General features: G+C 64.6%; 49 protein-coding genes, 1 tRNA gene and 1 pseudogene (1 of these 51 running past the window's edge). 32 read left to right on the forward strand and 19 right to left on the reverse strand.

The genetic code is table 11. The annotated features are described in order from the left end of the window. The first annotated feature begins 741 nt into the window (after positions 1-741). A complete protein-coding gene (locus ACI2KK_RS07310) occupies positions 742-1,317 on the forward strand; it encodes a cysteine hydrolase family protein (RefSeq protein WP_404668431.1) in 576 nt (191 codons plus the stop codon). Here the strand turns inward: ACI2KK_RS07310 and ACI2KK_RS07315 are convergent. Next, positions 1,294-1,647 carry an SH3 domain-containing protein gene (locus ACI2KK_RS07315; protein ID WP_404668432.1) on the reverse strand — a complete coding sequence of 118 codons (354 nt, stop codon included), beginning with the start codon at positions 1,645-1,647 and terminating at the stop codon, positions 1,294-1,296. The two genes, ACI2KK_RS07310 and ACI2KK_RS07315, sit on opposite strands and share 24 nt — an antisense overlap. Positions 1,648-1,855: 208 nt before the next feature. Here ACI2KK_RS07315 and ACI2KK_RS07320 point away from each other — a divergent pair, with 208 nt between their 5' ends. Together ACI2KK_RS07320 and ACI2KK_RS07325 are read left to right on the forward strand one after the other, a co-directional pair. Beyond that, positions 1,856-2,869, forward strand: coding sequence for an alpha/beta fold hydrolase (locus ACI2KK_RS07320; protein WP_404668433.1), 1,014 nt, complete (start codon positions 1,856-1,858; stop codon positions 2,867-2,869). 283 nt (positions 2,870-3,152) lie between these two features. After that, positions 3,153-3,338, forward strand: coding sequence for a hypothetical protein (locus tag ACI2KK_RS07325; RefSeq protein WP_217843006.1), 186 nt, complete (start codon positions 3,153-3,155; stop codon positions 3,336-3,338). Between the two features lie 162 nt (positions 3,339-3,500). Here the strand turns inward: ACI2KK_RS07325 and ACI2KK_RS07330 are convergent, their stop codons facing one another. After that, complete coding sequence (locus ACI2KK_RS07330) at positions 3,501-4,166, reverse strand: GntR family transcriptional regulator (protein WP_404668434.1); 666 nt, start codon at positions 4,164-4,166, stop codon at positions 3,501-3,503. 253 nt (positions 4,167-4,419) lie between these two features. Between ACI2KK_RS07330 and ACI2KK_RS07335 the strand changes: the two genes are divergently transcribed. The 6 genes from ACI2KK_RS07335 (at position 4,420) to ACI2KK_RS07360 (ending at position 11,955) form a co-directional block, all read left to right on the forward strand. Further along, positions 4,420-5,652, forward strand: coding sequence for an NRAMP family divalent metal transporter (locus ACI2KK_RS07335; protein ID WP_404668435.1), 1,233 nt, complete (start codon positions 4,420-4,422; stop codon positions 5,650-5,652). A gap of 22 nt (positions 5,653-5,674) precedes the next feature. After that, positions 5,675-6,445, forward strand: coding sequence for a LamB/YcsF family protein (locus ACI2KK_RS07340; protein ID WP_404668436.1), 771 nt, complete (start codon positions 5,675-5,677; stop codon positions 6,443-6,445). Beyond that, a complete protein-coding gene (locus ACI2KK_RS07345; RefSeq protein WP_404668437.1) occupies positions 6,442-7,236 on the forward strand; it encodes a putative hydro-lyase in 795 nt (264 codons plus the stop codon). The genes ACI2KK_RS07340 and ACI2KK_RS07345 overlap by 4 nt, the downstream gene beginning before the upstream one ends. A 9-nt stretch (positions 7,237-7,245) precedes the next feature. Further along, positions 7,246-8,844 carry a carboxyltransferase domain-containing protein gene (locus ACI2KK_RS07350; RefSeq protein WP_404668438.1) on the forward strand — a complete coding sequence of 533 codons (1,599 nt, stop codon included), beginning with the start codon at positions 7,246-7,248 and terminating at the stop codon, positions 8,842-8,844. After that, positions 8,841-10,565 (forward strand): acetyl/propionyl/methylcrotonyl-CoA carboxylase subunit alpha, encoded by a 1,725-nt coding sequence (locus ACI2KK_RS07355; RefSeq protein ID WP_404668439.1) that lies wholly within the window; start codon positions 8,841-8,843, stop codon positions 10,563-10,565. Before ACI2KK_RS07350 ends, ACI2KK_RS07355 begins: the two co-directional genes overlap by 4 nt. Positions 10,566-10,713: 148 nt before the next feature. After that, entirely contained in the window at positions 10,714-11,955 is a 1,242-nt protein-coding gene (locus ACI2KK_RS07360; protein ID WP_404668440.1) for an OprD family porin, read from the forward strand. Between the two features lie 161 nt (positions 11,956-12,116). On the opposite strand, the gene ACI2KK_RS07365 is transcribed toward ACI2KK_RS07360, so the two are convergent. Then, positions 12,117-13,052 carry a LysR family transcriptional regulator gene (locus tag ACI2KK_RS07365; RefSeq protein WP_404668441.1) on the reverse strand — a complete coding sequence of 312 codons (936 nt, stop codon included), beginning with the start codon at positions 13,050-13,052 and terminating at the stop codon, positions 12,117-12,119. Between the two features lie 105 nt (positions 13,053-13,157). Between ACI2KK_RS07365 and ACI2KK_RS07370 the strand changes: the two genes are divergently transcribed. The 3 genes from ACI2KK_RS07370 to ACI2KK_RS07380 all read left to right on the forward strand — a co-directional run bounded on the left by ACI2KK_RS07370 (position 13,158) and on the right by ACI2KK_RS07380 (position 15,299). After that, positions 13,158-13,901 (forward strand): SDR family oxidoreductase, encoded by a 744-nt coding sequence (locus tag ACI2KK_RS07370; RefSeq protein WP_404668442.1) that lies wholly within the window; start codon positions 13,158-13,160, stop codon positions 13,899-13,901. A gap of 48 nt (positions 13,902-13,949) precedes the next feature. Further along, positions 13,950-14,627 (forward strand): type 1 glutamine amidotransferase domain-containing protein, encoded by a 678-nt coding sequence (locus ACI2KK_RS07375; protein ID WP_404668443.1) that lies wholly within the window; start codon positions 13,950-13,952, stop codon positions 14,625-14,627. Positions 14,628-14,789: 162 nt separating this feature from the next. Beyond that, the gene (locus ACI2KK_RS07380) at positions 14,790-15,299 is read left to right on the forward strand and encodes a ProQ/FinO family protein (RefSeq protein ID WP_404668444.1); all 510 of its coding nucleotides are present in this window, start codon (positions 14,790-14,792) and stop codon (positions 15,297-15,299) included. Positions 15,300-15,695: 396 nt separating this feature from the next. Here the strand turns inward: ACI2KK_RS07380 and ACI2KK_RS07385 are convergent, their stop codons facing one another. Then, entirely contained in the window at positions 15,696-21,872 is a 6,177-nt protein-coding gene (locus tag ACI2KK_RS07385) for a beta strand repeat-containing protein (RefSeq protein ID WP_404668445.1), read from the reverse strand. Between the two features lie 382 nt (positions 21,873-22,254). Between ACI2KK_RS07385 and ACI2KK_RS07390 the strand changes: the two are divergent. Continuing rightward, a pseudogene (locus ACI2KK_RS07390) lies at positions 22,255-22,374 on the forward strand (IS630 family transposase); the annotation flags it as partial. 146 nt (positions 22,375-22,520) lie between these two features. Here the strand turns inward: ACI2KK_RS07390 and ACI2KK_RS07395 are convergent. Further along, a tRNA-Ser gene (locus ACI2KK_RS07395) sits at positions 22,521-22,608 on the reverse strand. A gap of 154 nt (positions 22,609-22,762) precedes the next feature. Between ACI2KK_RS07395 and ACI2KK_RS07400 the strand changes: the two genes are divergently transcribed. The 8 genes from ACI2KK_RS07400 (at position 22,763) to ACI2KK_RS07435 (ending at position 28,671) form a co-directional block, all read left to right on the forward strand. After that, positions 22,763-23,434: a Bax inhibitor-1/YccA family protein gene (locus ACI2KK_RS07400; RefSeq protein WP_217842994.1), complete on the forward strand. Its 672-nt coding sequence runs from the start codon at positions 22,763-22,765 to the stop codon at positions 23,432-23,434. A 314-nt stretch (positions 23,435-23,748) separates the two neighbouring features. Continuing rightward, entirely contained in the window at positions 23,749-25,128 is a 1,380-nt protein-coding gene (locus tag ACI2KK_RS07405) for a nucleobase:cation symporter-2 family protein (protein WP_404668446.1), read from the forward strand. Positions 25,129-25,215: 87 nt separating this feature from the next. Beyond that, complete coding sequence (tusD, locus tag ACI2KK_RS07410; protein ID WP_404668447.1) at positions 25,216-25,608, forward strand: sulfurtransferase complex subunit TusD; 393 nt, start codon at positions 25,216-25,218, stop codon at positions 25,606-25,608. A gap of 1 nt (position 25,609) precedes the next feature. Further along, positions 25,610-25,969 (forward strand): sulfurtransferase complex subunit TusC, encoded by a 360-nt coding sequence (gene tusC / locus ACI2KK_RS07415; protein ID WP_404668448.1) that lies wholly within the window; start codon positions 25,610-25,612, stop codon positions 25,967-25,969. Further along, a complete protein-coding gene (gene tusB / locus ACI2KK_RS07420; protein ID WP_404668449.1) occupies positions 25,969-26,265 on the forward strand; it encodes a sulfurtransferase complex subunit TusB in 297 nt (98 codons plus the stop codon). Before tusC ends, tusB begins: the two co-directional genes overlap by 1 nt. Continuing rightward, positions 26,262-26,597: a TusE/DsrC/DsvC family sulfur relay protein gene (locus ACI2KK_RS07425; RefSeq protein ID WP_404668450.1), complete on the forward strand. Its 336-nt coding sequence runs from the start codon at positions 26,262-26,264 to the stop codon at positions 26,595-26,597. The genes tusB and ACI2KK_RS07425 overlap by 4 nt, the downstream gene beginning before the upstream one ends. A 29-nt stretch (positions 26,598-26,626) precedes the next feature. Continuing rightward, the gene (locus tag ACI2KK_RS07430; protein WP_404668478.1) at positions 26,627-27,610 is read left to right on the forward strand and encodes a glycosyl transferase family protein; all 984 of its coding nucleotides are present in this window, start codon (positions 26,627-26,629) and stop codon (positions 27,608-27,610) included. A 98-nt stretch (positions 27,611-27,708) separates the two neighbouring features. After that, on the forward strand, positions 27,709-28,671 hold the full coding sequence (locus ACI2KK_RS07435; protein ID WP_404668451.1) for a glutathione S-transferase family protein: 963 nt from the start codon (positions 27,709-27,711) through the stop codon (positions 28,669-28,671). 98 nt (positions 28,672-28,769) lie between these two features. Here ACI2KK_RS07435 and ACI2KK_RS07440 read toward each other — a convergent pair whose 3' ends face one another. Both ACI2KK_RS07440 and ACI2KK_RS07445 read right to left on the reverse strand, forming a co-directional pair. Further along, positions 28,770-29,552 carry an SDR family NAD(P)-dependent oxidoreductase gene (locus ACI2KK_RS07440; RefSeq protein ID WP_217884553.1) on the reverse strand — a complete coding sequence of 261 codons (783 nt, stop codon included), beginning with the start codon at positions 29,550-29,552 and terminating at the stop codon, positions 28,770-28,772. Between the two features lie 83 nt (positions 29,553-29,635). After that, a complete protein-coding gene (locus tag ACI2KK_RS07445; RefSeq protein ID WP_404668452.1) occupies positions 29,636-30,667 on the reverse strand; it encodes a sigma-54-dependent Fis family transcriptional regulator in 1,032 nt (343 codons plus the stop codon). A gap of 159 nt (positions 30,668-30,826) precedes the next feature. On the opposite strand from ACI2KK_RS07445, the gene ACI2KK_RS07450 reads away from it, so the two are divergent. Further along, complete coding sequence (locus ACI2KK_RS07450; protein WP_404668453.1) at positions 30,827-31,750, forward strand: LysR family transcriptional regulator; 924 nt, start codon at positions 30,827-30,829, stop codon at positions 31,748-31,750. Between the two features lie 154 nt (positions 31,751-31,904). Here ACI2KK_RS07450 and ACI2KK_RS07455 read toward each other — a convergent pair whose 3' ends face one another. From ACI2KK_RS07455 to ACI2KK_RS07465, 3 genes are read right to left on the reverse strand one after another with little or no spacing between them, the layout of a single operon-like run. Beyond that, entirely contained in the window at positions 31,905-32,696 is a 792-nt protein-coding gene (locus ACI2KK_RS07455) for an SDR family NAD(P)-dependent oxidoreductase (RefSeq protein WP_404668454.1), read from the reverse strand. A 13-nt stretch (positions 32,697-32,709) separates the two neighbouring features. Next, positions 32,710-34,593, reverse strand: coding sequence for a TRAP transporter large permease subunit (locus ACI2KK_RS07460; RefSeq protein WP_369990908.1), 1,884 nt, complete (start codon positions 34,591-34,593; stop codon positions 32,710-32,712). After that, complete coding sequence (locus ACI2KK_RS07465; protein WP_404668455.1) at positions 34,590-35,621, reverse strand: TRAP transporter substrate-binding protein; 1,032 nt, start codon at positions 35,619-35,621, stop codon at positions 34,590-34,592. The genes ACI2KK_RS07460 and ACI2KK_RS07465 overlap by 4 nt, the downstream gene beginning before the upstream one ends. 393 nt (positions 35,622-36,014) lie before the next feature. On the opposite strand from ACI2KK_RS07465, the gene ACI2KK_RS07470 reads away from it, so the two are divergent. The 5 genes from ACI2KK_RS07470 (at position 36,015) to ACI2KK_RS07490 (ending at position 41,339) form a co-directional block, all read left to right on the forward strand. After that, positions 36,015-37,181, forward strand: coding sequence for an acetyl-CoA acetyltransferase (locus tag ACI2KK_RS07470; protein ID WP_404668456.1), 1,167 nt, complete (start codon positions 36,015-36,017; stop codon positions 37,179-37,181). 178 nt (positions 37,182-37,359) lie between these two features. Next, positions 37,360-38,940 carry an acyl-CoA synthetase gene (locus tag ACI2KK_RS07475; protein WP_404668457.1) on the forward strand — a complete coding sequence of 527 codons (1,581 nt, stop codon included), beginning with the start codon at positions 37,360-37,362 and terminating at the stop codon, positions 38,938-38,940. Next, positions 38,937-39,488: a hypothetical protein gene (locus ACI2KK_RS07480; RefSeq protein WP_217884545.1), complete on the forward strand. Its 552-nt coding sequence runs from the start codon at positions 38,937-38,939 to the stop codon at positions 39,486-39,488. The genes ACI2KK_RS07475 and ACI2KK_RS07480 overlap by 4 nt, the downstream gene beginning before the upstream one ends. Next, a complete protein-coding gene (locus ACI2KK_RS07485; protein ID WP_404668458.1) occupies positions 39,485-39,895 on the forward strand; it encodes a PPC domain-containing DNA-binding protein in 411 nt (136 codons plus the stop codon). Before ACI2KK_RS07480 ends, ACI2KK_RS07485 begins: the two co-directional genes overlap by 4 nt. A gap of 118 nt (positions 39,896-40,013) precedes the next feature. Continuing rightward, the gene (locus ACI2KK_RS07490; protein ID WP_404668459.1) at positions 40,014-41,339 is read left to right on the forward strand and encodes an OprD family porin; all 1,326 of its coding nucleotides are present in this window, start codon (positions 40,014-40,016) and stop codon (positions 41,337-41,339) included. Between the two features lie 122 nt (positions 41,340-41,461). Here ACI2KK_RS07490 and cysG read toward each other — a convergent pair whose 3' ends face one another. From cysG to ACI2KK_RS07520, 6 genes are all read right to left on the reverse strand, one after another. After that, entirely contained in the window at positions 41,462-42,853 is a 1,392-nt protein-coding gene (gene cysG, locus ACI2KK_RS07495) for a siroheme synthase CysG (protein WP_404668460.1), read from the reverse strand. After that, positions 42,854-44,134 (reverse strand): serine--tRNA ligase, encoded by a 1,281-nt coding sequence (gene serS, locus ACI2KK_RS07500; protein ID WP_404668461.1) that lies wholly within the window; start codon positions 44,132-44,134, stop codon positions 42,854-42,856. Positions 44,135-44,164: 30 nt separating this feature from the next. Continuing rightward, the gene (gene crcB / locus ACI2KK_RS07505; RefSeq protein ID WP_404668462.1) at positions 44,165-44,539 is read right to left on the reverse strand and encodes a fluoride efflux transporter CrcB; all 375 of its coding nucleotides are present in this window, start codon (positions 44,537-44,539) and stop codon (positions 44,165-44,167) included. Beyond that, positions 44,536-45,861 carry a replication-associated recombination protein A gene (locus ACI2KK_RS07510; RefSeq protein ID WP_217884539.1) on the reverse strand — a complete coding sequence of 442 codons (1,326 nt, stop codon included), beginning with the start codon at positions 45,859-45,861 and terminating at the stop codon, positions 44,536-44,538. Before ACI2KK_RS07510 ends, crcB begins: the two co-directional genes overlap by 4 nt. 12 nt (positions 45,862-45,873) lie before the next feature. Then, a complete protein-coding gene (lolA, locus tag ACI2KK_RS07515) occupies positions 45,874-46,497 on the reverse strand; it encodes an outer membrane lipoprotein chaperone LolA (RefSeq protein ID WP_217842983.1) in 624 nt (207 codons plus the stop codon). Positions 46,498-46,559: 62 nt separating this feature from the next. Beyond that, positions 46,560-49,016, reverse strand: a complete 2,457-nt coding sequence (locus ACI2KK_RS07520; protein ID WP_404668463.1) for a DNA translocase FtsK — start codon at positions 49,014-49,016, stop codon at positions 46,560-46,562. Positions 49,017-49,413: 397 nt separating this feature from the next. Between ACI2KK_RS07520 and aat the strand changes: the two genes are divergently transcribed. The 3 genes from aat to infA all read left to right on the forward strand — a co-directional run bounded on the left by aat (position 49,414) and on the right by infA (position 51,184). After that, positions 49,414-50,094: a leucyl/phenylalanyl-tRNA--protein transferase gene (aat, locus tag ACI2KK_RS07525; protein WP_404668479.1), complete on the forward strand. Its 681-nt coding sequence runs from the start codon at positions 49,414-49,416 to the stop codon at positions 50,092-50,094. Positions 50,095-50,154: 60 nt separating this feature from the next. After that, positions 50,155-50,862 carry an arginyltransferase gene (locus ACI2KK_RS07530; RefSeq protein ID WP_217884537.1) on the forward strand — a complete coding sequence of 236 codons (708 nt, stop codon included), beginning with the start codon at positions 50,155-50,157 and terminating at the stop codon, positions 50,860-50,862. Positions 50,863-50,965: 103 nt separating this feature from the next. After that, positions 50,966-51,184, forward strand: coding sequence for a translation initiation factor IF-1 (gene infA, locus ACI2KK_RS07535; protein WP_002553999.1), 219 nt, complete (start codon positions 50,966-50,968; stop codon positions 51,182-51,184). 166 nt (positions 51,185-51,350) lie between these two features. Here infA and clpA read toward each other — a convergent pair whose 3' ends face one another. Both clpA and clpS read right to left on the reverse strand, forming a co-directional pair. Next, positions 51,351-53,621: an ATP-dependent Clp protease ATP-binding subunit ClpA gene (gene clpA, locus ACI2KK_RS07540; RefSeq protein WP_217884536.1), complete on the reverse strand. Its 2,271-nt coding sequence runs from the start codon at positions 53,619-53,621 to the stop codon at positions 51,351-51,353. A gap of 30 nt (positions 53,622-53,651) precedes the next feature. Continuing rightward, on the reverse strand, positions 53,652-54,026 hold the full coding sequence (gene clpS, locus ACI2KK_RS07545) for an ATP-dependent Clp protease adapter ClpS (protein ID WP_217842979.1): 375 nt from the start codon (positions 54,024-54,026) through the stop codon (positions 53,652-53,654). A gap of 231 nt (positions 54,027-54,257) precedes the next feature. Between clpS and cspD the strand changes: the two genes are divergently transcribed. After that, on the forward strand, positions 54,258-54,512 hold the full coding sequence (cspD, locus tag ACI2KK_RS07550; RefSeq protein ID WP_217884535.1) for a cold shock domain-containing protein CspD: 255 nt from the start codon (positions 54,258-54,260) through the stop codon (positions 54,510-54,512). A gap of 218 nt (positions 54,513-54,730) precedes the next feature. Here the strand turns inward: cspD and icd are convergent, their stop codons facing one another. Then, positions 54,731-55,987, reverse strand: a complete 1,257-nt coding sequence (gene icd / locus ACI2KK_RS07555; RefSeq protein ID WP_217842977.1) for an NADP-dependent isocitrate dehydrogenase — start codon at positions 55,985-55,987, stop codon at positions 54,731-54,733. Between the two features lie 526 nt (positions 55,988-56,513). Here icd and ACI2KK_RS07560 point away from each other — a divergent pair. After that, positions 56,514-57,356 carry the 5' portion of an NADP-dependent isocitrate dehydrogenase gene (locus ACI2KK_RS07560; protein ID WP_404668464.1) on the forward strand. The gene runs 1,383 nt beyond the window's last position, so 843 of the gene's 2,226 nt are visible here — the first part of the coding sequence; it begins with the start codon at positions 56,514-56,516; its stop codon lies off the right edge, out of view.

Below are 57,356 nucleotides of genomic sequence, written 5' to 3' on the forward strand. Positions count from 1 at the left end.
GGGAGCGGGTTTATCGGGGTGCCGAACCACCGCGAAGCAGACGACGCGGTGCATGGCACCGGCTGCGCCGGTGTTCGCGGCTAAAGCCGCTCCTACAGGTACAGCGCCTGATCCAGGCCTTGCACAATCCTGTGGGAGCGGGTTTATCGGGGTGCCGAACCACCGCGAAGCAGACGACGCGGTGCATGGCACCGGCTGCGCCGGTGTTCGCGGCTAAAGCCGCTCCTACAAGTACAGCGCCTGACTCAGGCTTCGCACAATCCTGTGGGAGCGGGTTTATCGGGGTGCCGAACCACCGCGAAGCAGACGACGCGGTGCATGGCATCGGCTGTGCCGGTGTTCGCGGCACAAGGCCGCTCCTACACCGGCGACTCAAGAATTTGCACTTCAGCTCGGCGGGATAGTCCCCAGCAAGCCGATCAGAATTGTCAGAAACAGAAAACCACCCAGAAACAGCGCAAGCTTGCCCATCGGAACCTCTACAGTGTGATGGCTGAACGGCGAAGGCTGACCGCTAGCGGCGCAGCTTGCCCAGCACGCCGCTTCGCATGGCTGGGCCTGGCACCATTATCGGCGCCAGGCTGATACGGTTACAGATTCAGCTTCGAGCAAAAAAAGCATATCAGATGGCTTTCGGCAGCATCCGTTAGCCAGGCACAACGCCCCAGGCCGCATGATCGGCTGGCCTGAGGGCAACCTTTCGAATCAAATGAGTCACCCAAGGACCCGGAGCCAATTCCCATGACCCAGTTCGCCGCCAACGCCGCCCTGCTGATCATCGACATGCAAGCCGGCATCAACCACCCGCGCCTCGGCCCGCGCAACAACCCCGAGGCCGAGCTGCGCATGGGTGAACTGCTGGCCGCCTGGCGCCTGAGCAACCGCCCGGTAGTGCATGTAAGGCACATCTCGCGTGACCCGGGCTCGGTGTTCTGGCCCGGCCAGGCCGGCTGCGAGTTCCAGCCGGCATTCACGCCGCTGGCCAGCGAGACGGTGTTCGAAAAGCATGTGCCCGATGCCTTCTGCCAGTCAGGCCTGGAGCGCTGGCTGCATGTGCGAGGCATCAGCGAACTGGTGATCGTCGGGGTGATCACCAACAACTCGGTGGAGTCGACGGCGCGCAGCGCGGGCAACCTGGGCTTCAATACGGTGGTAGTGGCCGACGCCTGCTACACCTTCGACCTGCAGGACCGCCAGGGGCACACGTGGCCGGCCGAGGCGGTACACAGCCTGTCGCTGAGCAACCTGGCCATGGACTACGCGCGTATTCTGCACAGCAACGAGGTACTGGCCTCAGCCCACCAGGCGCAGCTTTGACTGCGGCAACCAGCCCAGTTCGCCGTTGCGCAGGCGCCGGCACCATAGCCAGCCGTTCAACGGCCGCAGCCCTTCGACCTGCTGCCCCGGGTCGATATCCAGCTCATGGGCGCAATAAGCCTCCCGCGCCCTGCCCTGGCCCACCCCAAGCCCCTCGATGACCTGCGCCGGCACCCAGCCGGGTGCCTGCCCGGGGCAACTGCACAGGTACCAGTCCTGCCATTGCTCCTCGTCCTCGTAACGCTGGCCGATATCCAGCACGGTGCCCACGGCAAAGGTGATGGGTTGCGGGTATTCACTGCGGTGCGGTTCGATGACGACGTATTTCACAGGCCTCTCCCTGGCCGCAAAAAGCGCCGATGCTACCAGAGCCATGGCCAGTGACGCACATCGGGCGCTAAGTAACAAAGTGTGTACGGAATGTGCGGTGATACACAGCAATGCCAGAAAACCGCTGCCAGGACACACAGCCGATACAGCCATCTTCTTGAATAAGCGCCATCAACCCGCACCGATGGCCCCGCCAAGGAGATGCACCATGTTCGCCACCGCCCGCCTGACCACCCTGTTCGCCTGCACCCTGCTGCCGCTGGCCGCGATGGCCGCCGAAGCCTCGCAAAACCATCAGCCCGACGCCCCTGCCGCCGCTGTTAGCGCGTTCGGGCCACTCAAGCACGTGAATGCCGGCGTGCTGGATGTCGCTTATGCAGAACTGGGGCCGGCCACTGGCCCGGTGGTGATCCTGCTGCATGGCTGGCCCTACGACATCCACAGCTACGAGCAGGTAGCACCACAGCTGGCCGCCCAGGGTTACCGGGTTCTGGTGCCTTACGCCCGCGGCTATGGCGATACCCGCTTTCTTTCCGCCAGCACGCCGCGCAACGCCCAGCCCGCCGCGCTGGCCAGTGACGTGATCGCCTTCATGGACGCCCTGCACATCAAGCAGGCAGTACTGGGCGGCTTCGACTGGGGCGCACGCACCGCCGATATCGTCTCGGCGCTGTGGCCCGAGCGGGTCAAGGCGCTGGTGTCGGTCAGCGGCTACCTGATCAGCAGCCAGGAGGCCGCCAAGGCCCCGCTGCCACCCAGCGCCGAGCTGCAATGGTGGTACCAGTACTACTTCGCCACCCCGCGCGGCCAGGCCGGGTACGAAAGCAACCGGCATGCCTTTGCACGGCTGATCTGGCAGACCGCCTCACCGAAATGGGCATTCGACGACGCTACCTTCGAACGCAGCGCCAAGGCCCTGGACAACCCCGACCAGGTGGCCATTACCGTGCACAACTACCGCTGGCGCCTTGGCCTGGCCCAGGGCGAAACCCGCTACGACCCGCTGGAGGCGAAGCTGGCCACCTTCCCCGCCATCGGCGTGCCCACCATAACCCTGGAAGGTGATGCCAACGGCGCACCACATCCGCCCGCCGAGGCCTACGCCAAGCGCTTTACCGGCAAGTACGACTACCGCCTGGTCACCGGTGGCGTCGGCCACAACCTGCCTCAGGAAGCGCCCGAGGCGTTCGTCAAGGCGGTGGTGGACGCCGATCACCTCTAGGGCATTTGCAACAGGACATGTCTGAATGGCTCAAACCTTCCTACATGCGCCAACCATTGCGTACCGGGCTGCAGCCTTTAGCTGGTAAGGGCTGCAGCCTTGGTGCCAGCTGACTCGGGGACTGCTAAATCACCTCGGCACGTAGGAACGGTCTGAAAGTGACGTAGGACTTGATGAGTATTTCGCCGAATATGTATGAATAATCAGTATTTGCGTGGGGATTGAGCTGATAACTTGCCCGCTTTCCTACAACGGCACGGATGCCCACCAGTAAGAGACCGACATGGAACAGTTCCAGACCTCCGCCCTCGCCTTGCAAAAACACCTGCTCAACCTGCGCCAGCAACTGGCAACCCTGGATGCTCAGGGGCAGCAGGATAAAGCCGATCAGCTGGCGACATTGATTACCCATATAGAACAAGCGCTCGCGGGGCTGCCGTTGGCGCTGGTGCCGCCTACGTTGCAGTGAGGGGGCGCGCACCATTTGCTGTGCCAGCAGCAGTTTTGTGCCGCCTGTACCGGCCTTATCGCCGGCAAGCCGGCTCCTACAGGTACAGCGCAGCCCTGACGGTCATGCGACCCCTGTAGGAGCCGGCTTGCCGGCGATGAGGCCGGTGCAGGCCAGCCACCCTCAGCGCTTCACCCGCCGCTCATACGCTGCCAGCACAATCCGCTCCGACTGCACCAGATACCCCTCCAGCATGCGCGTCGCATCTTCCGAGCGCCCCTCTTCAACGCAACGCAAGATCGCCGCGTTCATGTCCAGGTAAGGCAGGTGCAAAAACTCAGGGTCGTTGAGCACGCCGAAGGCCAGGCGCAGCTCAGCCGAGATCTGCCCGTAGAACACCAGCAGCCGCGGGCTGTCGGCCAGCTCGACGATGGCGCGGTGGAACAGCATGTTGGCGGTGCCCACCCCCACCCAATCCTTGGCCTCCCGGGCCTGCATGCCCGCGTCCACGGCCTGGCGCATGTTCAGCGTGCCTGGGTGCAGCGGGAAGCCCTGGGCAATGGCCTTGCACTCGATGAAACGGCGTACCCGATAGATGTCGATGATCGAGGCCATGTCCGGCTCGGCCACGGTAACGCCACGGTTGGGCTCGTGCTTGAGCAGCCCTTCGCGGGTCAGTACGCGGAAGGCTTCGCGCAGGGTGTTACGGGAAATCTGCAGCGTCTCGGCCAGGGCCGCCTCGGACAGGCGTTGCCCCGGTACCAGCTCCCCCTCCACCAGCATGCGGCGAATGTCCTGGGTGATGGACTCGCCCAAGGTACGCGGGGTGGAGACTGCGGTGTCGTTCATGTGCGATCCAGAGTGAAGGTGACCGCGTGGATGTTCCCCGAGTGCCGTGTACTAGGCAAGCACCTGGGGCCCCGAGTGCTCCATCAGGTAGCACGGGTGAGTTGAAGTGTAACAATCTGGAGCATTATGCTCATTCAAACCATATAGATTGTTCAACAATCCAAGCCTTATAAACCCTCACATTGCTCGGTTTTTGTGAAACATGGCATGCCCCTTGCTCAGCGCAGTTATCTCTCATTGTAGGAATGCTGCCGTGACACAGACCGCTTTAGAGTTCAGCAAGGCCCGGCGTTCATCCTTGATCGCCGCGATCTTCATGATGGCAACTTCAGCCATCGGCCCGGGCTTTCTGACCCAGACCGCCACCTTCACCGCCACCCTGGGCGCCGCGTTCGCCTTCGGTATCCTCGCCTCGATCCTGATCGACTTCGTCGTACAACTGAACGTGTGGCGCATCGTCACCCTCACCCGCATGCGCGCCGCCGACCTTGCCAACACCGCCATCCCAGGCTCGGGTTATGTACTGGCCGTGCTGGTGATCTTCGGCGGCCTGGTGTTCAGCCTGGGCAACATCGCCGGTGCCGGCCTGGGGCTGAACGCCCTGATCGGCCTGGACCCTAAATGGGGCGGCGCCCTGAGCGCACTGGTGGCCATCGGCATTTTCTCGTCGCACCGCGCAGGGGTGGCCATGGACCGCATCATGATCGTGCTCGGCACGCTCAAGATCGGCCTGATCATCTTCGCCGCCTGCTCCACCCACCCGCCCCTGGGCGAAGCCCTGCGCCAGGCGGTATGGCCGGACTTCGTCGACTTCGCCGCAATCACCACCATCGTCGGCGGCACCGTCGGCGGCTACATCACCTACGCCGGTGCGCACCGCCTGCTGGACAAAGGCACCGTGGGGGTGGAGAACATCGATGTGGTGTCCAAGGCGGCGCTCACCGGCATCCTGGTCACCGGCGTCGCCCGCTACGTGCTGTTCTTGGCCATCCTCGGCGTGGTCGCCAGTGGCGTGATCATCGATGTGTCCGGCCAGGGCGCCAACCCGGCCGCCCAAGCCTTCGGCGCGGCCGCCGGTGAAGCCGGCCTGATGGTGTTTGGCCTGGTGCTGTGGGCGGCAGGTATCAGCAGCGTGATCGGCGCCTCGTACACCTCGATGTCGTTCATCACGGTATTCTCCAGCCGCATCACCGAACGCACCCGCCACCTGGCCACCGTCGGTTTCATTCTGGTGGCGGTCGCCGTATACCTGACAGCAGGCAAGCCGCCCGCTGCCCTGCTGGTGTTTGCCGGCGGCTTCAACGGCCTGATCCTGCCGCTGGGCCTGAGCATCTTCATGTACGTCGGCTGGCGCCGTTCCGACCTCATGGACGGCTACCACTACCCGCGCTGGCTGCTGGTACTGGGCGTGCTCACCTGCGCCCTGTCGTGGTACATGGCGTACAAGTCCGCCGGCGCCATCTTCGCCTTCATCAACGCAGCCTGAGACTGCCACGGAGACCTTTTTCATGCCTGCCATCGACCTTAACAGCGACCTCGGCGAAAGCTTCGGCGCCTGGAGCATGGGCGACGATGCCGCGATGCTCGACATCGTCACCAGCGCCAACGTGGCCTGCGGCTTCCATGCCGGCGACCCGGCCGGGATCCTCGGCACCCTGGAGGCCGCCGCCGCCCGCGGCGTGGCTGTTGGCGCCCATGTGTCCTACCCCGACCTGGTCGGCTTCGGCCGGCGCAACATGGCGGTACCGGCGGCGCAGCTGACCGCCGACGTGATCTACCAGATCGGCGCCCTGCAGGGCCTGGCGCACAGCGCCGGCACCGAGGTGCGCTACGTAAAACCCCATGGTGCGCTGTACAACACCATCGCCCAGGACCCGGTGCAGGCAGCGGCAGTGATCCAGGCCGTGCTGCGCATCGACCCGCAGCTGAAACTGGTGTGCCTGGCCAACTCGCCGCTGATCGGCTGGGCCACCGAGGCCGGCCTTGCCTGCGTGGCCGAAGCCTTCGCCGACCGCGCCTACACCGCGCAAGGCACCCTGGTGTCGCGCAACCGCCCAGGCGCCGTGCTGCACGATGTCGAGCTGATTGCCCAGCGCATGCTGCGCCTGGTGCGTGATGGCGTGATCGAAGCCGAGGACGGCCAGTTGATCCAGCTGCAGGCCGACTCGATCTGCGTGCACGGCGACAGCCCCGATGCAGTCGGCATCGCCCGCACTGTCAAAAGCCGCCTGCTCGAAGCCGGCACCACCCTGCGCGCCTTCACCGGAGCCCGCCCATGAACCCGTTCCAGCAAGCCCGCGAAGCCGCCGCTGCCGCCCGTGCCCGTTACCGCGCAGGGCTGATCTCGCCCACCGCCGGCCACGCCCCCGGCCTGACCCAATGCAACATGATCTGCCTGCCCCGCGAGTGGGCCTATGACTTCCTGCTGTTCGCCCAGCGCAACCCCCAGGCCTGCCCGGTGCTGGATGTGACCGAACCCGGCGAGTACAGCACCTTCCTCGCCGCCGATGCCGACCTGCGCAGCGACCTGCCGCTGTACCGGGTGTGGCGCGACGGCCAGCTGGCCGAAGAAGTCAGCGATGTGCGCGCGCTGTGGGCCGAGCACGACGACCTGGTGAGCTTCCTGATCGGTTGCAGCTTCACCTTCGAGAACGACCTGCTCGAGGCCGGCATCGACGTGCGCCACATCAGCGAAGGCTGCAACGTGCCGATGTACCGCAGCAACCGCGCCTGCCGCCCGGCCGGCCGCCTGCAGGGCAACATGGTGGTGTCGATGCGCCCGGTGCCGGCCGAACGGGTGGCCGATGCCGCACGCATCACCGCGCGCTACCCCGGCGTGCATGGTGCCCCGGTGCATGTCGGCGAGCCTGGCCTGCTGGGCATCGCCGACATCGCCAAGCCGGACTTCGGCGATGCGGTCAGCATCAAGCCGGGTGAAATTCCGGTGTTCTGGGCCTGCGGCGTGACCCCGCAATCGGTGGTGATGGCCTCGAAGGTGCCGTTTGCGATTTCCCACGCGCCGGGGCACATGTTCATCACCGACGTGCCTGACAGCCAATACCACGTGTAGGAGTGGCCCATGCGTTTCTATCCGGTCAGCCTGGATGCATTGCTGGTGGAGCTCGCCGACCTGGACGAGACCCTCGCCCTGTTCGACGCGCTGCAACAGGCACCCATCGCTGGCGTGCAAGAGATCGTGCCTGCCGCACGCACCTTGCTGCTGCACTTTCGCCCAAGCTTCATCAGCCGCGAGGCGCTGGCGGCGCAGATCGCCGCGCGCGACATCAGCGCCCGCCAGCGCCAGGCCGGCAAGCTCATCGAAATCCCGGTGCATTACAACGGTGAAGACCTGGCCGACGTGGCCCAGGCCCTGGGCATCGGCACCGACGAGGTGATCCACCGCCACACCGCCAGCGAATACAGCGTGGCCTTCTGCGGCTTTGCCCCGGGCTTTGCCTACCTGAGCGGCGGCGCCGGCTTTGTGGTGCCGCGGCGCAGCACGCCGCGCACGCGCATCCCGGCCGGTGCCGTGGCCCTGGCCGGCGGCTTCAGCGGCATCTACCCGCAAGCCAGCCCCGGTGGCTGGCAGATCATCGGCATCACCGGTACCCGCATGTGGGACCTGGAACGCGACGAGCCTGCCCTGCTGCAACCGGGCTACCGGGTGCGCTTCGTCGATGCCGGCCCCGCCGCGGAGCAGCGTGTATCGGTCGCGGTACCTGAGCGCCCGCAAGTGACCAACGACAACTGCCTGGAAATCCACTCGCCAGGCTTGCAGACCCTGCTGCAAGACCTCGGCCGCCCTGGCCGCGCCGGGCAAGGGGTGTCGGCCTCCGGCGCCATGGACCGCAGCGCCCTGCGCGCCGCCAACCGCGCCGTCGGCAACGAGGCCGGCAGCGCCTGCCTGGAAGTGCTGATGGGCGGCCTGAGCTTCACCTGCCACGGCCAGACCGTGGCCGCCGTCACCGGTGCCACCGCGCAGGTCGAGGTGCGCAGCGCCAACGGCCAATTGCTGCGCCCTGCCCTTTACGCGCCCTTCACCTTGCAGGATGGCGACCAAGTCAGCCTCCACGCCCCCAGCGCGGGCCTGCGCAACTACCTGGCAATCCGCGGCGGCTTCGACCACGCCCCGGTGCTCGGCAGCCTGGCCACCGACACCCTGGCCCAGGTCGGCCCGACGCCGCTGGCCGCAGGCGAGCGCCTGGGCTTCAACCCGCGCGTCGGCGGCGCGGCGGTCTCGCTCGACGAGCAGCCCACCTTCGACATGCCAGGGCGCGACCAGGTCATCACCCTGGATGTGGTGATGGGCCCGCGCAGCGACTGGTTCACCCCTGAGGCCCAGGCCCTGCTGGCCGAGCAGACCTGGCAGGTGACGCCGCAGTCCAACCGCATCGGCATTCGCCTGGCCGGTGAACAGGCGCTGCAACGCGCCATCGACGGCGAGCTGCCCAGCGAAGGCACCACCGTCGGCGCCATCCAGGTGCCGCCCAGCGGCCAGCCGGTGCTGTTCTTGGCCGACCACCCGTTGACCGGCGGCTACCCGGTGATCGGCGTGGTGGCGCCGCACCACCTGGACCTGGCCGGGCAGATCCCGGTCAATGCCCGTATCCGCTTCAACCCGCTGGGCGCCTTCGCGCCCGTGCGGCCTGCCCCTTCCAACGAGATTGCTGCCCGATGAAAAAGGTCCTGATTGCCAACCGCGGCGAAATCGCCGTGCGTATCGCCCGTGCCTGCCGTGACTACGGCGTGGCCAGCGTGGCGGTGTACGCCGACGCCGACATCGATGCCCTGCATGTGCGCATGGCCGACGAAGCCTACGCCCTGAACGGCCAGCGCCCCGCCGACAGCTACCTGAACATCGACAAGCTGCTGGCTGTGGCTGCCCGCTGCGGCGCCGACGCGGTGCACCCGGGCTACGGCTTCTTGTCCGAGCGCGCCGACTTCGCCCGCGCCGTGCAGGCCGCCGGCCTGACCTGGATTGGCCCGGACCCTGCCACCATCGACGCCCTGGGCGACAAGGTGCAGGCACGGCGTATCGCCTTGAAAGTCGGCGCACCGCTGGTGGCCGGCACCGAAGACCCAGTGAAAGGCGCCAGTGAAGTGCTGGCCTTCGCCGAGCAACACGGCCTGCCAATCGCCATCAAGGCCGCCTTCGGTGGCGGTGGCCGTGGCCTCAAGGTGGCCTGGCAGCTCGATGAGGTCAGCGACCTGTACGAGTCCGCCGTGCGCGAAGCGGTCACCGCCTTTGGCCGTGGCGAGTGTTTCGTCGAGCGCTTCCTCGACCGCCCACGGCATATCGAGGCGCAGATCATCGCCGACCGCCATGGCCGCGTGGTGGTGGTCGGTACCCGCGACTGCTCGCTGCAGCGGCGCAACCAGAAGCTCATCGAGGAAGCCCCGGCGCCGTACCTGGACGACGCCCTGCGCCAGCGCATCCACGACTCGGCGCGGGACATCTGCGCCGAAGCCGGTTACGTGGGTGCCGGCACCGTGGAGTTTCTGCTGAGTGCCGACGGCACGCTGTCGTTCCTCGAGGTGAACACCCGGCTGCAGGTGGAGCACCCGGTCACCGAAGAAACCAGCGGCGTTGACCTGGTCATCGAGCAACTGCGCGTGGCCGACGGCCTGCCCTTGTCATTCGAGGGCACCCCAACCCCGCGCGGCCACAGCTTCGAGTTCCGCATCAACGCCGAGGACGCAGGCAACGGCTTCCTGCCGACCCCGGGCAGCATCGAGGGCTTTTGCCCACCCAGCGGCCCGGGCGTGCGCCTGGACACCGGCGTGGTCGAAGGCTCGCGGGTCTCGCCGAACTTCGACTCGATGATCGCCAAGCTGATCGTCACCGGGGCCACCCGCGAGCAGGCCATCCGCCGCGCCCGCCGCGCCCTGGCCGAGTTCCGCGTCGAGGGCGTGGCCACCGTGCTGCCGTTCCACCGCGCAGTGATGGACCACGCCGACTTCACCGCCGACGACACCTTCGCCGTGCACACCCGCTGGATCGAGACCGACTTCGCCGGGCAGGTGAGCATCGCCCCGCGCAGCGCCGCCCAGCAAGACCCGGGCGTGCTGCGCACCTTCGTCGAGATCGACGGCAAGCGCCACACCCTGGGCCTGCCAGCCGCGCTGCTGGCCGGCATCAGCCTCACCGGCGCGGCGCCCGCAGCAGAACCTGCTGGCGAAGCGGTGGATGAGAACGCCGTGCTCACCCCGGTGGCCGGCAACCTGCACACCTGGGTGGTCGAGGACGGCGCCAAGGTCGAGGCCGGGCAAGTCATCGCGGTGATGGAAGCGATGAAGATGGAAACCTCGGTGCTGGCCCCCCGCGCCGGCACCCTGAGCATTGCCGGGCAAGCCGGCAACTACTTCGAGGCGCGCGCCAGCATCGGCCGCATCGACTGATACACCCCGCTACACCCTGAACCACCACGCGCACTCGGGCCTTCGGGCCCGAGGGGCCGCGTGTTGCCGGAATTCACCGTTTCGGCCGCTGTTGCACACATAACAACAACGTTCATTGACCCTCCTGCCACTACGGAGCATGCCAGGCATGTCGTCAAACAAGACCCTTGCAACACTCGGTTCCTGCGCACTGTTGTTCCCCCTGGCGGCCTCGGCGGATTTCATCGCCGACAGCACCGCTGCGGTGGAACTGCGCAACTTCTACTTCAACCGCGATTTTCGTAACGGCCCGCCCACCGCGCAGCGCGATTCGGCTGCCGAATGGGCCCAAGGGGCGATGTTGCGGTTCACCTCCGGCTACACCGAAGGCACCGTCGGTTTGGGCCTCGATGCCCTGGGCATGTACGGCTTCAAGCTCGACGGCGGCGACGGCTCAGGCGGTACCGGCCTGCTGCCGGCCGACCTCAGTGCCAACAACGGCCAGGGCTCGCAGCGCGAGTACGCCAAACTGGAGCTGACCGCCAAGGCGAAGGTGTCGCAAACCGTGCTGAAAGTCGGCTCGCTGGCGTTCCGTAACCCGGTGGCGCAGAGCAACGACACCCGCCTGCTGCCATCCACCTTCGAAGGCGCCATGGTCACCTCGAGCGACATCGACAACCTGGCGTTGCAGGTGGGCAAACTGCGGCAGATCAAATTCAACAGCTCGACCAACTACCAGGACTTCACCGGCAACCGCATCGGCGGGGTGAGCGATGATTTTCGCTTTGCCGGCGGCACCTACAGCTTCAGCAAGGGGCTCAGCACCAGCCTGTTCTATGGCAACCTGGAAGACGTCTACCAGCAGGTGTTCGGTGGCGTTGTCTATGAGTTGCCGCTGGCCGCGCAGCAGTCGCTGAAGTTCGACCTGCGCTATGCCAAAAGCCGCGAGGACGGCAGCTTTCGCCCGCTCGACAACCGCTCGGCCAACGGCCAGGTGGCCTACACCCTGGGCGGCCATATGTTCACTGCAGCCTACCAGCGCATGAGCGGTGACGACCCCTTCCCCTACATCGCCAACAGCGACCCGTACCTGGTCAACTTCGTGCAGATCAACGACTTTGCCAATATCGACGAGCGTTCGTGGCAACTGCGTTATGACTACAACTTCGCGGCCATGGGCGTGCCGGGGCTGACCTTCATGACCCGCTATGTCAGCGGTGACAATGTGCAGGTGGGTGGCGGGCATGGCGGCAAGGAATGGGAGCGCAATACCGATATCGGCTATGTGGTGCAGAGCGGGGCGTTGAAGAACCTTGGGGTGAAGGTGCGAAATGCCACGGTGCGCTCGAACTTTGGTAATGACCTGGACGAGACGCGGTTGATCGTCAGTTATACGTGGGGGCTTTGGTAGAGCTCGGCCAAGCCGCCGCCTACCTGTAGGAGCGGCCTTGTGTCGCGAAAGGGCTGCACAGCAGCCCCGGCGATCTTGCATGATGTCGAGATCCTGGGGCCGCTTCGCGACCCTTTCGCGACACAAGGCCGCTCCTACAGAGACCGCCTATGATCGGCGGTTCAGGGTTTGCCCATCGGCATCGGCACGCCACCCGGGAACACGTTCCGGTCACCCAGCTTCTCCAGCAAGAAGTCATACACCAGCCGAATCCTGCGCGGCGCAGGCCCTGGCCGGGTTCGATAGAGAATCAGCTCCAGCGGCGGCGGCGCATAGTCCGACATCACCTCTATCAACGTGCCTTGAGTGAGATGCGGCTCAGCCAGATACAGCGGAACCTGGGCAAACACCGCCCCTTGCAGGACCATTTCAAGCTCGGTCTCCGGGTCGTCACAGGTAAAGCCCGGCTGCTCGGGAATGAAGCTGCCATCGTCAGGGAAAACCCACGGCCAGCCACGGCCAGTCCTGCGGTCCTGCAGCAGCGACAACGGCATGGCTTTGAGTGCTTCGAGGCTCAAAGGTGTGCCGGCACTGGCAATCAGCTCGGGCGCAGCCACCACCATCAGCGGCACGCTGGCCACCGTCCTGGCAATGAAACGCCGGTCGCGCACACTGCCCACCCGAATGCCGATGTCGATCTTCGAAACCACCGAGTCGGTCAGTTCATCATCCAGCGTAAGGTCGATGCTCAACTTCGGGTGTTGCCGGCGTAGTTCGGCCAGAAAGCGCGCCAGGTAGAGCTTGCCGATGGCATGGGGCGCCGTCAGCCCCACCCGCCCTGACAGCTCCTGGTCGGCATCGCGATCGGCCCTGACGAACAACTGGTCGAAGCCATCCACGGCGGCTTTCGCCTCCCGGGCCAGCGCCCTGCCGAAATCGGTGATGCGCATCTGCCGGGTACTGCGGTGAAACAGCGGCTCACCCATCAGCCGCTCCAGCTCCTGCACCGCCCGGGTGACTTTTTGCGGTGATGTGGCCAGTTGGTTGGCGGCCTCACGGAACGACGAGCAATCCGCAACGGCCAGGAAAACCCTGACCATGTCGAGTCGGTTCAGCATCGGTTTCTTCCACTTTCAGGAATACTCAAATCCTGAATATTCCATTCTCTGTGACAAACCCGCAACCCATAATCGCTGCCAACGCCACCCACTGAGGTTACTGAAATGAGCAAAGGTATCGAAGGTAAAGTCGTCGTGATCACGGGTGCCAGCAGCGGCCTGGGCGAGTCCACCGCCCGCCACCTGGCCAGGCTGGGTGCAGCGGTGGTGCTTGGTGCACGCCGCGAAGAGCGCCTGAATGCTATCGTCGAACAGATCAAAGCCGAAGGTGGCCAAGCCACCGCCCGGGCAGTGGATGTAACCCGCCGTGAAGACCTGGCGGCCCTGGTGCAACACGCGGTGAGCACCTTCGGCCGCGTGGATGTGATGATCAACAATGCTGGGTTGATGGCCATTTCGCCGATTGCCGAACTGCGCGTCGATGAATGGGACCGGATGATCGATATCAACATCAAAGGCGTGATGTATGGCATCGCCGCCGCGCTGCCGCTGTTCGAGCAGCAAGGCGCCGGGCACTTCATCAATATTTCATCGGTGGCCGGTATCAAGGTGTTCAGCCCAGGCGGCTCGGTGTACAGCGGCACCAAATACGCGGTGCGGGCGATCTCCGAAGGCTTGCGCCATGAAGTCGGCAGAAGCATCCGCACCACCACCATCGAACCCGGCGCGGTGGATTCCGAGCTCAAACACGGCAGCACGCACGAAACCAGCGCGCAGGCAGTGGCCGAGTTCTACAAGCAGGCAATCCCGGCAGAATCGGTTGCCCGGGCCATCGCCTTCGCCATCGAGCAACCGGCGGATGTGGACATCAACGAGATCGTGCTGCGCCCGACCTCCCAGGACTTCTAAGCCAACCGCCGCCCCATCTCCACGACTGCAACATTCGAGGAAACACGCATGAAAATTCTGATGGTACTGACCTCGCACGATCAACTCGGCAACACCGGCTTGAAAACCGGTTTCTGGCTCGAAGAATTCGCAGCCCCCTACTACGTGTTCAAGGACGCCGGTGCCGAAGTCGTGCTGGCGTCCCCGGCAGGCGGCCAGCCGCCGCTCGACCCGAAAAGCGAGCTGGCGGACTTCCAGACGGACATGACCCGTCGCTTCAATGCCGACCCGGCCGCGCAACAGGCACTGGCCAATACGGTCAAGCTCGACAGCGTCAACGCGAAGGATTTCGACACCGTGTTCTACCCGGGCGGCCATGGCCCGCTGTGGGACCTTGCCGAATCGCAGACCTCCATCAGCCTGATCGAAGCGTTCGAACGCGCCGGCAAACCCATTGGCTTCGTCTGCCACGCGCCGGGCGCGCTGCGCCATGTGAAAGCGGCCGATGGCTCGCCGCTGATCAAGGGCCGCCGGGTGACTGGGTTCACCAATGGCGAGGAAGCCGCCGTTGAGCTCACCGATGTGGTGCCGTTCTTGATCGAGGACGAGTTCCAGCGCCTGGGCGGGCTGTATGAGAAAGGCCCGGATTGGGCGCCGTTCGTGGTCGAAGACGGCAAGTTGATCACCGGGCAGAACCCGGCAAGCTCCGAAGCGGTGGCCGAGGCGCTGGTTGCCCGGGTGAAGTGATTTTTGCAGGTTCTCGCAGCCGCATTACCAGCCCCATCACAGGCTTGCCTGCGATGGGGCTTTCACTGAATTTCAGGCAACTTATCCTGTTTGTGCTGCCTCCAGACGCTGCATGGCTTATCCTTGCGCCACGCAATCAACTTCGAAGCAGTGAATTGAACGATGGGTTTTGAACAACTAGCTGGACTCCGTGACCGCCTGCGGGCTGAAAAAGAGCAGGCCAAGGCCGAAAGCGCCCCCCAGCGCAAGCGCAAACCCGCCGCCCAGGCCAAGCCTCGCGAGCAGGACCCGGCAGTGGCAGCGATCTGGCCGTTGCAGAAGCACTTTCCGCAGGCCTTCCCGGTCAACCCCGCGCCCAAGGTGCCGCTCAAGGAAGGCATTTTCAAGGATGCCGAGCAACACCTGGAGCTGCTTGGGCTGACCCGCGAACAGCTCAAATTGGGGATTTCCACCTGGTGCAAGGGCAACCGGTACTGGGCCAGCATGGTCGAGGATGCGCCGCGGCTGGATTTGAACGGGCAGCCAGCGGGGACCGTGACTGCGGCCCAGGCGCTGCATGCCAAGCAGCAGGCTTCGCGCCAGCGTAGTCAGGATCGGCGTAATCGGGCCAAGGCCAAGGTCCGTGATGCTGCACCTGCTCCAGAGGCTACCGTGGAGCCAGCTGCGCAGTAGATCGAGCCGCACCGCGCTTATGCCAGCACGGGTCGATAACCGGGCAAAACCCCATGGCAGCAAGGTCATTGCAGGCATACGTCTATTTCGCGCCAGCCCGAGGGCCATGTCTGTCAGTTAGCGTTTCAAATAGGGCTGCTTTGCAGCCCTTCGCAGGCGAGTCCGCTCCCACAGGTACAGCACCAGCTTGAAATGTTGCGCCCCCTGTGGGGAGCAACTTTCTTGTGCTGCCTGTACTGGCCTCATCGCCGGCAAGCCGGCTCCTACAGGTGCAGCGCAGGCCCGAGGCTTATGCAATCCATGTGGGGCTTGCCCGCGAAGGGCCGCACAGCGGCCCAATTTCGTTAACTGACAGGCATTGGCCCCGAGGGTTCGGGGCCGTACGGGGGGGGACGCTTAGGCCAATGTCAGCTGATCGGCCGTCAGGTCGGAAACTCCCACCAGCTTGATCGAAAAATCAGCCTTGTTGTCGGCATTGCTGGTGCCAAACAGGGTCAGGTTGCCGTCGCTGTCAGCCTCGAAGCGCAGCTGCTTGGCCAAACCTGTGAAGTCACTGGCCTGGCCGATGAAGCTGTAGCCCTTCAAGGCCGAAAGGTCGATTTTGTCACCCGCCCCAAAGCCGACAATCACGTCCTGCTTGTCGCCCAGCCCCATTTCGGTCAGCGCGTTGAACTTGAAGATGTCGGCACCCGCCCCGCCATGCAGTGTGTCGGCACCCAAGCCACCGATCAGCACGTTGCCAGCATCACCGGCCCGCAGGATGTCGTTGCCTGCACCGCCATTGAGCGTACCGCCGGCGTTACTGCCCCATATCTCGTTGTTCGCCGCGTTGCCGGTCAGATTGATGACCAACCCATCGAGGTTACGCGCATCGAGGTTTTCCAGGTTGGCGCCCAAGGTAATCGATGCGCTGCCCTGGAAGCTGCTGATAGCAGCGTCATCCATACGCAGTTGCAGGGTATCAATGCCGCTGCCGGCCTTGGCTGTCTCGACGATGATGTCTTCCAGTGCAACCGCCGCCTTGACCCCAGCGCCCTTGATCAGCAGGTCGACGATGTAAGTATCATCGCCGTCGCCGCCGGTCAGGGTGTCGATGCCACCCTTGCCATCAAGGATGTTGTTGCCGTTGGTGCCGGTGATGGCGTTCTTCAGGCCGTTACCGGTGCCTTGCACTGCGTCTCCCAGCAGGACGAGGTTCTCGACATTATCAGTGAGGGTGTAATCGATCGAGGCCTTGACGGTGTCCGTGCCTTCGTTTTCAGCCTCGATTACCCGGTCACCGACGTTATCAACGATGTAGGTGTCGTTGCCCTTGCCACCGGCCAGGGTATCGGCACCCAAGCCACCGTCGAGGATGTTGGCGCCAGCGTTGCCTGTCAGGGTGTTGGCCTCGGCGTTGCCGGTAAGGCTGATGGCGGCGGTCCCTTCAGCGACAGCGTTCTCGAAGTTGTCCTGCAGCGTGTAGCTGCTCTTCGCATAGGCAACCACATGCACGGTATCGATGCCTTCGCCAGCGTTCTCCACCAATTGGTCCTTATCGCTGTAGACGTAGTAATGGTCGTCACCTTCGCCGCCGATCAGTTGGTCACCGCCCCCCTTGCCATCGAGTGTGTCGTTGCCGGCACCGCCTTCGATCACGTTGCGCGAGGCGTTGCCGGTCAACAGGTTGTCGCGGTCGTTACCTTTGAGGTTGAACAGCCCTGCGCCAGAGACGGTGACGTTCTCGAAGTTGGCTATGTTCACATTGGCGATGGTGCTGGTTTCGCTGATGTCGATATTCATCGCCGTGGTGCCGGTGTTGCGGTAGGTGATCTGCAGGGTATCGACGCCCTCGCCTTCCAGTTCGGTGACGGTCAGCAGTTCCTGCTGGTTGTCCAGCACGTAAGTGTCGTTACCCAGGCCGCCGGACATGTAGTCGACCCCGCCCTTGCCATCGAGCAGGTTGTCACCAGCATTGCCGGTCAAGACGTTGGCGGCGGCATTGCCGACCAGGTTGATCTTGGCTGTGGTGTTGGGGTCAAGCGCCAGGCCCTCGATGTTGGCACCCAAGGTAATCGTGGCTGTGGCGCCAGTGGCGGCGAACGCGGCCTGCACATCGGCGTCCAGGGAGGCCAGGATGGCGTCCATCTCGCCGCCTCCGGCCTTTTCCACCACGGTGTCTTCGAGTACCAGAGTGGCCTTGCTGCCAGTCCCCTTCATGATCAGGTCGACCCCGTAGAGATCACTACCTGCACCACCGATCAGGGTATCGACACCCTTGCCTCCGATCAGCACGTTGCTGCCGCCATTGCCGGTGATGGTGTTGCTCAGGTCGTTACCGACCCCGGTGATCGCGCCGTCGAGCAGAATGAGGTTTTCCACGTTGTCGCCGAGCGTGTAGGCCGAAACAGACGATTTGACGGTATCGATGCCTTCGTTTGCCAGTTCCACCACTACATCGCCAACGTCATCGACGATGTAGGTGTCGTTGCCCTTGCCACCAACCAGGGTGTCCGCCCCCGCGCCGCCATCGAGGATGTTGGCCCCAGCATTGCCGGTCAGGGTATTGTCTGCGGCGTTGCCGGTGAGGTTGATGGCGGCAGCGCCTTCGGCCACGGCGTTCTCGAAGTTGTCCTGCAGGGTGTAGCTGTTCTTCGCGTAGGCGACGACGTGAACGGTGTCGGTGCCTTCGTCGACGTTCTCCAACAGTTCGTCCTTGTCGCTGTAGACGTAATAGTGATCGTCACCCTCCCCGCCGATCAGCCGGTCACCGCCGCCCTTGCCATCGAGGGTGTCATTGCCGGCGCCGCCGTCAAGTATGTTGCGCGAAGCATTGCCGGTCAGCTTGTTGTCCTGCGCGTTGCCGGTCACGTCGAACAGGCCAGTCCCGATCAAGCTGACGTTCTCGATGTTCGCCAGGCTGGCCTGGGTCAAATCGATGGCCTGAGCCACCTTCGCGGTGTTACGCCATGTGATCTGCAAGGTGTCATTACCCTCGTTGGTGTTCTCCACCAGAAGGTCCAGCTCTCGGGCATCGTCCAGTACATAGGTGTCGTCACCCTTGCCGCCGACCAGAATGTCGACTCCAGCCTTGCCGTCCAGGATGTTGTTACCCTCGTTACCGACCAAACGGTTGCCAACAGCATTGCCATTGAGGTTCAGCCTGATGCTGCCGGCCAGCGATGCGTCAAGGTTCTCCAGGTTGGCAGCCAGGGTCACAGTGCCCGTGGCCCCCGTACTGGTAAAAGCGGAAGCGGTCTCGCTGCTGACCCGCAGCATCAGGGTATCGCTGCCCTCGCCGGCCTTCTCCACTACCGTGTCTTCCAGGGCCAGAGTCGACTTGGCGCCGACACCCATGACTCGCAGGTCGACGATATAGGTGTCGTCGTCGGCTCCACCCACCAGCGTATCCACACCGGCACCACCGTCCAGCACATCGTTGCCCTTGCCGCCGGTGAGGGTATTCTTGCCGCTGTTGCCGATCAGGATGTTGGCACCGTCGTTGCCCGTGCCGTTGAGCGCCGCGGAACCGGTCAACGTCAGGTTCTCGACGTTCGTGGCCAGGGTATGGGAAACCGATGCGAAAACCGTGTCGGTACCTTCGTCGGCGTTCTCGACCACCAGGTCACCAAGGTTATCGACCACGTAGGTGTCATTGCCGGCACCGCCAATCAGCACGTCAGCGCCAGCGCCAGCGCCACCATTGAGGTGATCGTTGCCTTCGCCGCCATCGAGGGTGTCGTTGCTCGCGCCACCGGTGAGCGTGTCGTCCCCTTCGCCGCCGCGCAGGATCACCCCGGAGCTGCCTGTCCAGGCGATGGTATTGTCGCCGCCATCACCGACCAGGGTGGTGGAGTTGCCGTTGGCGTCGAAACGCTGGCTGTAGATGTCGCCGGCGACGTTCTCGCCAGTACTGGGCACACGCTCAGGCGAGAGCGCTTCCCAGGTGATGATGAAGCCACCATCGGCAGTGGCCGACACTACCGGGAACAAGTCGTTGTCCCAGTCGGACGTAATAGCCTGCTGGTTGCCGATCTTTGCCCCGTTCTTGTCGTAGACCTGCAGGTAGAGGTTGCTTGGCTGACCCGCATGTGGCGCCTCGTCGGAAGTGGCCCAGGTGATCACATAGCCACCACCCTTGAGCGCGGTGATCGCAGGCTCTCCCGGTATTTCGCTGCTGTCGCCGTTGACCTGGGTGACGCTGCCCAACTTCGCGCCGCTGGCGCTGTAGCGCTGCATGAAGACGTCGCCGCTGACTGGCACCTCGTCGCTGCCCTTGGCATAGTCGACGCTGGTCCAGGTAACCACGTAGCTGCCATCCTGCAGCACCGCCACTTCGGCGCCGTATGACGCCTGGCCGCTGGTGCTGACCTTGACGTTGCCACCCACGGCCTTGCCATTGGCGTCATAGCGCTGCAGGTAGACGTCGACCTTGTCAGAGGCATCCAGCTCACGCTCCCAGACCACCACAAAGCCGCCGTTCTGAAGGTTGGCGACGCTGGGTTCGTTGGCGTATACAGCATTGTCCTTGACCGTGTTGTCGATCTTTCCCGGTTCACCAAGCAAGGTATGGGTGACCGGGTCGTAGAACTGCACGAACAGCTCGCCACCTTCCTGGAAGTGCCAGCTACCCGATGCGTCCTGCCAGGAAACATTCAGCTCCTCGCTCCAGGTCACGGCCCATTTACCGTTGGCCAAGACCGTGATCGCTGCATCTTCGATGCGCACCGAGCTGTTGTCGTCCTGCCGCTCGACGATGACCTGTGCACCACTGGGCTGGCCATCCGCGCCGAAGGCCTGCAGGACCAGGGTGTACTGGTCATCCGGGACCCAGCCGACGACGAAGCCGCCAGCCGGGTCGGCGGTGACGACCGGGTTGTGGCCTGAGGCACCCACGATGACGCCGTTGAAACCCAAATCGTTGGCCTGGTCGTAGTGCTGCAAGTAGATCTGACCACCTTGCTCCCAGGTGATCACATAGCCGCCATCGGCAAGCGGGGTCGAAGCCGGCTCCATGGAAACGACAGCACCGCCGCTTTCATTGGCGAAGCGATTAGTCTCGAGGGTGATGGTGCCGTCGGCCAGTTTGATCTTTTCGATATCAACCAGGCTGGTGACCTGCTGGCCCTTCACGGTGATATTGCCTTCGCTGTCATTGGCGAAGGTATGCTCGGCAAGATTGCCGTCCAGTTGCGCGGTGTCGGTACCAGCGCCGCCATCGAGCACTACGTCGGCAGTACCTGCCCAGTGCAAGGTGTTGTCCTGATCATCGCCAGCAAGGGCGTAACTGTAGTTCAACAAGATGCCGTTGGCATCGACCTTTTGCAGGTGGACCTGCATGCCGCTTTCAGTCATTACCTGCCAGGTAATGACGGTGGTACCGTCATTACGCACGGTAATTTCAGGCACACCGACGTAGGTTTCGCCCTCAGTGGATGGGTGCACGGTGCTGATGAGCGGCGATGTCTCGACCCCTGCGGCATCGTAACGCTGCATCAGCACGTTGCCAGACTGGTATGCGTCGATCCAGACCAGCACATAACCACCATCAGGCAGCGCATGAGCGCTAACGGCCATTGTGGTACTGCCGTTATAGATTTCCTGGGCTTCGCCAATCGGCTGGAACTGCGCCGTGAACTGCTGGGTATGCAGCACATTTTCGTTTGGACTGAATGCGGAGTTGTCGACCCAGCTGACAAGGTAATTGCCATTGGTGAGCTGGGTGACGCCGTAAGAGGCATCATTGCCCAGGTTGGCGACTACCTCGCCAATGGTCTGCGCGGTACCGGCCAACGGCTTGCCATCAGCCGAGATCTGCACGACCTGCAGGCGCGTGGTGACGATGTTCAGACCATCGTCGCTGGTGGTTTGGACCGTGTAGGTCAGCCAATGGGTATCGCCCGCACCATTGAACACCGCCATGTCGTCCGCTTCACCGTCTGCGGCGTTACCGGCCAGCAATGCCTGCTCAACACCTGCCTTGCCGTTGGTGTAGACCACTGCCTTGAGGTCTGCAGTATCGGGGTTGCCAGCGTAGGTTTCGCCCCAGGTGACGATATAGCTGTTGTCTGTCAGCAAGGTGACTTTGGCGTCTTCGAGACTATGCCCGCTCACACTGGTCACCACCACAGAGTTGCCACTTTTGCTGCCGTCAGCGGCAAACAGCTGAGTGTGGACGCTGGAAGCACCGGTCTGTTCGTTCTGCGAGGTCCACGCCAGGATGAACTGGCCATCGGGCAGCGCGGTGATCGATGGGTCGTCAATGCCATCGCTTGCAACCTCGGTGCGTTGCAACAATTCGCCATCACCGCTGTAGCGCTTGATCACGATCGCCGAAGCGCCTTGCACATCATGGGTCCAGGCCACCACGTAGCCATTGTCGCTCAACGCGGTCACGGTCGGGTCTTCGACATCACCGGCTGCGACATGGGTGTCGCTGACGATACTCGCGGTAACGCGGCCATCATCGAATGTGAGCAGAGTGCTGCCCGGGTTGCTGAGTATCGGCCCCGGCCCCCCCCACTTCACTGTGGTTAGCGTGAGACTGTTGTTTTCATTGCCAAACGTCGCGTCGCTGAGGTTATCGGAGCTCATGGTGCCAATCCTTGCAGGGTATGCCTGGCAACCAGCCAAGCGAGGTGACGGGAAGTACGCACGAACGGAACCTGCGTGCCAGCCCCAAGTCGTGGCATTCTGCCATGTGATTAGGTGAAGTAAAGGGCTTGCGCGTGTGCTCTCAGGCTTGTCGCAGAGGCTTGATAGCGGTGCTTTCAGCTGTGTTTGATGGTTGCGCTGAACGTGCGCCGCTCAACCCCATGCGAAGATGGCCATCAGCGCTGGGCCATCAAACGAAGAGGCTGCCTGATGAGTCGGCGCAGGCATGGCGACATGGAGGATACAGAGCCTTTTGCATTGCAATCCACAGACCTCACCACGCTTCAAGGCTGGTTACGCATGAGTACGCTGGAGCCTTCTGGATTTTCTCCGGCAGATTGACAACAACACGCCTGCCGAACTGGATCTGCATGTGATCCTGGACAACAACTCGAGCCACATAACCGCTGCGGTCAAGGTGTATCGCGTCAGGGCTGATAGGCGCTGCAAGGCTTGCGGCAGGCGCTGCCAGACCTCACTGGTCAAGCGTGCAACGCGCTAAAAACGCGCCCAGGCAGAGCATGCGCATGGGTGCATTTTTGCATCCCCAAAAACGCAAAAAGCCCTGAATAATCAGGGCTTTGTATATGGCGGAAGCGTAGAGATTCGAACTCTAGGATAGTTGCCCATCGACGGTTTTCAAGACCGTTGCCTTAAACCACTCGGCCACGCTTCCAGCTCGTTTTGCGGCGGCCATAATACCGTAATGAAACAAGCTGTCAAACTCTCTGTGTCGCGGGTTGCGGCAGCTCTGGTATGCTCTGCTCACTTACGTTTCAATGCCGAGGGTCCGAGACCCCGGCCCATCACCCAATCTAAGGAGTGTCGCCATGCGCGAACAGGATTACGCCGTACACCAGGGCCAACAGGTCGAGCAGCAGGAAATCAGCAAGGTCCTGCGCAACACGTACAGCCTGCTGGCACTCACCCTCGCCTTCAGCGGCATCATGGCCTTCGTCTCGCAACAGATGGGCTTCCGCTACCCCAACGTGTTCGTCGTGCTGATCGGCTTCTACGGCCTGTTCTTCCTCACCGCCAAGCTGCGTGACTCGGCCTGGGGCCTGGTATCCACCTTCGCCCTCACCGGCTTCATGGGCTTCATCCTCGGCCCTATCCTCAACCGCTACCTGGGCATGAGCGGCGGCGCCGAAGTGGTCAGCTCGGCCTTTGCCATGACCGCCCTGGTGTTCGGTGGCCTGTCGGCTTACGTGCTGATCACCCGCAAAGACATGAGCTTCCTCAGCGGCTTCATCACCGCCGGCTTCTTCGTGCTGCTGGGCGCCGTGGTTGCCAGCTTCTTCTTCCAGATCAGCGGCCTGCAACTGGCGATCAGCGCCGGCTTCGTGCTGTTCTCGTCGGTATGCATCCTGTTCCAGACCAGCGCCATCATCCACGGCGGCGAGCGTAACTACATCATGGCTACCATCAGCCTGTATGTATCGATCTACAACCTGTTCGTCAGCCTGCTGCAGCTGTTCGGCATCATGGGCCGTGACGACTGATACAGTCGCTGTGCCTGAATGAGAAAGCCCGCTTCGGCGGGCTTTTTTGTGGGTCAACATCAACCGCCATCCCCACATTCAGGCATGGATAGCGTGGGAGCGGGCTTGCCCCGCGAACTCGATGTAACCCGTAACATCCAATCGCGGGGCAAGCCCGCTCCAACGCCATTGACGCCATGCCCTAAAGGGCCCGAAAAACTGGACCTTAAAGTCAGCTTGTTCGCCGATCATGCCGACATCTGCCCTGCCCCTACCCCAATCGGTTTTCTGCCCGTAGAATGCGCTCCTTTTTTCTGCCGGGGCAGCATTTTCCAATGAGTTCTCATGAACACGAGCCAGGCGCGGCGGCGCCTGTCAACGAACTGGTACTGGGCCTCGAAGACAAACCGCGCCCGCTGATCGGCCTGCTGGCTGCACTGCAGCACCTGCTGGCGATCATCGTGCCGATCGTCACCCCGGGCCTGCTGATCTGCCAGGCCCTGGGCGTGTCGGCGCGCGATACCAACCTGATCGTGTCCATGTCGCTGGTCATCTCTGGCATTGCCACCTTCGTGCAATGCAAGCGCTTCGGCCCGTTCGGTGCCGGGCTGCTGATCGTGCAGGGCACCAGCTTCAACTTCGTCGGCCCGCTGATTGCCGGTGGCGCGTTGATGGTGCAGCAAGGCACGCCGGTTGAGGCGGTGATGGCGGCCATCTTCGGTGTGGTGATCGCCGGCTCGTTCGTCGAAATGGGTGTGTCACGCATCCTGCCCTTCGTCAAACGCCTGATCACCCCGCTGGTGACCGGCATCGTCGTGCTGATGATCGGCCTGACCCTGATCAAGGTCGGCCTGATCAGCATGGGCGGCGGCTTTGGCGCCATGCAAAACGGCACCTTCGCCAACGGCGAAAACCTGCTGCTGTCGGGCGCCGTGCTGGCGGTCATCGTCCTCCTCAACCGCGTGCCGGTGGTGTGGATGCGCAGCTGCGCCATCGTCATCGCCCTGGCCGTGGGCTATGCCCTGGCCGGCTACCTGGGCCGCCTGGACTTCACCGGCATGCACCAGGCCGCACTGTTCCAGGTGCCGACGCCGCTGCACTTCGGCTTGGGCTTTTCGTGGGCGCTGTTCATCCCGATGCTGGTGATCTACCTGGTGACCTCGCTGGAAGCCATCGGTGACGTCACCGCCACCAGCAAGGTGTCGCGCCAGCCGGTCGAAGGCCCGGTGTGGATGCAGCGCATCAAGGGCGGCGTGCTGGTCAACGGCGCCAACTCGCTGCTGGCCGGCCTGTTCAACACCTTCCCCAGCTCGATCTTCGCCCAGAACAACGGCGTGATTCAGCTGACCGGCATCGCCAGCCGTCATATCGGTATCTGGATCGCTGCCATGCTGGTGCTGCTGGGCCTGTTCCCGAGCGTCGCCGGGGTGATCCAGGCAGTACCGGAGCCGGTACTGGGCGGCGCGGCCATGGTGATGTTCGGCGCAGTGGCAGCCTCGGGTATCAACATCCTCGCCAGCACCCGCCTCGACCGCCGCGCGCTGCTGATCATCGCCGTATCGCTGGCCCTGGGCCTGGGCGTGGCGCAGGTGCCGGAGTTCCTCGCGCACATGCCGGCGGCCATCCGCAACGTGCTGGAATCGGGGGTCGCCACCGGCGGCATCTGCGCTCTGGTGCTCAACTGGTTCCTGCCAGAGAGCAAAGGCCAGCACTGAGCCTAACCTGCCTGAAGCGAAGAGCCCGCGCCCACCCGCGCGGGCTTTTTGCTTTATCATGGCGGCATTCTTTTGCACGAGTTCCCGATGAAATTCGCCATTGCGGTCTTTTCCCCGGCCCATGCGCCCTCCTCGCGCCGCGCCCTGCGTTTTGCCGAGGCGGTGCTGGCCGGCGGGCATGACATTGCCCGCTTGTTCTTCTACCAAGACGGGGTGCACAGCGCCTCGGCCAACGTCGTCACGCCCCAGGACGAGCTGGATGTGGCCGCCCAGTGGCGCGAATTCGTCAACCAGCACCGCCTCGATGCCGTGGTGTGCATCGCCGCCGCCCTGCGCCGCGGCGTGCTCAACGACGAAGAAGCCAACCGCTACCAGCGCCCGGCAGTGAACCTGCCGATACCCTGGGAGCTGTCCGGCCTTGGCCAACTGCACGAGGCCGCGCAAGTGGCCGACCGCCTGGTCTGCTTTGGAGGTGATTGAAATGGCCAAGTCCTTGTTGATCATCAGCCGCCAGGCGCCCTGGGCCGGCCCGTCCGCCCGCGAGGCGCTGGATATTGCCCTGGCCGGCGGCGCCTTCGACCTGCCGCTGGGCATGCTGTTTCTCGATGACGGCGTGTTCCAGCTGGCCGCCGCCCAGCAGCCCGATGCACTGCAACAGAAGAACCTCGCCGCCAACCTGCAGGCCCTGCCGATGTTTGGCGTTGACGAGCTGTTCGCCTGCGCCCACAGCCTGGCCCGGCGCGGCCTTGATGGCGAGGCGCTGAGCCTGCCGGTCGAAGTGCTCGACGACGACGCGCTGAAAGCCCTGATGGCCCGTTTCGACCAGGTGGTGACGCTCTGATGACGACCCTGCATGTAATCAACCATTCGCCGTTTGGCGACGAGCGCCTGGCCAGTTGCCTGCGCCTGCTCGGCCCAGGCGACGCGCTGCTGCTGTGCGGCGACGCCACCTACGCGCTCAAGCCCGGCAGCGAACCGCTGCGCGCGCTGCAAGCCGCAAGCCTCGACGGGCGGCTGTTCGCCCTGGCCGAAGACCTGCAAGCCCGCGCCCTCGACGCCACCGCGGCCAAGGCCGTTGACTACCCCGCCTTCGTCGAGCTCACCCTGCACTACGACAAGGTCAACAGCTGGCTATGAGCACCCTGACTGTCGGCGAGCGCGCCATCGCCCTGGACAAGGACGGCTTTCTGGTCGACCTGCAAGACTGGTCGCACCCGGTGGCCGAAGCGCTGGCCGAGCGCGAAAGCATCTCCCTCACCGCCGAGCACTGGGAAGTGCTCGAGGTGCTGCGCCAGTTCTACGCCGAATACCAGCTGTCGCCCGCCACCCGCCCGCTGATCAAGTACACCGCGCTCAAGCTGGGCGCGGACAAGGGCAACAGCCCGCACCTGAACCGCCTGTTCAACGGCACCCCCGCCAAACTGGCCGCCAAGCTGGCGGGCCTGCCCAAGCCGACCAACTGCATATGACCGAGCCCTCCGTGAACGAAGCCCGCCCGCTGACCCTGGAAACCCCGGCCGAACACCCCTTCGCCGAATTCGTGCGCATTCTCGGCAAGGGCAAACGCGGCGCCCGCGGCCTTACCCGCGAGGAGGCCCGCGCCGCCATGACCCTGCTGCTCGAAGGCAAGGTCGAGGACACCCAGCTGGGTGCCTTCCTGATGCTGCTGCGGCACAAAGAGGAAAGCGCCGAAGAGCTGGCCGGCTTCACCGAAGCCCTGCGCAGCCACCTGCATGCCCCGGGCATCGCCGTGGATCTGGACTGGCCGAGCTACGCCGGCAAGAAGCGCCACCTGCCCTGGTACCTGCTGGCGGCCAAGTGCCTGGCCGGCAACGGCGTGCGCATTCTGATGCACGGCGGCGGCGCCCACACCGCCGGGCGGCTGTACACCGAGCAGCTGCTGAGCCTGCTGACCATCCCGCTGTGCCGCGACTGGGCCTGCGTCGAGCAGGCCCTGGGCAGCCGCCAACTGGCGTTCTTCCCGTTGCAGGACTGGGCGCCGCAGCTGCAGCGCATGATCGACCTGCGCAACACCCTCGGCCTGCGCTCGCCCATCCACTCGCTGGCCCGGGTGCTCAACCCGCTGGGCGCGCGCTGCGGCCTGCAGAGCATCTTCCACCCCGGCTACCAGGCGGTGCACCGCGAGGCCAGCCGCCTGCTCGGCGACCACGCCGTGGTGGTCAAAGGCGACGGCGGCGAAATCGAGATCAACCCAGACGTCATCAGCCACCTGTACGGCACCTCGGCCGGCGAAGCCTGGGACGAAGAGTGGCCGGCCCTCAGCGCCCAGCGCCATGTGAAGCCGGCCAGCCTGCAGCCCGAGCACCTGCTGGCGGTATGGCGCGGCGAAGCCGAGGACAGCTACGGCGAACTGGCTGTGGTGGCGACCATGGCCCTGGCCCTGCGCGGCCTGGGCCAAGGCCGTGAGCAGGCCTTCGCCACCGCCCGTGGCTACTGGACCACCCGCAAAAACATCGAATAAACCGATCAAACCACCGCAGTCTTTGCGCTATTTATTCGAACGTTTTTCTCTAGACTGAGCTCCAACGACAAACCACTTTTGTTCCGAGGAGCTTCACCATGGGCCTTTTGATCGACGGCCGCTGGCACGACCAGTGGTATGAAAACGGCAAGGACGGCGCTTTCAAGCGCGAGAACGCCCAGCGCCGCAACCCGCTGCCGGCACCCGAGGCCGGCCGTTACCACCTGTACGTGTCACTGGCCTGCCCATGGGCCCACCGCACCCTGATCGTTCGTGCCCTCAAGGGCCTGGAGCCGCTGATCGACGTGTCGGTGGTGAGCTGGCTGATGGGCGAGCACGGCTGGACCTTCGATCAGCAGGACGGCTCCACCGGTGACCACCTCGACGCCCTGCAGTACCTGCACCAGCGCTACACCCAGGACGACCCGCAGTACACCGGCCGCGTGACCGTACCGGTGCTGTGGGACAAGAAAGAGAAGCGCATCGTCAACAACGAGTCCTCGGAGATCATCCGCATCTTCAACACCGCGTTCAACGAACTCACCGGCAACACCCTGGACCTCTACCCCGAGCCCCTGCGTGCAACCGTCGACGCCCTGAACGAGCGTATCTACCCGGCGGTGAACAACGGCGTGTACCGCGCCGGCTTCGCCACCACGCAAGAAGCTTATGAAGCCGCGTTCGACGAGGTGTTCAACGAGCTCGATTACCTGGAGGAGCTGCTGGGCCGCAACCGCTACCTGGCCGGGGAATACCTGACCGAAGCCGATGTACGCCTGTTCACCACCCTGGTGCGTTTCGATGCGGTGTACCACGGCCACTTCAAGTGCAACCTGCGCCGCCTGAGCGACTACGCCAACCTCTCCAACTGGCTGCGCGAGCTGTACCAGCTGCCAGGGGTCGCGGCCACCGTGAACATGGAACACATCCAGAAGCACTATTACATGAGCCACAAGACCATCAACCCCAACGGCATCGTGCCCAAGGGCCCGCTGCAGGACTTCAACCAGCCCCACGACCGCGCACGCTTGCCGGGCAAGGGGATCTGGCAGGCCAGTTGATCGCCTGCAGGGCCCTATCGCCGGCAAGCCGGCTCCTACAAGGCTTCGCTAAACCCTGTAGGAGCCGGCTTGCCGGCGATGAGGCCCTCAAGCCTTGATCAATCGCGCATAAACCCGCCATCCACATCCATGATTTCCCCGGTCACAAACCCCGCCTCCGCCGAGGCCAAAAAGCACACCGCCGCCGCAATGTCCCGCGGCGTGCCAGCCCGCCCCAGCGGCATCTGCGCCAGCACCTGGGCACGGGCCTGGGGCGCCAGCACGCTGGTCATCTCGGTATCGGTCAGCGCCGGCGACACCGCGTTCACCGTGATGTCGTAAGGCCCCGCCTCTCGCGCCAGGCCCTTGGTCAGGGCAATCACCGCGCCCTTGGCTGCGGCATAGCAGCTGTTGCCCAGCAAACCGCCACCGCGCTTGCCGGCCACCGAGGCGATATTGATGATGCGCCCGCCACGCCTGGCCATCATGCCCGGCAGCACCGCCTTGGCGCAGAAGAACACGCTGTTCAGGTCGATGGCCATCACCCGGTTCCACTCCGCCGTGGTCAGTTCCAGCAACGGCGCGGTCGAGACGATCCCGGCGTTGTTCACCAGAATGTCCACGCCCCCCAGCAGCGCCTCGACCTGCTGCACCATCGCCAGCACCTGGGCTTCATCGGCCACATCCACCCCCACCCCGACCGCTTCAACGCCCTGCTCACGCAGCTGCGCCGCCGCCTGCTCGGCCGCTACCGGGTCCAGGTCACAAAGGGCTACCCGCGCCCCGCCATACCCCAGCGCCGCAGCAATGGCGTGGCCAATCCCCCGGGCAGCGCCGGTCACCAGCGCGGTGCGCCCGGCCAGGGTGAAGTTCAGTGGAGCGTGCACGGCAGTGTTGCTCATGGTGTTTTCCTTTTTGAAGGCCGTAGCCGTTCGCGCCCTCTGCTCGGCAGAGGGCGTGGATCGAAGATGGGGTTAGCGGAAGGTCAGGCGGTGCCGCAGGCGCCTAGCGCCAGCTGCTCCTTGAGCGGCGGGATCTCCAGCCGGCGCATCACCCGGTACAACGAGGGCCGGCAAATGCCCAGCTCACGGGCGGCCGCCGACATGTTCCAGCGGCAGGCCTGCAGGGTGTCGAGCACATCGCTGCGCTCATCGCCCTGCACGGCCTGGCGGCGGATCGGGGTGATGTTGGCCGGCAAGGCCGCAGGCGCCTGGCACTGGCCGAGTAAGTCCGGCGGCAGGTCGCCACGCTGGATGCGCGCACCGTCCATCACCGCGCAGGCGTAACGCACCACTGCGCGCATCTGGCGCAGGTTGCCCGGCCAGGGGTGGCCGAGCAGTAACGCCCATACATCACCCAACACCTGGCGCGGGTCACAGCCGGGCAGCTCGTAGGCAACCATGTTGCACAACAGCTCGCCGCGGTCGCTACGCTCGCGCAGCGCCGGCAGGTGCACCACGCCGGTGGCGATGCGATAGAACAGGTCTTCACGAAAACTACCGTCGGCCACCCGTGCGGCCAGGTCCTGGTGGGTGGCGCACACCAGCGCGAAGTTCACCGGCACACTGCGCTCGGCGCCCAGCGGCGTCACCTCGCGCTCGGCAATCACCCGCAGCAGGCGGGTTTGCTGCTCGAACGGCATGTCGCCGATCTCGTCGAGAAACAAGGTACCGCCATCGGCCTGCTGCACCTTGCCCTTCTTGCCGCCAGGCAGTGCGCCGGAGAAGGCGCCGCGGGTATAGCCGAACAGCTCGCTTTCGATCAGCGTCTCGGGGATGGACGCGCAGTTCAGCGCCACCAGTTGGGCGGCGCGGCGCTGGCTGTGGGCATGCAGGGCGCGGGCAAGGATCTCCTTGCCGGTGCCGGTCTCGCCGCGAATCATCACGGCGATGCCGCGCTCCATCAGGCGCAGCGCACGGCGAAAGGCCTGGCGCACCATCGGGTCGCTGTCGTGGGCGATATCGCATTCGGCAATGGCGGGCAGGCAGGGGCGAACGGGGTCGATCAAAGCGGTCATCAGCGTCACCTTTTTCTTGTTCTATAGCTTGTGACTATGTCGGCGGGCGGCGCTTGTGGCGCGGCCGGGGCCGAAGGGGCGTTGCAGGTTCACATTAGGGAGGCGCAGTTATATTTTCCAATACATAATCCAGCATCGACTGATACCTTTGAGAGCATCATGATCGAACTTCGCCACCTGCAGTACTTCCGCACCCTGGCCGAAACCCTGCACTTTGGCCGCGCCGCCGAACGCCTGCATATCAGCCAGCCGCCGCTGTCACGACAGATCGCCCTGCTGGAAGAAGAACTGGGGGTCAAGCTGTTCGACCGCTCACGCCGGCGGGTGGAGCTGACCGAGGCCGGCCAGCGCTTCTACCTGGATACCGGCACCGTGTTCGCCGCCTTCGAGCAAGCCAAGCGCAACGCCTTGGCTGCGGCGCGGGGGGCAGCCGGCGAACTGTCGGTGGGGTTCATGATGTCGACGGCCTACAGCATCACCCCGGCCATCACCCGGCGCTATGCCGCGCTGTACCCGCAGGTGAACCTCAAGCTCACCGAAACCCTGCCGCTGGACCTGGCCCAGGACATCAGCAGCGGCAACAAGGACGTGGCGATCATGTACCGCCCGCAGGACTGCACGGGCCTGGAGACGGTGACGCTGTACCGCGAGGAAATGACCCTGGTGCTGCCCCCCGGCCACCGCCTGGCCGAACAGCCGTTGGTGGAGCCGCGAGAGCTTGCCGGCGAGACCTTCATCATCGTGCCCCGGCGCATCGCCCCGGCGCTGCACGACATGATCTGCAACTACTGCCTGCAGCATGGCGTCACGCCCAACATCGGCCTTGAGATCAACATGCAGCAGACCATCGTCAACCTGGTGGGCGAAGGCCTGGGGGTGGCCATGGTGCCGCGCTCGATGCGCAACATGCGCCTGGCCAGCACCAGCTTCCGCCCGCTGCGCGCAGCGCCAGTGATCGAGGTGGTGGCGGTGTGGAAGGCCGACAACCACAACCCCTGCATCGCCACCTTCGTCGAGGCAGCGTTGCAGGTTGGCGAGCAGGCCACACGGGAAGATGAGGCGCGGCGGTTGGCAGAAGGCTAAGGCGCGCACGGTCCTTGTAGGAGCGGCCTTGTGTCGCGAAAGGGTCGCGCAGCGGCCCCAGGATTTGCGCAGCATGCAACATTGCCGGGGCCGCGTTGCGGCCCTTTCGCGACACAAGGCCGCTCCTACAAAAAGGGACCGCGTTCGGGGTTGATCAGATCTCCAGAATCCCCGACGCCATGAACCCGCCATCCACCGGGATCACATGCCCGCTGATGTACGACGCATCCTGCGACGCCAAAAACGCCACCGCCCCGGCCATCTCCGCTGGCGTGCCATAGCGGCGCAGCGGCACCGCCCGGGCATACGACTCGCGGGTGGCCGCCGAATGCAGGCTGCGGGTCAGCGGCGTGTCCACCGGCCCCGGCGCAATGCCGTTGACGGTGATGCCATGTTCGGCCAGCTCGATGGCCATCTGCCGGGTCAGGCCGATCACCGCCGCCTTGGAGGTGCCATAGGCCGTGCGGCCCATGCTGGCGCGCATGCCGCTGATCGACGCGACGTTGATGATCCGCCCCCAGCCCTGCTCGCGCATCAGCTGCGCGGCCTGCTGGCTGCACAGCAAGGTGCCGGTGAGGTTGATGTTCATCAAGCGCTGCCAGCCCTCAAGCTCGGTCTCTAAAAACGGCTGGGTGCGGGCGACGCCGGCGTTGTTCACCAGCACATCGCAGCGCCCGCAGCGTTCACGCAGGGTGGCGAACAACCCGGCGATGGACGCCGCGTCACCAATGTCGATGGCCAGGGCCAGGGCGTCGATGCCCTGGGCCTGCAACCCGGCGACCATCTCCTGGGCCGCGCCCAGGTTGATATCGGCCACCACCACGGTGTGGCCGTCGTGCCCCAGGCGTTCGGCGATGGCCGCGCCGATGCCCATGGCGGCACCGGTCACCAGGGCCACACGTCCGTGGGCAGGTACCGGCAAAGTCGTTTTCGCAGCTTGGCTCATGTCAGGTGCTCTCTTAGAGGAAACCGATGGAAATCCACGGGAAACAGGCAACGATCACCAACGCCACCAGCAGCGCGCCGAGGTAACCCCAGACGCGGCGGATAACGTGGTCGGACGAGGTCTTGCTGATGGCGCAGGCGGCATAGAAGCCCACCCCCAGGGGCGGTGCGAACAGCCCCACGCCCATGGCCAGAATCACCACCATGGCGTAGTGCACCGGGTGGATGCCCAGCAGCTCGGCCAGGGGGAACATCAGCGGGCCGAACAGCACGATGGCCGGGATGCCTTCGAGCACACTGCCAAGAATGAGGAAGGTGAGGATGGTCACCACCATGAAGCCGATGACGCCGCCGGGGATGTCCTCGATCAGCTCCACCAGCGACTGCGAAAAGCCCGACTGGGTCAGCGCCCAGGCCATCGACGAGGCCATGCCGATGATCAGCAGAATGGCCCCGGACAACGCGGCGGCCTCCAGCAGCATCGGGTACAGCCGGCGCCATTCGATATGGCCCATGAACAGGTGCATCACCAGGCCCACCAGCACCACGTAGGCCACGCCGATGGTCGACACCTCGGTGGCGGTGGCCGCCCCTTCCAGCACCGCCACGCGAATCAGCAGCGGCAGCGCCAGCGCCGGCAGGGCGATCAGGAAGGTCTTGCCCACTCGCGACAGCGGCGCGCGCTCGATGGCCGGCGCGTCGTCCTTGCGCGACCGCCACCAGCACACCGCGGCAATCGCCAGGGTGGCGACCACCGCCGGCATCAACCCGCCGATGAACAGCGCAGTGATCGACACACTGCACACCGCACCGATGGTGATAAGCACCAGGCTCGGCGGGATGGTCTCGGTCATCGCCCCGGTAGCCGACAGCAGTGCTGCCAGCTCCTCAGGCTTGGAGCCGCGGCGTTTCATCTCGGGGAACAGCGCCGGGGCCACGGCAGCCATGTCGGCCACCTTCGAGCCGGAAATCCCCGACACCAGAAACATCGCCCCCAGCAGCACGTATTGCAGGCCGCCGCGTACATGGCCCAGCAGCGAGGCCATGAAATCGATCAGCGTGCGCGCCATGCCCGACAGCTGCAGCACCACCCCCAGCAGCACGAACAGCGGCACCGCCAGCAACACCATGTGCGACATGCCCTCGTCCATGCGCCCGACCACGATCGACAACGGCGCATGGGTGGCCAGGGCCAGGTAGGCCATGGTCGCCGTGCCAAAAGCAAAGGCGATGGGGATGCCGCCGAACACGCAGGCGCCCAGCAGCACCAGGAAGAACACCACCAGGTTGTAGTTGCCCATGGCCGCCAGCAGCGGCTGCGCCAGCCACAGCGCCGCCGCCACCGCGCCGACCACCGCCAGCCCGGCCATGAACTGGCGCACCGTCGAATAGCGCGCCATGCGCGCCACCGCCGCCAGCAGCATCAGCACCGCGCCCACCGGCAACGCCGCGGCGCGCACGCCGTCGGGGATGCCCAGCGCCGGGGTGGTGATCCACATCTGTTCATGGGAATGCTGCATGGCCGGCCCGATGATCATCGCCACGAACAGGCAGACAATCAGCGCCGACAGGGTTTCGCTGAAACCGCGCCAGGCGGCGGGCAGCTTGTTGACCAGCGCCGACATGCGCATGTGCTCGCCACGGTCCAGCGCCAGCACGGCGCCGAACATGGCCAGCCAGATGAACAGCGACGAGGCCAGCTCGTCGGACCAGATCAGCGGGCTGTGCAGCACGTAGCGGGCAATCACCCCCGCCAGCAGCACGAAGGTCTCGATCACCATCAGGGCGACAGCAATCACCCCCACCAGGCGCATGGTCCAGGTATTGAGGCAGATCAGCACCCGGGCCGGCAGGCGCTGCGAAACGGTGGAGGCCGGTAGCGCAGGGGCGCGCATCATGCCAGCTTCCCGGAATACTGCTCGAGGATGGCCCAGGCCTGGTCACCGAACTTGTCGTGCCAGTCGGCATAGTAGTTGGCGCTGCGAAGCTTGTCGCGAAACGCATCGGCGGGGGCTTCGACCAGCTCCAGGCCCTGCCCTTTCAAGGTGTCGCGGGTGCTGCCCTCAAGCTTGGCGAGGTCCTCGCGCTGGCCCATCACGGCGGCGTCGATGTGCTTGCGCAAAATGGCCTGCATATCCGCCGGCAGGCGGGCGAACGAGGCGCTGTTGCCGAGCATCCAGAAGCCGTCCCACACATGGTTGGTCAGCGAGCAGTACTTCTGCACCTCGTACAGCTTGGCCGAGGACACCAGGGTCATGGGGTTCTCCTGGCCTTCGACGATGCGCGTCTGCAGCGCCGAGTACACCTCGGCGAAGTTGATGCTGGTGGGCGCCGCCTCCAGCGCGCGGAAGATCGACATGATGATCGGGCTGGGCGGCACCCGCAGCTTCATGCCGCGCAGGTCGTCGGGGCTGGTGATCGGCCGGGTGCTGGTGGTGGTCACCCGGAAGCCGTTGTCCCACATGCGGTCGAAGGCGAACAGGGTGCCGGTCTTGGCGATTTCGCCGCGCACATGCTCGCCCAGCGCGCCGTCCATGGCGCTCCAGACCTGCTGGTAGTCCTTGAACGCAAAGCCCACTGCGCTGATCTGCACCGACGGCACCATGGTGCCGAGGATCACCGGCGACAGCGAAAACAGGTCCACCGCCCCCGAGCGCACCTGGGCCAGGGTATCGGTGTCGCTGCCCAGCTGGCTGCTGGGGAACACCTGCACGCTCAGCGCGCCGTTGGTTTCTTCCTTGATGGCCTTGGCCATGGCCCGGGCGCGCACGTTCATTGGGTGGCTGATGGGCAGGTTGTTGGCGAACTTGAGTTTGAAGTCGGCGGCGCGGGTGCTGGGGCTGTAGAAGCCAAGCCCGGCGGCAGCGACCGCGGCCGATGCCACGGAGGCCGTCTTGATGAAGGAACGGCGGGTGAAATCGCTCATGAAGCTCTCCTGACCTATTTGTTCTTATTGATCGAGTGGGATACGGCGATGGTGATAGAGACATAGCAATAGGGGTGCCACCCTGGGCCAGGCCGGCCCGCAAGCATCGAAACAAGCCCAAGTCAGCGTCTAAGCCACTGATTTGCAAGGGCCTGGTTAACAGCCGCAGCGGTGTATCAAATTGTGTTCACAGCACTTCGGTACTGCCCGGGGTGTAACAGGTGTCTCCCTGGACTGTCGCCCGGCCGCCCAGGGCGACACCTGTAGCAGTGCAACTGCTACCGCCCGACACCCCGGCCAATGCCCACAAAACCACGGCGCAGAGGGCTTGCCAAGCGCCTGGCACCGTTCTTGCCATCGACCTCGCAAACCCATCGAGCGAGGACACACCTCATGGATGCACCCCTGATCAGCGGCTGGTACCACGCGCCCTTCGGCAAGTTTCCCGACATCGACGCCGAGCAGATGATGGCCGACGCCGCCGTCGGCGCCCTCACCCATGCACGACTGGAACCCGGGCAGATCGACTCGGTTCATGTCGGCCATTTCAACGCAGGTTTTGTGTACCAGGACTTCCCTTCGGCACTGCTGGCCAACCACTTGCCGCAGCTGCGCTTCACCCCGTCGGTACGGGTGGAGAACGCCTGCTCCACAGGCTCTGCGGCCATTCACTCGGCCTTGCAGGCGGTGCTCAGCGGGCAGTCGCGGCATGCGCTGGTGGTGGGCTTCGAGAAGATGAACGGCCTGCCCACCGCCGAGGTTGGCAAGATTTTGCTCAAGTGCTGCTACGCCCGCGAAGAAGCCGAGGTCGAAAACGGCTTCGCCGGGGTGTTCGGCAACATTGCCAGCGCCTACTTCGAACGCTACGGCGACCAGTCCGACGCGCTGGCCATGATCGCCGCCAAGAACCACGCCAACGGCGCACTCAACCCTTACGCCCACATGCGCCGTGACGTTGGTTACGACTTCTGCCGCACGCCTTCGGACAAGAACCCCTTCGTCGCCGGCCCGCTCAAGCGCAGCGACTGCTCGCTGATCAGCGACGGCGCTGCGGCGCTGGTGATCAGCCGCGCCGACCAGCGCATCGCTGGCCAGCCAGCGGTGCGTTTTCGCGCGGCAGTGCAGGCCAACGACTACCTGCCGCTGTCGCGCCGTGACCCCACGGTATTCGAAGGCGCGGCGCGGGCCTGGCGGCAGGCCCTGGGCCAGGCCCGGCTGACCCTGGCTGAGCTGTCGCTGGTGGAGACCCACGACTGCTTCACCATCGCTGAGTTGCTGGAATACGAAGCCATGGGCCTGGCCGAACGCGGCCAGGGCGCGCGGGTGATTGCCGAGGGCATCAGCCGCAAGGATGGCCGGCTGCCGGTCAACCCGTCCGGCGGGCTCAAGTCCAAGGGCCACCCGATCGGCGCTACCGGGGTGTCGATGCACGTGATGGCGGCCATGCAACTGTGCGGCCAGGCCGGCGACATGCAGCTGCCCCGCGCCGACCGCGCCGGGGTGTTCAACATGGGCGGCGCGGCCGTGACCAACTACGTAAGCATTCTGGAGGGGGTGTGATGAGCTTGCAGAGCGTTACCAGCACCACATTCCCTGTGGGAGCGGCTTCAGCCGCGAACACCGGCGTAGCCGGTGCCAACCACCGCGTTGCCTGCTTCGCGGCTGAAGCCGCTCCCACAGGGGGCAGTGTGCAGCCCCTGGCTGGAATCAATTCAAAGACTTCGAGGGAGCTACACCCATGACCGGCATCGACAACGTGATGAACCTGGGCGAACTGCTCGCCCAGGTGGCCCGCCGCCTGCCCGACCAGCCCGGTTTCATCCGTGGCACGCACAGCGTCAGCTGGCGCCAGCTGCTGCAGCGGGTCGACAGCCTGGCCGCCGCCCTGCGCGCCCGCGGCCTGCAACAAGGCGACCGGCTGCTGGTGCACTCGCGCAACAACCTGCAGCTGTTCGAAAGCGCCTGGGTGGCGTTCCGCCTGGGCGTGGTGTGGGTGCCGACCAACGTGCGCATCACCCCGCCGGAGGCGGCCTACCTGGGCAGTTCCAGCGGCGCGGTGGCGATGCTCTACGACGAAGGCTTCGGCCATTACGTCGATGCCGTGCGCGACGTTTCACCCGCCTTGCAGACGGTCATCGCCATCGGTGCCCCGCGCCCGGGCGAGCTGGGCTACGACGCCCTGCTCGACGAAGGCGCGCCACTGCAAGCGGCGTTCCGCCCGGCCGAGGTGCGCTACCACGACCCCCTGTGGTTCTTCTACACCTCCGGCACCACCGGCCACCCCAAGGCCGGCGTGCTCACCCACGGGCAGATGGCCTTTGTGGTCAACAACCACCTGGCCGACCTGATGCCGGGCTTGAGCCAGCAATCGCGCTCGCTGGTACTGGCGCCACTGTCCCACGGCGCCGGCATCCACGCCCTGGTCAACGTCGCCCGGGGCGCGGCCAGCGTGCTGCCGGCCGGCGAGCGGCTGGACTGCGACGAGGCCTGGCGCCTGGTGCAGGAGCACCGCATCGACAACCTGTTCACTGTGCCCACCATCGTCAAGATGCTCACCGAAGACCCGGCCGTGCAGCGTTACGATCACAGCAGCCTGCGCCAGGTGATCTACGCCGGTGCGCCGATGTACCGCGCCGACCAGTGCCACGCCCTGCGCACCTTGGGCAAGGTGCTGGTGCAGTACTACGGCCTGGGCGAAGTCACCGGCAACATCACCGTACTGCCGGCCGACTGCCACGACGCCGAGGACAGCCCCCAGGCCAAGGTCGGCTCGTGCGGCTACCCGCGCACCGGCATGCAGGTGGCGATCCTCGACGAGCAAGGCGTGGAGCTGCCCACCGGCACCGACGGCGAGATCTGCGTGCGCGGCCCGGCGGTGTTCGCCGGTTACTACAACAACCCCGAAGCCAACGCCGCGTGCTTCCGCTTTGGTTGGTTCCACACCGGCGACCTGGGCCATGTTGACGAGCAGGGTTACCTGTTCATCACCGGCCGCGCCTCGGACATGTACATTTCCGGCGGCTCCAACGTGTACCCCCGGGAAATCGAGGAAGCCCTGCTGACCCACCCGGCAGTCAACGAAGTGGCGGTGCTGGGTATGCCCGACGAAAAGTGGGGCGAGTGCGGCTATGCGGTGATCGTCACCACCGGCGAGGTCAGCGACGAGCAACTGCTGGCCCACCTGGAGCCGCGCCTGGCGCGTTACAAGTGGCCCAAGCGCTTCGTGCGCTGGCACGACATGCCCAAGTCCGGCTACGGCAAGATCGTCAAGAAGCACATCCGCACGCTGCTCGAAGCGGGCCAGGAGCAGCCGGCATGACCCCGCACTTCGAAACCCGTGGCGGCGTGCGCCACTTCATCCATGGCGGCCAGCCGCAACAGCCGCGCCTGCTCGACTGCGAGGTGGCCCACGGCGAAGAGCTGCGGGTGGAGCTGCCGTTGGCCTGCAACGTCGCCGAAGGCCTGCTGGCCGCGTTGCAGGGCCGCCGCTACCAAAGCGCGGTGGGGCGCATTTTGTGTGGCGGCGCTGCGCACCTGAGCTACCACCGCATGGTCACCACCAGCGATGCCCAGCGCCCCTACGACTATGGCCAGCCGGTGGTGCTGGACGGCTACATCACCTTCATCAGCGGCGCCCTCACCGTTGGTCGCGATGCTGCCGGCGCCCCGCTGCTGCACTGCCACGCAGGCTTCATCGACCGCGACGGCCAGCAGCATGGCGGCCACCTGGTGCTCAACCGGCTGATCGTCGGCAGCGAGCCGCTGGTGATCCGCCTGTGCCTGTTCGACCAGGTGGCCTACCAGGTCAAGCCGGACGCCGAAACCCAGTTCAACCTGCTGCACCCTGTGCTCAAGGAGGCTTCATGACCCTCGCCCAACCCTTGCTTGAAAGCGTGCTTGAAACCGAGGTGCAAAGCGGCCAGCTGGGCCGTTTGGTGGTGGCCCGGCTCAAGCCCAACGAAGACATCATCGACAGCGCCGAAGCCCTGTGCGCCAGCCACGGCATCGCATGCGCGGTGGTGCGCGGCGGGCTGGGCAGCCTGATCGACGGTGAACTGCACTACCTGGGCCGCCAGGGCATGCAGGGCATTCACGTGCCAGGCCCCGGGGTCGAAATTCTCAGCATCAGCGGCGAGATCGTCGCCGGGCAAAGCCGCCTGCAGGCGGTGCTGGCCGATGCCGACGGCAACCTCTTCGCCGGCCGCCTGCAACGCGGGCGCAACCTGTCGTTCATCACCGTCGAGCTGACCTTACAGGAGTGGTTGCCCGATTGACCTGTAACACTGCCATCGCCGGCAAGCCGGCTCCTACAGGTGTCACCGCTCTTCTGTAGGAGCCGGCTTGCCGGCGATGGCGCCCCCTGCAACAACCCCCTCCCCTCAGGAAAAAACAATGACAACAAAGCCATTCGCGCACCTGTACCTGTTCACCGCTGGCGCCCTCGCCCTGCCCATGGCCAACGCCGCCTTCATCGAAGACGGCAAGGCCAGCCTCAACCTGCGCAACTACTACTTCAACAACGACTTTCGCGACCGCCCGGGCGCTGCCGGCCAAAGCAAAACCGCCGAGTGGGCCCAGGGCTTCATGCTCGACTACAAGTCCGGCTTCACCGACGGCACCGTCGGTGTTGGCGTCGATGCACTCGGCATGCTTGGCGTGCGCCTGGACGGCGGCGCCGGCAACCACCGTGGCAGCTCGATGATCCCCGACGACAGCGACGGTAGCGCGGTGCACGACTGGAGCCGCCTGGGGCTAACCGGCAAGCTGCGCTTTTCGCAAACCGAGGCGCGCTACGGCACCTTGCAACCCAAGCTGCCCATTCTGGTGGCCAACGACGGCCGGGTACTGCCGCAGACCTTCGAGGGCGGCATGCTCACTTCCAAGGAAATCGACGGCCTGACCCTCACCGGCGGGCGCCTGGAGCACACCACCGGCCGCGGTTCAAGCAACCGCTCGGGCCTGGCGGTGGCCGGCGGCACACAAGAGAGCAACGAGTTCCTGTTCGCCGGTGCCGACTACCAGCTCACCGGTAACCTCAAGCTGCAGTACTACGCGGCAAAGCTTGAGGATTACTACCTGCAGCACTTTGCCGGGCTGGTGCACACCTGGGCGCTGGCTGACAACCAGTCGCTGACCACCGACCTGCGCTATTTCAAGACCGACGCCAGCGGGCGCAACGACTCCGCCGGTGGCCGTGCGGCCGGCTACACCGTAGGTGGCCTGGGGGACACCGCAGGCAAGATCGACAACGACACCTGGAGCGCCATGTTCACCTACGCCATCGGTGGGCATTCGGTGTTGCTCGGGCACCAGCGGGTGTCCGACAGCGGCAACTTCGTGCAACTGAACCAGGGTAATACGGGTGAAGGCGCGGCCGGGGCGAGCATCTACCTGTTCACCGACCGCCTGGTGACCAGCTTCACCCGCGCGGGCGAGCGCACCAGCTTTGGCCAGTACAGCTACAACTTTGCAGCCTTGGGGGTGCCGGGGCTGGTGGCCTCGGTGGCGTACCTGAAGGGCACGAACATTCGCATGGTCTCAGGTGGCGACGAGAAGGAATGGGAGCGCGATATCGCCCTGGACTATGTGGTGCAGAGCGGTGCGTTCAAGGGGCTGGGGTTCAGCTGGCGCAACGGCATGCTGCGCAGCGGGGTGCCCAGTGAGTGGGACCAGGACCAGAACCGGTTGACCGTGAGTTATTCGGTGCCGTTGTTCTAGCTTGAGATTGCCGGGGCTGCTTTGCAGCCCATCGCGACACAAGGCCGCTCCTACAGGAAACGCATCTCCCCTGTAGGAGCGGCCTTGTGCCGCGAAAGGGCCGCAAAGCGGCCCCGGCGATTTCAGCTGTTTTGCGAACCTTCGAACCACTTCAGCTTGTCACGCAACTGCACCACTTCCCCGACTATCACCAGGGTTGGCGCATGCACTTCATGCTGGGCCACCAGCGCCGGCAAATCCGCCAGGGTACCGGTGAATACCCGCTGGTTGCGCGTGGTGCCTTGCTGCACCAGCGCTGCCGGGGTACTGGCCGCACGGCCATGGCGAATCAACTCGGCGCAGATGGTCGGCAACCCCACCAACCCCATGTAGAACACCAGGGTCTGGGCCGGCGCCACCAGGTCGTGCCAGGGCAGGTTGCTGGTGCCGTCTTTCAAGTGGCCGGTAACGAAACGTACCGACTGGGCATAGTCGCGGTGGGTCAGCGGAATGCCGCCATAGGCGGAACAGCCACTGGCCGCGGTAATGCCCGGCACCACCTGGAACGGAATGCCCTGCTCGGCCAGTTCTTCGATCTCTTCGCCGCCACGGCCGAAGATGAACGGGTCGCCCCCCTTCAGGCGCAGCACGCGCTTGCCTTGTTGGGCCAGGTCCACCAGCAGGCGGTTGATCTGATCCTGAGGCACGGCGTGGTCGGCGCGGCGCTTGCCCACATAGATGCGCTCGGCGTCACGCCGGCACATCTCGATGATGGCCGGAGCCACCAAACGGTCGTACAGCACCACGTCGGCCTGCTGCATCAGGCGCAGGGCACGGAAGGTCAACAGGTCCGGGTCGCCGGGGCCTGCGCCCACCAGGTACACCTCGCCGCCCTGCTGCACCGGCGCACCTTCGACCATCTCGCGCAGCAGGCGCTCGGCCTCGGCGCCCTGCCCGGCCAGCTGGCGCTCGGCGATCGGGCCCTGGAACACCGTCTCCCAGAAGCCGCGGCGCTGGTTGACGTCGGGGTACAGTGCCTTGACCTTGTCGCGAAAACGCGCGGCCAGGCCGGCCAGCTCGCCGTAGGCAGACGGGATCCAGGCCTCCAGCTTGGCCCGGATCAGGCGCGCCAGCACCGGCGCATCGCCGCCGCTGGACACCGCCACCACCAGCGGCGAACGGTCGACGATAGCCGGGAAGATCACCGTGCACAGCGCCGGCGCATCCACCACATTGACCGGCACGCTCAGCGCCTGGGCGTCGGCCGAAACCTGGGCGTTGAGGCCCGGGTCATCGGTGGCCGCGATTACCAGGCGGCAGCCGGCAAGATCGCCTTGCGCATAACCGCGCACCAGCACCTCGCCGCCACCTTCACGGGCAAGCGCGGCCAACTGGCCGTCGATGTCCGGCGCCACCACGCGCAGCACGGCGCCGGCGTCGGCCAGCAGGCGCGCCTTGCGCAGGGCGATCTCGCCCCCGCCGACAACCAGCGCGCGGCCACCCTGCAGCTTGTGAAACAGCGGCAGGTAGTCCATTTAGCGAATGACCTCGACGCCGCCCATGTACGGCTTGAGCACTTCCGGCACGCGGATCGAACCGTCGGCCTGCTGGTAGTTCTCCAGCACCGCTACCAGGGTGCGGCCAACTGCCAGGCCGGAACCGTTGAGGGTGTGCACCAGCTCCGGCTTGCCGGTTTCCGGGTTGCGCCAGCGGGCCTGCATGCGGCGCGCCTGGAAGTCGCCGCAGTTGGAGCAGGAGCTGATTTCGCGGTACTTGTCCTGGCTCGGCACCCACACTTCCAGGTCGTAGGTTTTCACTGCGCCAAAGCCCATGTCACCGGTGCACAGGGCCAGTACGCGGTATGGCAGCTCCAGCAGCTGCAGCACGCGCTCGGCGTTGCCGGTCAGGCCTTCCAGGGCTTCCATCGACTTGGACGGCTCCACCACCTGCACCATCTCGACCTTGTCGAACTGGTGCTGGCGGATCATGCCGCGGGTGTCACGGCCCGACGCACCGGCTTCGCTGCGGAAGCACGGGGTGTGGGCGACCAGCTTGAGCGGCAGCTGCTTGGCGTCGAGGATCTCGCCCGCCACCAGGTTGGTCAGCGACACTTCGGCAGTCGGGATCAGGTAGAAGTCAGCCTCGCCTTCGCGGGTGATCTTGAACAGGTCTTCCTCGAACTTCGGCAACTGGCCGGTGCCCTGCAGGGCCGGGGCCTGCACCAGGTACGGGGTGTAGTGCTCCTCGTAGCCGTGCTCGCCGGTGTGCAGGTTGATCATGAACTGCGCCAGGGCGCGGTGCAGGCGGGCAATCGGGCCGCGCAGCACGGCAAAGCGGGCGCCGGACAGTTTGGCCGCAGCCTCGAAGTCCAGGCCACCGCTGACTTCGCCCAGGGCGACGTGGTCCTTGATCTCGAAATCGAAGGTTTGCGGGGTGCCCCAGCGGCGTACTTCGACGTTGTCGTCTTCGCTGGCACCCACCGGCACGCTGGCGTCCGGCAGGTTGGGGATGGTCAGCAGGATGCCGTCCAGCTCGGCCTGGATCTCGTCCAGCTCAGCCTTGCCGGCAGCCAGCTCATTGGCCATGCGCTCCACATCGGCCATCAGCGGCGCGATGTCTTCGCCCTTGGCCTTGGCCTGGCCGATGGACTTGGAGCGGGCGTTACGCTCGGCCTGCAGCTGTTCGGTGCGGGTCTGCACCGCCTTGCGGCGCTCTTCCAGTGATTCGATGCGCGCGACATCCAGGCTGAAGCCACGGGAGGCCAGGCGATCCGCCACTTCCTGAAGTTGGCCGCGTAACAGTTTGGAATCGAGCATATCGTTCTCTCGTTATGTGTTGGTATTGGTTCAGAAACGGGTCAGGGCAAGGCCGGCCCAGGTGGCGAGCAACCCGCCCACCACACTGGCGCCGGTATAGCCCAGGGCCAGCGGTACCTGGCCGCTTTCCAGCAGGCGCACGGTGTCCAGCGAAAAAGAAGAAAAGGTCGTCAGGCCGCCCAGAAAGCCCACGATCAGCCCGGCGCGCAGCTCGACCGGCACCATGGGTTTGTGCAGGAAAAGGCCGTACAGCAGGCCGATCAGCAGGCAGCCGATCAGGTTGACCGCCAGCGTACCGAGATAGAAGTGCCGTGGCCAGTGGGCAACCACCCAGTTGGCAGTGGCAAAACGCAGCAGCGTGCCGGCGATGCCACCCGCGCTGACGGCGGCGATGAGTGCGATCACGGTTTTCTCCGCTGCAGGGGGCTGTTGCGGTCGAGCTCGGCCAAGTGGCGCAGCTTCTCGCCGATTTTCAGCTCAAGGCCGCGCGGCACCGGCTGGTAGTACTGGCGTGGCTCAAGCTGCTCGGGGAAATAGTCTTCGCCAGCGGCGTAGGCGTCGGGCTCGTCGTGGGCGTAGCGGTATTCTTCGCCATAGCCGAGCTGCTTCATCAGCTTGGTGGGGGCGTTGCGCAGGTGCAGCGGCACTTCCAGCGAGCCATGCTCGGCGGCTTCGCGCAGGGCGGTCTTGAAGCCCACGTACACGGCGTTACTCTTGGGGGCACAGGCGATGTAGGTGATGGCCTGGGCCACCGCCAGCTCGCCCTCGGGGCTGCCCAAGCGCTCTTGTACATCCCAGGCTGCCAGGCACAGGCTCAAGGCCCGGGGGTCGGCGTTGCCGATGTCCTCGCTGGCCATGCGCACCACGCGGCGGGCGATGTACAGCGGGTCGCAGCCGCCGTCGAGCATGCGCGCGTACCAGTACAGCGCACCATCAGGGTTGGAGCCGCGCACCGACTTGTGCAACGCCGAGATCTGGTCGTAGAAGGCCTCGCCGCCCTTGTCGAAGCGCCGGCGGCTGTCGCCGAGCAGGCTTTGCAGCATCTCGACATCGATTTCGCTGCCGTCTTCGGCCAGGTCCGAGGCGTTCTCGAGGAAGTTGAGCATGCGCCGGCCATCGCCATCGGCGGCGGCCATGAGCATCTTGAACGCTTCGTCACCCACCCGCAGGTTGCGCTTGCCAAGGCCACGCTCTTCGGTGAGCGCGCGGTTGACCAGCTTGCGCAGCGCCGGCTCGTCGAGGCTCTTGAGCACGTACACCCGGGCCCGCGACAGCAGCGCGTTGTTCAGCTCGAAGGACGGGTTCTCGGTGGTGGCGCCGATGAACAGCAGGGTGCCGTCTTCCACGTAGGGTAGAAAGGCGTCCTGCTGCGACTTGTTGAAGCGGTGCACCTCGTCGACGAACAGGATGGTGCGCCGGCCGTACTGACCGGCCTGCTGCTTGGCCACCTCCACCGCCTGGCGGATCTCCTTGACCCCGGCCAGCACCGCCGAGACCGTTTCGAAGTGCGCGTCGCAAAACTTCGCCAGCAGCCGCGCCAGGGTGGTCTTGCCGACCCCGGGCGGGCCCCAGAAGATCATCGAGTGCAGCGCGCCCTGCTCCAACGCCTCGCGCAGCGGCTTGCCGCGCGCCAGCAGGTGCTCCTGGCCGACATACTCGTCCAGGTTGGACGGGCGCAGGCGGGCGGCCAGGGGCTGGGCGACGGGTTCGCTTCGAAACAGGTCCATCACGGGCTCCGGTTACTCCTTGATGACGTCCGCGCCTTTGGGGATGTCAAAGGTGAATCGGCTGTCGGCCACCGGCTGGTTGGCCTTGACGCCGTTGAACAGGATGTTGGTACGTTGGCCAACGCTGTCCACCAGCTGCATTTCGTTGATCAGGCCCTTGCGGAACGACACCCGTAGCGAGTCGAACAGGGTGTCCTTGGTTTTCGGCTTGAGGGTGAAGTCCATCACTTCGCCCTGCTCCAGGGAGCTGATGTCAAAGCTCTGGCTGATCTTCGACACATCACCGGACAGCAGCAGCGCCGGGGTCTGGTTCAGGCGTACATCGAGCTTCTTGACGGTGGCCTGCTCCAGGTCCGGGTCCCACAGGGTGACGTTCTTGCCGTCCGACACCACCACCTGCTCCTGCGGTGCATCGGTGTGCCAGTAGAACAGGCCCGGGCGCTTGACGGTCATCTTGCCGGACGTTTCCTGCAGGCTGGTGCCGCTGGCGTCGATGGTCAGCTGGGAAAAGTTGGCCTCGATGGTCTGCGACTTCTCGAGCAACTGGGTCAGGCGCTGCACATCCTTTTCGCCCGCGTGTGCCGACAGGCTGGCCGCGGCCAGGGCAGAAACCAACAGCATGCGAATCATGCGCATGGGAATCCTCGTAGAGCGTGAATGGGCCGGGCGCCGTCATTGGCGCTCGGCGGGGGGAATCATCAGTCGCGCGGGCCGCCAGGGGCAATCACTTCCCGCGAGCCGTTGCTGTTCATCGGGGTGACCACGCCGGCCATTTCCATCGCCTCGATCATGCGCGCGGCGCGGTTGTAGCCGATCTTGAGCTTGCGCTGCACCGCAGAAATGGAAGCGCGGCGGCTTTCCAGCACAAACTGCACGGCTTCGTCGTACAGCGCGTCGGCTTCCGGGTCATCGCCGTCGCCACCGCCACCACCGCCGCCGTCGAAGCCGCTGCCGGCCTCCTCGACGCCGTTGAGGATGTCGTCGTTGTAGTCCGGTGCGCCGCGCAGCTTCCACGCCTCGACCGTGCGGTGCACCTCGTCGTCGGAAACGAACGCACCGTGCACACGGATCGGCAGGCTGGTGCCCGGCGGCATGTACAGCATGTCACCGTGGCCCAGCAGCTGCTCGGCGCCGCCCTGGTCGATGATGGTGCGCGAGTCGATCTTGCTCGACACCTGGAACGCCATGCGCGTGGGAATGTTGGCCTTGATCAGGCCGGTGATCACGTCCACCGACGGGCGCTGGGTGGCCAGAATCAGGTGGATACCCGCGGCACGGGCCTTTTGCGCAATCCGTGCGATCAGCTCTTCGACCTTCTTGCCGACGATCATCATCATGTCGGCGAATTCGTCCACCACCACCACGATGGTCGGCAGGGTTTTCAGTGCCGGCGGCTCGTCGTCCATGCTCTCGCGGCGGTACAGCGGGTCGTGGATGACCTCGCCGGCCTCTTGCGCATCCTTGACCTTGCGGTTGAAGCCGGCCAGGTTGCGCACGCCCATGGCCGCCATCAGCTTGTAGCGGCGTTCCATTTCGGCAACGCTCCAGCGCAGGGCGTTGGCGGCGTCCTTCATGTCGGTGACCACCGGGCACAGCAGGTGCGGAATGCCTTCGTAGATCGACAACTCGAGCATTTTCGGGTCAATCATGATCAGCCGCGCATCTTCCGGGCCGGACTTGAACAGAATCGACAGGATCATCGCGTTCACACCCACCGACTTACCGGAGCCGGTGGTACCGGCCACCAGCAGGTGGGGCATCTTGGCAAGGTCGGTGATCACCGGCTTGCCGCCGATGTCGTGGCCCAGGGCCAGGGTGACCGGGGACTTCTGCTCGTCGTACTGCGGGGTCGACAGCACCTCGGAGAAACGCACCATCTGGCGGTTCTCGTTGGGGATCTCGATACCCACGGTGGTCTTGCCCGGGATCACCTCCACCACGCGCACGCTGGTCACCGCCAGCGAGCGCGCCAGGTCCTTGGCCAGGTTGGCGATGCGGCTGACCTTCACGCCAGCAGCCGGCTGGATTTCATAGCGGGTGATGACCGGGCCCGGGTGGATGGAGTCCACCGAGACTTCAACGCCGAACTCCTTGAGCTTGACCTCCAGCAACTGGCCGACGCTGGCCAGGGACTCGGGCGAATACTCGATCTTTTTCTGCTCGGCCGGGTCGAGGATGGAAATCGAAGGCAAGGTGCCTTCCACGGCGCTGTCGATGAACAGCGGCGCCTGTTTTTCCTTCATCACCCGTTTGCTCGGCTCCGGCGCTGCCGGGGCGGCCGGCGGCATGATCACCGGGGCGGTGGCCGGGGCAGGCGCTTGTACGCGCGGCACTACCGGCTCGCGTGGCACCACCGGGCGGGCCGGCGGCTCTTCGCGCTCGACCACACGCTCGCGCGCCTGCGGTTGCGGCTTGGCCGCTTCGCGCTTGTCGGCGCTCATGGGCGCCAGGTCGAAGGCCGGCTCGTCCACCTCGCGCAGTTGCGCCACCAGGCGCTTGCGCTCGTTGCGTGCTTCCCACCAGCGAGTGGCGGCGCCCTGCACCAGTTCGAACAGGTCGAGGGTGATCTTGCCGGTCAGGTCCATCACCTTGAACCACGAAAGGTCGGTGAACACGGTCAGACCGAACAGGAACAGGGCAATGAACATCAGCGTGCTGCCCTGCACGTTCAGCAGGTTGCGCGCCAGATCGCCCAGGCTTTCGCCCAGGGCGCCCCCGGCGGAAAACGGCAGGCTGGATGACTGGTGGAAGTGGATATGCGCCAGCGCCGCACCCGACAGCACCAAAAACACCAGGCCGATCAGGCGCCAGGAAAACAGCCAGCCGCTCCACTGCCAGGGCTGGTGGCGTTCGCGGAAGATCTGCCAGGTCTTGATCGCCAGCAGCAAGGGGAATATGTAGGCGAAATAGCCCAGCACCATGAACAGGATGTCGGCGAAATACGCCCCGGCGCGGCCGGCGGCGTTCTGCACCTGCTCGGCGTTGCTGGTGTGGCTGAAACCTGGGTCGGAGGTGTCGTAGGTGACCAGGGCCATCCACAGGTACAGGCACAGCGCGCCGACAGCGATCAGCGCACCTTCCTTGAGGCGATAATGCAGCTGCTGCCGCCACAGGGGCACGGGCAAGGGAGCTGGGGTTGCGGTGGATTTCTTCAAAACGCGTCTATTCCTGCGCGAATAGTGATTGGCCGATGACTGGCCAACAAATCACTACTTTTAACATTACTGCCCGTCAGCCGCCATGGCGGCACGCCGTTCGGGGGCGTGAACGGGGGCTACTTTCATATAGCTGCAATTTGAGCATGCATTTTCTTTTGTGACAAAGGCTTATGCTGTGTTTTTGCACAGGTGTGACAGCAAATGCGCCCGATGGTGCCAACTGGAAGGTGAATACATTGCCTGGCCGGACGCATTCGCGGGTAAACCCGCTCCCACAGGTTATGCGCCAACCCTGTGGGAGCGGGTTTACCCGCGAAGAAACCCACGGCGATTGACCCTGCAAAGCTCACGCGCCATGCTGGTCGCCCTCCCCTCCCCCACCGCTCAAGACACCATGCTCACCTGGCTGACCCGCGACTCGCTGACCTTCCCGCCCCTGGAAAAGGCCCTGCACGACCCCAACGGCCTGCTCGCCGCCGGCGGCGACCTGACCCCCGAGCGCCTGGTCGCGGCTTATCGCCATGGCTGCTTCCCCTGGTATCAGGATGGCCAGCCGATTCTCTGGTGGTCACCCGACCCACGCACGGTGATGTTCCCCGATGAACTGCACGTGTCGCGTTCGCTGGCCAAGCTGATGCGCCAGGGCCGCTACCAGGTCAGCTTCGACACCGACTTCGCCGCGGTAATCGCCGCCTGCGCCGCGCCGCGCGACTACGCCGACGGCACCTGGATCACCGACAACATGCGCGCCGCCTACTGCGAGCTGCACCGGCGCGGCATCGCCCACTCGGTGGAGGTGCGCCAGGACGGCGAGCTGGTGGGCGGGCTGTATGGCCTGGCCATGGGCCGGCTGTTCTTCGGCGAATCGATGTTCAGCCGCGCCGACAACGCCTCGAAGGTGGGTTTCACCACTCTGGTGCAGCACCTCAAACAGGCCGGCTTCGTGCTGATCGACTGCCAGATGCCCACCGACCACCTGCACAGCCTGGGCGCCCGCGCCATCAGCCGGGCGAGCTTCGCCGAGCACCTGGCCACCTACCTCGACCAGCCCAACGGCGCCACCTGGGTCGCCTAGGCGCGTTGCCCGCAGCTGGCTTACACTTAGAGACAAAGTCTCACCGTAAAGGGGTTGATCATGACAGAGCTGGCGCGGTTGAAGTTTTATGCCACTCAACCCCACTCCTGCAGCTACCTGCCGGACGAGCAGGCGACCACGCTGTTTCTCGACCCGAGCCAGCCGATGGACGTGCATGTGTATGCCGACCTGTCGGAAATGGGCTTTCGCCGCAGCGGTGACCACCTCTACCGCCCGCACTGCCAACACTGCAACGCCTGCGTACCGGCGCGCATCCCCGCTGCGCGGTTCATCCCCAACCGCCAGCAACGGCGCATCCTCAAGCGCAACGCCGACCTGACCGTCACCGCCGCACGCCCTGCGTTCAAAGAGGAATACTTCGACCTGTACCGGCGCTACATCGAGCAACGCCACGCCGATGGCGACATGTACCCGCCCAGCCGTGACCAGTTCTCGACTTTTCTGGTGCGCGACCTGCCGTTCTGCTGGTTCTACGAATTCCGCCTTCAGGGCCGGCTGATGGCCGTGGCGGTGTGCGACCTGCTGCCCAACGGGCTGTCGGCGGTGTACACCTTCTACGAGCCAGAAGAGGAGCGTCGCAGCCTCGGCCGCTACGCCATCCTGTGGCAGATCACCGAAGCCCTGCGCCAGGACCTGGAGGCGGTTTATCTTGGCTACTGGATCAAGAACTGCAAGAAGATGAACTACAAGACCCAGTACCGCCCCATCGAATTGCTGATCAACCAGCGCTGGGTCAGCCTCAACTGAAAGCATTGGCTTGAAACACAATTTTCGGGCATAATCCACGCCACTTTTTTTGCCCGGTGCAGTCACGCGTCGGGCCAACACTGGATACCGAGGGCTTTACTGCATGTCGAAAGAAGACAGCTTCGAAATGGAAGGCACTGTCGTCGACACCCTGCCCAACACCATGTTCCGCGTGGAGTTGGAAAACGGGCACGTCGTTACCGCGCACATCTCCGGCAAGATGCGCAAGAACTACATCCGTATTCTCACTGGCGACAAGGTCCGCGTCGAACTGACGCCGTACGACCTGAGCAAGGGCCGCATCACCTACCGTGCGCGCTAAGCTTTAGTCATGAAAAAGCCCGGCCATGTGCCGGGCTTTTTTGTGGGTGCTCATAAAGCAGGGCTGCTGTGCAGCCCTTTCGCGACACAAGGCCGCTCCTACAGGGAAATGATCTCTCTGTAGGAGCGGCCTTGTGTCGCGAAAGGGCCGCGCAGCGGCCCCAGCCTTACGCGACCTCTGCCGTGGTCTCGTAGTCGAACACCAGCTCGCCATCGCGCATGTCGATGTGCACCACACCGCCATGCTCGGCCAGCTCGCCAAACAGGATCTCCTCGGCCAGCGGCCGCTTGATCTTGTCCTGGATCAGCCGCGCCATCGGCCGCGCGCCCATCTGCACGTCGTAACCCGAGGCCGCCAGCCAGCCGCGGGCGGCATCGGAAACCTCCAGCAGCACGCGCTTGTCCTCCAGCTGCGCCTGCAGCTCGATGAGGAACTTGTCGACGATGCTCTTGATGGTCTCGTGGGACAGCCGGCCGAACTGGATGATGGTATCCAGGCGGTTGCGGAACTCCGGCGTGAAGCTCTTGCGGATGACTTCCATGGCGTCGGACGAGTGGTCCTGGTGAGTAAAGCCGATCGAGGCCCGCGCGGCGGTTTCGGCGCCGGCGTTGGTGGTCATGATCAGGATCACGTTGCGGAAGTCCGCCTTGCGCCCGTTGTTGTCGGTCAGGGTGCCGTGGTCCATCACCTGCAGCAGCAGGTTGAAGACTTCCGGGTGGGCCTTCTCGATTTCATCGAGCAGCAACACGCAGTGCGGCTGCTTGGTGATCGCCTCGGTCAACAGGCCGCCCTGGTCGAAACCAACGTAGCCTGGCGGGGCACCGATCAGGCGCGACACAGTGTGGCGCTCCATGTACTCGGACATGTCGAAGCGCACCAGCTCCACGCCCAGCGCCTTGGCCAGCTGACGGGCAGCTTCGGTCTTGCCCACACCGGTGGGGCCGGCGAACAGGAACGAACCCACCGGCTTGTCCGGTGACTTCAGGCCTGCACGGGACAGCTTGATGGCGGTGGCCAACGAGTCGATCGCCGCATCCTGGCCGAACACGGTCAGCTTGAGGTCACGCTCGAGGTTGCGCAGCAGCTCCTTGTCGGAGCTGGTGACATGCTTCGGCGGAATCCGCGCGATCTTGGCGACGATGTCCTCGACCTGCGGCACGTCGATACGTTTGACGCGGTTGGCCTCGGGCTGCAGGCGCTGGTAGGCGCCGGCCTCGTCGATCACGTCGATGGCCTTGTCCGGCATATGCCGGTCATTGATGTAGCGCGAAGCGAGTTCGGCGGCGGCGCGCAGGGCTTCGTCGCTGTACTCGATGTTGTGGTGGCTTTCGAAGCGGCCCTTGAGCCCGCGCAGAATCCCCACGGTGTCTTCCACCGACGGCTCGGTGACATCGACCTTCTGGAAGCGCCGCGCCAGGGCACGGTCCTTCTCGAAGATGCCGCGGAACTCCTGGAAGGTGGTCGAGCCGATGCAGCGGATATCCCCCGACGACAACAGCGGCTTGAGCAGGTTGGAGGCGTCCATCACCCCGCCCGACGCCGCACCGGCACCAATGATGGTGTGGATCTCGTCGATGAACAGGATCGCTTGCGGGCGCTTGCGCAGCTCGCCGAGCAGCGCCTTGAAGCGCTTCTCGAAATCGCCGCGGTACTTGGTACCGGCCAGCAATGCACCCAGGTCGAGGGAATACACCACGCTCTGGGCCAGCAGGTCGGGTACCTGGCCGTCGACGATACGCTTGGCCAAGCCTTCGGCGATGGCGGTCTTGCCGACACCGGCCTCGCCCACCAGCAGCGGGTTGTTCTTGCGCCGACGGGCAAGAATCTGCGCCACACGCTCGACCTCCTGCTCGCGACCTACCAGCGGGTCGATACGCCCGGCACGGGCCAGTTCGTTGAGGTTGCTGGCGTAGGCGTCCAGCGGGTTGCTGGAAGACGAAGACTCACCGCCCTCCTCGTCCTGCATTTCCTGGTCGCTGTCGGTGTTCGGGCCATGGCCCGGCACCTTGCTGATGCCGTGGGCAATGTAGTTGACCACGTCGATGCGGGCCACGCTCTGCTGCTTGAGCAGGAACACGGCCTGGCTTTCCTGTTCGCTGAAAATGGCTACCAGCACGTTGGCGCCAGTGACTTCGCGTTTGCCAGAGCTTTGCACGTGGAACACGGCGCGCTGCAGCACCCGCTGGAAGCCCAGGGTCGGTTGCGTTTCGCGGTCCTCGTCATGCACGGGGATCAGCGGCGTGGTGGAATCGATGAACTCTTGCAGGTCGTGCTTGAGCTTGTCGAGATTGGCGCCACAGGCGCGCAGAACGGTCGCGGCGGCCTCGTTGTCAAGGAGTGCCAGCAACAGGTGTTCGACGGTCATGAACTCATGACGCTTCGAACGGGCCTCCTTGAAGGCCAGATTGAGGGTGACTTCGAGCTCGCGGTTTAACATAGCTTCACCTCATACCCAAGTGGTCGGCGATTAACCGTCCTTCTCGATTTCACAGAGTAGCGGATGCTGGCTTTCCCTGGCGTATTGGTTGACCTGCATGGCCTTCGTTTCGGCGATGTCACGGGTAAACAATCCGCACACTGCCCGCCCCTCGGTATGGACGGTCAGCATGATCTTGGTCGCCAGCTCGCGGTTCAGATTGAAGAACGTCTCGAGCACTTCGACGACGAAATCCATTGGCGTGTAGTCATCGTTGAACAAAACCACCTTGTACATCGGTGGCGCCTGCAGAAGCGGCTTGGCCTCCTGTACCGCGAGACCGGCGCCGTCATCCTCGTGCCCGTCTTCATGCGACTGCGGGCGATCCTGATTGAATGTTAGTCGAATCTCACTGAGTACATGCATGGAAAGAATTTCATCATGATCGACAAGTTAAGGTTGTGGGTTGACCGCACAGGCCCCATTCGGCGCGGGCGCCGGGTGACCTTGACTATCGGCAAAACGGTGTTACAACCAATAGGAACCCACCGTGGTCGATAAAGATCCGCGCAGTCAACCAGATTTTCTCGCATGGTTCGTATGCGGATGACGTGGATGATACTCCAGTGATGGAGTCCTTTGCAGAGGGACATAGGGATGGCAAGCGGTAAAGTCAAGTGGTTCAACAATGCCAAAGGCTACGGATTCGTCAATGAAGAGGGTAAGACCGACGACCTGTTCGCGCATTATTCAGCGATTCAGATGGACGGTTACAAGACCCTCAAAGCCGGGCAATCCGTGGAGTTCGAGATCATCCAGGGCCCCAAGGGCCTGCACGCCGTCAATATCAAGGATGCCGCTGCAGCGGCCAGGGCCGTAGGGCAGTCCGAGAACGAGACAGTGCAAGTCTGACCCCCAGCTCTCTGCCGGTATACGAAAAAACCGGCCGCCTCTTTACCGAGGCGGCCGGTTTTCGTTTGTGGGCATGTGAATGGCACAGGCTGCCTGCACTGGCCACATCGCCGGCAAGCCGGCTCCTACAGGTACAGCGCAGGCCTGAAGATCAGGCAATCCCTGTAGGAGCGGGTTCACCCGCGAACACGGGCCAAGCCCGTGCCAGGCGGCGCGCCTTACATATGCTTGATCATCGCATCGCCAAAGCCGGAACTGCCCACCAGCGTGGCCCCGTCCATCAAGCGCTCGAAGTCGTAAGTGACGGTCTTGGCGGCAATCGCACCGTTGGTGCCCTTGATGATCAAATCGGCAGCCTCGGTCCAGCCCATGTGCCGCAGCATCATCTCGGCTGAAAGAATCACCGACCCCGGGTTGACCTTGTCCTGCCCGGCATACTTGGGCGCCGTGCCGTGGGTGGCCTCGAACATGGCCACCGTGTCCGAAAGGTTGGCCCCCGGCGCAATGCCGATACCGCCCACCTCGGCCGCCAGCGCGTCAGACAGGTAGTCGCCATTGAGGTTAAGAGTGGCGATCACGTCGTATTCGGCCGGGCGCAGCAGGATCTGCTGCAGCATGGCGTCGGCGATGGCATCCTTGACGATCACTTCGCGGCCGCTTTTCGGGTTCTTGAACTTCATCCACGGGCCGCCATCGAGCAATTCGGCGCCAAACTCGTCCCGCGCCACCTCGTAGCCCCAGTCCTTGAACGCCCCCTCGGTGAACTTCATGATGTTGCCCTTGTGCACCAGGGTCAGCGACTCGCGGTCGTTGTCCACCACGTACTGCAAGGCCTTGCGCACCAGGCGCTTGGTGCCCTCCTTCGAGACCGGCTTGACGCCGATGCCGCAGTCCTGGTCGAAGCGGATCTTGGTGACGCCCATTTCCTCCTTGAGGAACTTGATCACCTTGTTCGCCTCGGGCGAGCCGGCCTTCCACTCGATGCCGGCATAAATATCCTCGGAGTTCTCGCGGAAGATCACCATGTCCACATCACCCGGCTTCTTGACCGGACTGGGCACGCCCTGGAACCACAGCACCGGGCGCAGGCACACGTAAAGGTCCAGTTGCTGGCGCAGGGCGACGTTGAGCGAACGGATGCCACCGCCTACCGGCGTGGTCAGCGGCCCCTTGATCGACACGACATAGTCTTTCACCGCATCCAGGGTTTCCTGGGGCAGCCAGGTGTCCTGGTCGTATACCTGGGTGGCTTTCTCGCCGGCGTATACCTCCATCCAGGCGATTTTGCGTTTGCCGCCGTAGGCCTTTTGCACGGCGGCATCGACCACCTTGATCATCACCGGCGATACGTCCACGCCGATGCCGTCGCCTTCGATGTAGGGGATGATGGGGTGGTCGGGAACGTTGAGCGAATGGTCTGCATTGACGGTGATCTTGGTGCCGTCGGCCGGAACCTTGATTTTCTGGTATCCCATGCTGCACTACTCCGCTTTTCCTGGTGTGGGTGGAAATCGAGCGCTGCACTGAGCCTAAACCACATCTGCCGACCTGCAACTGCAAGGTGCCAGCCTGCCAGACAAACCTTTTCGCCTTCGCGGGTAAACCCGCTCCCACAGGGCGCGCGATACCTGTGGGAGCGGGTTTACCCGCGAATGGCCACACGCCAATGCCTGCGACATCCCGCCACATTGCCCCTACGTCTTTGGTCTTATAAACGGCGCGATCGCACTTGACCTTGCTGAATCGACCAAAGGGTTTGATATACTGCGCCGCGACCGCAGGGTCATCGGGGCGAACCCTTGGAAAACGCGGCTCGCCCTTGGTCACGAAGACCACCAAGCCTGGGTTGTTACCGCACCCCAGCAATTGACGCTCGACTGATGCATCCACCATCACCGCTCGCAGCCTCTCGACTTTCCGCTCATGGCGATGCCAGGGCGAAGCGCCTACCCTGCGCACCTCGAGACTCGAGTACGCTCAGCACACAGAGAGTTAACCCGCATGCCCACCCGTTCCAAGATCATCTATACCTTCACCGACGAAGCCCCCGCCCTCGCCACCTACTCGCTGCTGCCGATCGTCGAAGCCTTCACCGCTTCAGCCGACATCGCCGTTGAAACCCGCGATATTTCCCTGGCTGGCCGTATCCTCGCGGCGTTCCCCGAGCAACTGGGCGCAGAGAAGCAGGTAGGCGATCACCTGGCGGAACTGGGCCAGCTGGCCACCACTCCTGAAGCCAACATCATCAAGCTGCCGAACATCTCCGCATCGGTTCCGCAGCTCAAGGCCGCCATCAAGGAGCTGCAAGCCAAGGGCTTCAACATCCCTGACTACGCCGACGAGCCAGCCAGCGCTGACGAGAAAGAATCCCGCGCCCGCTACGACCGCATCAAAGGTTCGGCCGTGAACCCGGTGCTGCGCGAAGGCAACTCCGACCGCCGCGCGCCGCTGTCGGTCAAGAACTACGCCCGCAAGCACCCGCACAAGATGGGCGCCTGGGCCGCCGACTCGCAGTCGCACGTTGCCCACATGACCCAGGGCGACTTCTACGGCAGCGAAAAGGCCGCGCTGATCGAGGCTGACGACAGCCTGCGCATCGAGCTGGTCGCAAAAGACGGCAGCACCACCGTGCTGAAAGAAAAGACCGCCGTCAAAGCTGCCGAAGTGATCGACTGCGCCACCATGAGCCGCAAGGCCCTGAAAGCCTTCATCGCCGAGCAGATCGCCGATGCCAAGGCCTCCGGCGTGCTGCTGTCGGTGCACCTGAAAGCCACCATGATGAAGGTTTCCGACCCGATCATGTTCGGCGTCATCGTCGAAGAGTTCTACGGCGACGTGCTCAAC

Source organism: Pseudomonas sp. NPDC089406, assembly GCF_044900265.1.
Lineage (GTDB): Bacteria > Pseudomonadota > Gammaproteobacteria > Pseudomonadales > Pseudomonadaceae > Aquipseudomonas > Aquipseudomonas fakonensis.

Coding starts and splice junctions, on each gene's coding strand:
- ACI2KK_RS07400 (WP_217842994.1), top strand. CDS start 22,763: ATGCGCGAACAGGATTACGCCGTACACCAGGGCCAACAGGTCGAGCAG.
- ACI2KK_RS07340 (WP_404668436.1), top strand. CDS start 5,675: ATGCCTGCCATCGACCTTAACAGCGACCTCGGCGAAAGCTTCGGCGCC.
- ACI2KK_RS07490 (WP_404668459.1), top strand. CDS start 40,014: ATGACAACAAAGCCATTCGCGCACCTGTACCTGTTCACCGCTGGCGCC.
- ACI2KK_RS07455 (WP_404668454.1), bottom strand. CDS start 32,696: ATGAGCCAAGCTGCGAAAACGACTTTGCCGGTACCTGCCCACGGACGT.
- ACI2KK_RS07440 (WP_217884553.1), bottom strand. CDS start 29,552: ATGAGCAACACTGCCGTGCACGCTCCACTGAACTTCACCCTGGCCGGG.
- ACI2KK_RS07375 (WP_404668443.1), top strand. CDS start 13,950: ATGAAAATTCTGATGGTACTGACCTCGCACGATCAACTCGGCAACACC.
- ACI2KK_RS07485 (WP_404668458.1), top strand. CDS start 39,485: ATGACCCTCGCCCAACCCTTGCTTGAAAGCGTGCTTGAAACCGAGGTG.
- ACI2KK_RS07465 (WP_404668455.1), bottom strand. CDS start 35,621: ATGAGCGATTTCACCCGCCGTTCCTTCATCAAGACGGCCTCCGTGGCA.
- icd (WP_217842977.1), bottom strand. CDS start 55,987: ATGGGATACCAGAAAATCAAGGTTCCGGCCGACGGCACCAAGATCACC.
- ACI2KK_RS07345 (WP_404668437.1), top strand. CDS start 6,442: ATGAACCCGTTCCAGCAAGCCCGCGAAGCCGCCGCTGCCGCCCGTGCC.
- ACI2KK_RS07330 (WP_404668434.1), bottom strand. CDS start 4,166: ATGAACGACACCGCAGTCTCCACCCCGCGTACCTTGGGCGAGTCCATC.
- ACI2KK_RS07405 (WP_404668446.1), top strand. CDS start 23,749: ATGAGTTCTCATGAACACGAGCCAGGCGCGGCGGCGCCTGTCAACGAA.
- ACI2KK_RS07530 (WP_217884537.1), top strand. CDS start 50,155: ATGACAGAGCTGGCGCGGTTGAAGTTTTATGCCACTCAACCCCACTCC.
- ACI2KK_RS07475 (WP_404668457.1), top strand. CDS start 37,360: ATGACCGGCATCGACAACGTGATGAACCTGGGCGAACTGCTCGCCCAG.
- ACI2KK_RS07480 (WP_217884545.1), top strand. CDS start 38,937: ATGACCCCGCACTTCGAAACCCGTGGCGGCGTGCGCCACTTCATCCAT.
- cspD (WP_217884535.1), top strand. CDS start 54,258: ATGGCAAGCGGTAAAGTCAAGTGGTTCAACAATGCCAAAGGCTACGGA.
- ACI2KK_RS07510 (WP_217884539.1), bottom strand. CDS start 45,861: ATGGACCTGTTTCGAAGCGAACCCGTCGCCCAGCCCCTGGCCGCCCGC.
- lolA (WP_217842983.1), bottom strand. CDS start 46,497: ATGCGCATGATTCGCATGCTGTTGGTTTCTGCCCTGGCCGCGGCCAGC.
- ACI2KK_RS07425 (WP_404668450.1), top strand. CDS start 26,262: ATGAGCACCCTGACTGTCGGCGAGCGCGCCATCGCCCTGGACAAGGAC.
- ACI2KK_RS07380 (WP_404668444.1), top strand. CDS start 14,790: ATGGGTTTTGAACAACTAGCTGGACTCCGTGACCGCCTGCGGGCTGAA.
- ACI2KK_RS07470 (WP_404668456.1), top strand. CDS start 36,015: ATGGATGCACCCCTGATCAGCGGCTGGTACCACGCGCCCTTCGGCAAG.
- ACI2KK_RS07310 (WP_404668431.1), top strand. CDS start 742: ATGACCCAGTTCGCCGCCAACGCCGCCCTGCTGATCATCGACATGCAA.
- tusB (WP_404668449.1), top strand. CDS start 25,969: ATGACGACCCTGCATGTAATCAACCATTCGCCGTTTGGCGACGAGCGC.
- ACI2KK_RS07385 (WP_404668445.1), bottom strand. CDS start 21,872: ATGAGCTCCGATAACCTCAGCGACGCGACGTTTGGCAATGAAAACAAC.
- aat (WP_404668479.1), top strand. CDS start 49,414: ATGCTCACCTGGCTGACCCGCGACTCGCTGACCTTCCCGCCCCTGGAA.
- ACI2KK_RS07460 (WP_369990908.1), bottom strand. CDS start 34,593: ATGATGCGCGCCCCTGCGCTACCGGCCTCCACCGTTTCGCAGCGCCTG.
- cysG (WP_404668460.1), bottom strand. CDS start 42,853: ATGGACTACCTGCCGCTGTTTCACAAGCTGCAGGGTGGCCGCGCGCTG.
- ACI2KK_RS07450 (WP_404668453.1), top strand. CDS start 30,827: ATGATCGAACTTCGCCACCTGCAGTACTTCCGCACCCTGGCCGAAACC.
- ACI2KK_RS07325 (WP_217843006.1), top strand. CDS start 3,153: ATGGAACAGTTCCAGACCTCCGCCCTCGCCTTGCAAAAACACCTGCTC.
- infA (WP_002553999.1), top strand. CDS start 50,966: ATGTCGAAAGAAGACAGCTTCGAAATGGAAGGCACTGTCGTCGACACC.
- ACI2KK_RS07360 (WP_404668440.1), top strand. CDS start 10,714: ATGTCGTCAAACAAGACCCTTGCAACACTCGGTTCCTGCGCACTGTTG.
- ACI2KK_RS07445 (WP_404668452.1), bottom strand. CDS start 30,667: ATGACCGCTTTGATCGACCCCGTTCGCCCCTGCCTGCCCGCCATTGCC.
- ACI2KK_RS07350 (WP_404668438.1), top strand. CDS start 7,246: ATGCGTTTCTATCCGGTCAGCCTGGATGCATTGCTGGTGGAGCTCGCC.
- clpA (WP_217884536.1), bottom strand. CDS start 53,621: ATGTTAAACCGCGAGCTCGAAGTCACCCTCAATCTGGCCTTCAAGGAG.
- ACI2KK_RS07355 (WP_404668439.1), top strand. CDS start 8,841: ATGAAAAAGGTCCTGATTGCCAACCGCGGCGAAATCGCCGTGCGTATC.
- tusD (WP_404668447.1), top strand. CDS start 25,216: ATGAAATTCGCCATTGCGGTCTTTTCCCCGGCCCATGCGCCCTCCTCG.
- ACI2KK_RS07320 (WP_404668433.1), top strand. CDS start 1,856: ATGTTCGCCACCGCCCGCCTGACCACCCTGTTCGCCTGCACCCTGCTG.
- ACI2KK_RS07370 (WP_404668442.1), top strand. CDS start 13,158: ATGAGCAAAGGTATCGAAGGTAAAGTCGTCGTGATCACGGGTGCCAGC.
- serS (WP_404668461.1), bottom strand. CDS start 44,134: ATGCTCGATTCCAAACTGTTACGCGGCCAACTTCAGGAAGTGGCGGAT.
- ACI2KK_RS07435 (WP_404668451.1), top strand. CDS start 27,709: ATGGGCCTTTTGATCGACGGCCGCTGGCACGACCAGTGGTATGAAAAC.
- clpS (WP_217842979.1), bottom strand. CDS start 54,026: ATGCATGTACTCAGTGAGATTCGACTAACATTCAATCAGGATCGCCCG.
- ACI2KK_RS07365 (WP_404668441.1), bottom strand. CDS start 13,052: ATGCTGAACCGACTCGACATGGTCAGGGTTTTCCTGGCCGTTGCGGAT.
- tusC (WP_404668448.1), top strand. CDS start 25,610: ATGGCCAAGTCCTTGTTGATCATCAGCCGCCAGGCGCCCTGGGCCGGC.